Below are 52,965 nucleotides of genomic sequence, written 5' to 3' on the forward strand. Positions count from 1 at the left end.
CGGCTTCTCTTTGCAAGGTAATGGTGGCGAGATGCAGTTCAGCCTGGCGGATCGCTGGATCCAGTCCCAGCTGCAGGTGGCCATCCGCGATTTCCGTACCGCACTCGATACCTACCGCTTCGACATCGCGGCCGGCGTGCTGTACGAATTTATCTGGAACCAGTTCTGTGACTGGTATCTGGAGCTGACCAAGCCGGTGCTGAACAAGGGCTCCGAGGCCGAGCAGCGCGCTGCCCGTCACACCCTCGTGACTGTTCTTGAGACCCTGCTGCGTCTGGCACACCCGATCATTCCGTTCATCACCGAGACCATCTGGAAGTCGGTGGCCCCGCTGGCCGGCGTGCACGCCGACACAATCATGATGCAGGCCTTCCCGGAGTTCGACGCCGCCAAGGTGGACGACGCCGCGATGGCGGATCAGGAGTGGGTGAAGGAGTTCATCGTCAGCATCCGCAACATCCGCGCCGAGATGAACGTGGCGCCGAGCGTGCCCCTCAACGTGCTGCTCAAGTGCGATACCAAGGACGCCCAGCGCGCCGCAGAAAACGAGGCCTTCCTCAAGTCGCTGGCCCGTCTGGAATCCATCCGTGTGCTGGCGGACGGTGAAGCCGCGCCCCTGTCGGTGAAGAAGCTGATCGGTGCCACCGAGCTGCTGATCCCGATGGCCGGTCTCATCGACAAGGATGCCGAACTGGCCCGTCTGGCCAAAGAAGTCGCCAAACTGGTCGGCGAGTGCGGTCGCATCGAAGGCAAGCTCGGCAACGAGGCCTTCGTCGCCAAGGCGCCGGAAGCGGTCATCGCCAAGGAGCGCGAGAAGCTGGAAGATTATCGTCTCCAGCTGACCAAGCTGGAAGCCCAGCAGGCCGAAATCGCCGCCCTGTAAGTCGACCCGTCCAGTCCCGAAAAGCCCCCTGCCAAGGGGGCTTTTTTATTTGTGCTGCGTTGGCACACCCTTTGCTGAGTGTTGTTCACTATCCACAACAGTTTGGGAAGGATGAGCGATGAAACGGTGGATCCAACATTTCTATCAACTGAACCGCCTTAACTGGCTGATGGTCTGGTTACTGCTCTGCTGCAGCATCATATTGCTGTTTCCGGCCGCTCTGATGAACGGCGCCGTCAGCCAGTGGGCCACGGATCACGCGGCCTGGCTGGGGGTCGGCATGCTGATCGCCATCTCCTACTTCTGCAGTCAGGGATTCCTCATCGCCTGGGAGTGGGGTTGCGAAGAGTGGCAATCACGCCGCCAGCAGGATCAGCTGGCCCAGATGATCGGCTTTCTCGACTTCAACGAGAAGGCGGTGCTGCGGGAGTTCGTGCTGCAGCGTAAAAGCGTCATAAACCTGCCGATCACCGAACCTGCCGTCAAAAATCTGATGGATGCCGGCGTGCTCACCTACGCCTATGGCAGACCGCTGCGGGAGAAGGATGACGAGAACCAGATCCGTGCCCTGATGATCGCCCTGCCGGCCCGGCCGCTGCTCACCTACAAAGTACTGGGGCTATCGCGCGGCAAGATGAGCGAGGAGCAGGTGGAGCAGATCATGAACGCCCGTCCCAAGTTCGCCCAGAAGAGCTTCCAGCGCTAAACGCCGCTTCCCGAAAAGAACAGAGCCGGACACTGTCCGGCTCTGTTTTATCCGTCTTATATCAGCCCTGTGGCTTACCCCTTGAGGCTGGAGCAGAAGCTCACGTCATCCTGCAGCGGATCGTTGCTCACGCTGTGGTAGAGCTCGAAGCAGGGGCCGTCACCAAACTCCAGCCCGGCCGCGACTATGTCGCCGATATGTTCCTGCCAGCGCGGCCCATACTGGCTGCGATCCGTGATGAGGTAGCGGGACTGGGCATAGCGTCCGGCGGGGATGAGCTGGGTCTCTACCTCCCCTTCGCCACGCACCTCGGCCGGTACCGTGATGCCGATGTCGGTGCGGCACTGGGCCGGCGGCGTCACCTCCGGGTTGTCGTGGTAGATGAAGATCCACTCCCCGCCCTCCAGGCCACGCACGGCCGCCCACTGGTGCAGCCGGCCGCAGACGGCGTCATATCCTTCGCCATAGGGACCGGTCACCCGGATATAGGCCAGGGTACGGGCATCCATCTCGACAGTTTTCATGGTGTTGCTCCTTGCTGATGTCTGGCCTTCAGCATAAGGGAGCAGGTCATCCCATGCGTGTCCCTCCTTGCTCTCCAGGTGTCCATTCTTGCGCTTGTCGCGGCGAAACTCCCCCGGAGTGCAGCCGTAGTGGCGACGAAACGCCTTGGCAAACGCCTGGGAGCTGGCAAGCCCCGCCCCGAGGGCAATGGCGGTGACGCTGGCGTCGGTGTAACAGAGCTGCCAGGCCGCCCGCTGCATGCGCAGGCGCCGGCACATCTCCCCTGGCGTCTCGCCAGCCACGGCGGTAAACACCCGGTGGAAGTGATAGAAGGAGAGGCAGGCGCGGCTCGCCAACGCCTCGATGGAAAGGTCGGGATCCTGCTCCAGCGCCCGGATCACCGGCCGCAATCTGGCCCGATAGTCGACAACCACTCAGCCCGCCTCCCTGATCCGCGCCATGTAGAGGGCATCCACATACTCGCCCTGGCGAAAGGCGTAACCACGGGCCAGCCCCTCTTCCACAAAACCGAACTTGCGATAGAGCGTTTGCGCCGCCTGATTGTCGGTATAGACGGTGAGCTCGATGCGGCGCAGGTTGAGCCAGTTGTCGGCCATCTCCAGCGCCGCCGCCAGCAGAGCCGAGCCTACCCCCTTGCCGGCCCAATCATCCCTTACCCCCATGCCGATAGAGGCAACATGCTTGCGCCTGGGATTGGGCTCGATATGGAGTGAAATATTCCCTACCAGCAGGCCATCGACCTCCGCTACCAGCGCCACCACGCTGCCGCTCTCCAGCCGCTTCTGCCAGACTCCCAGGGTCGGATAGGGCAGTTGCAGGGTGCCCGCCTGGGCATTGGGCATGGCGTAGAGATCCCGCAGGGCGGGGGCGTCGGCCGGTTCGGCATGGCGGATGGTGATATGCATCTGAGGCTCCTTCTCGAAAGCTTCATCATGCAGCATCACAAGGGTCCGGTCACCCTCTGCCACACCCATTTGCAATGCCTATCAAAAGGTGAGGAAAGGCCCATTGGCGCCTTTGTCTTGTGATCCGTAGGCTGGACCCCATATCAACGAGGAGAAGCATCATGACCGACAAGACCCTGCATAGTGCCAACGGCGCCCCCGTCGTCGACAACAACAACAGCCTCACCGCCGGCCCACGCGGCCCCGTCCTGCTGCAGGATGTCTGGTTGCTGGAGAAACTGGCCCATTTCGATCGCGAGCGCATCCCGGAGCGGGTGGTGCATGCCAAGGGCTCGGGCGCCTACGGCACCTTCACCGTGACCCACGACATCAGCGCGTTCAGCAAAGCCGACCTGTTCAACGCCATCGGCAAGCAGACGCCGGTGTTCCTGCGCTTCTCCACCGTGGCGGGCGAGAAGGGTGCCGCCGACGCCGAGCGCGACGTGCGCGGCTTTGCCCTCAAGTTCTACACCGAGCAGGGCAACTGGGATCTGGTGGGCAACAACACCCCGGTCTTCTTCATCCGCGATCCGCTGAAATTCCCCGACTTCATTCACACCCAGAAGCGCGACCCGCGCACCAACCTGCGCAGCGCCACCGCCGCCTGGGACTTCTGGTCCCGTCACCCGGAATCCCTGCACCAGGTCACCATCCTCTTCAGCGACCGCGGCATCCCCAAGAGCCTGCGCGAGATGAACGGCTACGGCAGCCACACCTTCAGCTTCATCAACGACGCCAACGAGCGCTTCTGGGTCAAGTTCCACTTCAAGACCGAGCAGGGTCACAGCTTCTATACCGATGAAGAGGCCGCCACCGTGGTCGGCCAGGATCGGGAGACCAGCCAGGCCGACCTTTACGACGCCATCGAGCGTGGCGACTTCCCGCGTTGGAAGGTCTATGTGCAGGTGATGCCGGAGGCCGAGGCCCACACCAGCAAGGTGCACCCGTTCGATCTCACCAAGGTGTGGCCCCACGGCGACTACCCGCTGATCCCGATCGGCGTGCTGGAGCTCAACCAGAACCCGGACAACTACTTCGCCCACGTGGAGCAGGCCGCCTTCACCCCGGCCAACGTGGTGCCCGGCATCGGCTTCTCGCCGGATCGCATGCTGCAGGGGCGGCTGTTCTCCTACGGCGATACCCAACGCTATCGCCTCGGGGTCAACCACGGCCTGCTGCCGGTCAACGCCCCACGCTGCCCGTTCCACACCGCGCACCGTGACGGCGCCATGCGCAGCGATGGCAACGGTGGCGCCAGCCCCAACTACCAGCCGAACCGCTTCGGCACCCAGACCCCGAGCGGCCAGCACGAGCCGTCCCTGAGCCTGGAAGGAGCGGCGCTGCACTACGATTTTCGCGACTACGACGCTGACTACTACAGCCAGCCGGGGGCGCTGTTCCGCCTGATGGATGAGGGGCAGCGCGCGCGGCTCGCCGCCAACCTGGCCCGCTCCCTGGTCAATGTGGAGGACGACGCCATCGTCGCGGCCCAGCTCAAGCACTTCGAGCAGGCCGACCCCGAATATGCCAAGCGGGTCGAGCTGGCCCTGGCTGCCCTGCAGCGCTAAGCGGTCTGCCAATAAAAACGGGGGCCCGAGGGCCCCCGTTCGTACCATAACCAGTTGTCATGCACAAAAAACGGAGCCGAGGCTCCGTTTTTCAATGCTGCATCAATCCCGGACGGAACGTGCTTCCCGTTCTTCCCGCTCTCTGGCCAACAGGCGTTTGTACCACCAGCTACTGCGACGACGTTGTGCATTGGAAGAGCGACGAGCCATTTCTTAGGTTCCAGCCATGAGATGAAAGGAGGTGCATTATGCGATATGGATCACGTCTGTGTCTTTAGCTGGATCAAGAAAAGCTCACTGGCCGACGGTAATTGTCTGACGGTTTTTGTCCCTCGCCGGCTCGGCACTAGCCTCCACCGGGGAGCGCCAGATCAGGGGGCCATTGCTCTCCAGCTCGTTTTGCGGCCCGCACTCCAGCCAGGTATCTCCCTGCCGGATGCGCGCCCCCTGAGAATATTTCTGATCCTGGTACCAGCAGATACGCTCCGACAAGGCGTTCAGCGGCAACACCAGCTCGGTAGCGGCCGAATCACCCACGACCGTCGTCTTCAACGAGGCCTGCGCAGGGGTCTGCCAGAGAAGCGCCAGCAGGCAGGGCAAGAGGTATCTCATAAAGGTCATCCTGTTTTCTGTGGAAGCTCTTTTCAGGAAGCGACCACTCCCCGGGTTTACTTGACCGATAAATAGACGACTGGCTGGTATTCCGGAACCAATATGGTAGCCTGCCAGCGCCCGCCGGCAGCATCTCGCGGCCAGCAGCACATTCCCGGTGAATTTGTCGTTTCAAGACAAAATATAACCTTATTTATCAAATCGTTATTGGATATTATCCCGATGCGTATCATGCCGTTGCTCAAGGCGGCCTGCCTGAGCCTGATGTTGTCTGCCTGCGTTGCCCCCCTGTTGATGATGAGCCCCACCAGCCAGCTAATGTGGGCCCTGCTCAAGCCACTGGTCGGCTTCGACCCCAATGAAGTCAATCTGTTCGAACAACCGCTGATCAAGGATCGGATGACCGCCATCCTCGGCCCCAACTACGACACCACCATGCAGCTGCTCAAGACCGCCAACGAGCTGCAGCAGGAGGGCCCCCTGTTCTACGTGATCTCCCGCTACGCCCCGGTGCCGGACATCGCCAAGCAGGCCGGCATGGTGTGGAACTCGCAAACCAACCAGATGTCCGTGCTGCTGCAAAAAGGGGATGGCTCTACCCAGACCTTCGGTGAGAATCTGGCGGCCACGGCTCCCGTCTGGCCGAGCGCAATGCAAGACTGGCAGAACAATCCCATCACCCAGGCAGCCGCCACCCTGAGTGGTGCGGGCAGCAATGCCATCCTCGGCACCGTCGCGAATGGGGCCCAAGGCAGCGTCACCGACGCCCTGAGCCAGCAGGCTGGTAAGACCATCGCCGATACCGCCAAGCAGAGCGTCAACAGCGTGGCGACCTCCACCAGCCAGGCGGCCACCAAGGCGGTCACGACTCAGGCCAAACAAGCCACCGGCAGCGCGGCAGCCAGCATCAGCCAGGAGGCCACCAAGGCAGTGACGACCCAGGCCAAACAGGCAACCAGCAGCGCGGCAGCCACCGTCAGCCAGGAGGCCACCAAAGCGGTCACGACCCAAGCCAAACAAGTCACCGGCAGCGCGGCAGCCACCGTCAGCCAGGAAGCCACCAAAGCGGTGACGACTCAGGCCAAGCAAGCCACCAGCAGCGCGGCAGCCACCGTCAGCCAGGAGGCCACCAAGGCGGTGACGACCCAGGCCAAGCAAGCCACCAGCAACGCGGCAGCCACCGTCAGCCAGGAGGCGGCCAAAGCGGTCAGCAGCGCGACCGCCCCCCTGAGCGACGAGGCGCAAACCGAAGCTCGGACCCAGGCCGAAGCCGAACTGGAAGCTCTGTTCAAATGACAACAGGCCACCGCAAGGTGGCCTGTTTTTTTCCGCTCTATTGGATTGGCCCGGTGACGCAGGATATCCACCACCAGCTTGTGACGTTATGGCAAAGGGCACATAGACTGTTAGATAGTCTCAGGCACACTCGATGGAAGGAGTGCACCATGCGCCACCTGCTCGCGGCTCTCGCCTTGCTCTCTCTGCTGATTGCCCTTCCGGCGCCGGCGCTTATCTACTATTCCGAGCAGAACATGCCGCTCAATGGCCAAGACAAGGACGGCAAATCCATCGGTATGGCCGTCGAGCTGCTGCGCCTGATGTGGCGTGAGATGGGTGAGCCGGAGCAGCCCATCCACTTTCTGCCCTGGGCTCGTGGCTGGTACCTGCTGACCCAGCAACCGGATGCCGTGTTGTTCAGTACGGCGCGCACCCGGGAGCGGGATCCCCACTTTCTCTGGGTCTGCCCCATCAGCAATTCACGGGTCTCCCTGATGGGCCGCAAACAGAATGCCCCCAAAGTCGCCAGCCGGGAGGATCTCGCCCCGCTGCGGATCGGCGTCATGCAAGCCGATGTAGGGGAGCAGTTGTTGCTAAACCGGGGGCTGGCCCCGGGCAACATGATGGCAGTCGAGCGGATGGATCAGGTGGTGCGCCAGCTCATCATGGCACGCACCGATCTGGTTGCGGGCAACGAGGTGATGTTGCGCCATCAGGTCAGGGAGCTGGGCTTTCCCAACGAAGACTTCGTTACTGTCGCCATACTGGAAGAGCAGGACAACTGCTTTGCCTTCAATCCGCTGGCCGACAAACGACAGGTCGCCCGCCTGCAGCAGGCACTGGACAAGGTGCGCCAGAGCCACGAGTTCCAGCAGTTGCTGGCCCGTTATCAGCAGGCCAGCACCCTGCCCAAATCCCAGTCCCCTCTGCTGCGCATAAAATAAACGCTACCATTACTCCCCCTCTCCCGCCCCGGCGGGAGTCTGTGGCGCAGTGATCAGGTGATTCAGGAAGAAATGGAACAGCTCGGCACGCGAACCGAGGCGCAACTTGCCATAAAGGTGCTTGCGGTGATTCTTCACCGTGCCACTGCCAATCCCGAGCTCGGCGGCAATCGCGTCGGTATCCAGCCCCTGCAGCAATAACCCGGCCACCTGCCGCTCCCGGCGAGTGAGCAGATCCCCTCCCACGCTCGCCATCCCCTGCTCCACCGCCCTCTTGATAAGGGCGCTGTCCGGCAGGGCGGTTTCCTCCGCCAGCCGCGGTTGTGCCTGCTGCCAGTGCTGGCGGCAAAGTGAGTGAACCAGGGGGAACAGCTCCTCCAGCCTGGCCAGCTCTGCCGCCCCAAGGCTCTGGCGCTTGCCGAGGCGCCCCAGAAACAGCACCAGGGTCAGCTCCTCGCGCACCGGCAGGATAAGCCCCACCTCCTCCTGCCAGCCGGTAGCCTGGTAGAAGTGCTGACGATAGTCGGGATCCAGCCTGCCCTGTGACACCTGGGCCAGGGTCCAGACCCCTGCCCCCAGGCCCGCCTTCAACGCCTGCATAAAGGGATCCTGACTGAAGTGGCTGGTGAGGTAGCGATCAAACAGCAGCGCCCGCTGATGGTTCAGGTTGTCATAGAGGTAAACGGGGCGCTGGCCGACTCCCAACAAGAGCGCGCAATCGAAGGCCACCTGCTGGCGAATGAGCCGCACCAGGGCCGCCGGAAAGGCACTGCCATGCAGGGCCTCAACCACCTCGGTCAGGTGGGGAATAAGCGATGGGTTGGTGCTGGATGAGTGGCTGCCGGTCATGGTGTTGTCGCTCCCGCTGCGGGGAAGAGGGCACCCCGTCACACCCTGTGATGCTAGCACGCCAGTGGCAAAACTGTCCCCTGGGGGACATAGCGGCGAGGCCCCCCTAACGGTGAGGATAAGGGCTTTTCCCCTGTTGTTGGAGCACCCATGATCAAACCCCATCTGCTTGACGAGCTGACCCGGCGCGGGCTTATCGCCCAGAATTCCGACCCGGAGGCGCTGGCCACCCACCTGGCCGAGCCGCGCACCGTCTATTGCGGGTTCGATCCCACCGCCGGCAGCCTGCATATCGGCCACTTGGTGCCGCTGTTGATGCTGCGTCGCTTCCAGCTGGCTGGCCACACCCCGGTGGCCCTGGTGGGCGGCGCCACCGGCCTTATCGGCGATCCCAGTTTCAAGGCAACCGAACGAACCCTCAACAGTGCAGACACCGTGCAGGGCTGGGTGGCCAGCCTGTCGGCCCAGATCAAGGCTTTGCTACCGGCCAGCGACGGACTGGCAGCTCCCGTGCTGGTCAACAATGCCGACTGGATGGGGCAGATGTCGGCCCTCGACTTCCTGCGTGACATCGGCAAGCACTTCTCGGTCAACGCCATGCTGGCGCGGGAATCGGTGCGCCAGCGGCTGGCCCGCCCGGATCAGGGCATCTCCTTCACCGAGTTCTCCTACGCCCTGCTGCAGTCCCAGGACTTTGCCGTGCTGCACCAGCGCCTCGGCTGCACCCTGCAGATTGGCGGCAACGATCAGTGGGGCAACATCACCAGCGGCATGGACCTCACCCGCCGCCTCCATAAGGCCCAGGTCTACGGCATGACCCTGCCCCTCATCACCAAGGCCGATGGTACCAAGTTCGGCAAGACCGAGGGCGGGGCAGTCTGGCTCGATCCGGCACTCACCTCTCCCTACGCCTTCTACCAGTTCTGGCTTGGCACCGCGGACGAGGATGTCTACCGCTTCCTGCGCTACTACAGCTTCCTGCCCCTGGCAGCCATCGATGAGCTGGAGGCGGAGGATGCCACACGGCAGGGACGCAAGCAGGCGCAGCAGGTGCTGGCAGACGAGCTGACCGAACTGGTCCACGGCAAGGCTGCGCTGGCGGCGGCGCGGCGCATCAGCGAGCTGCTGTTTTGTGGCGACGTGGCCAGCCTCGGGGAGAGCGACCTGGCCCAGCTGGCGCAGGATGGCATGCCGAGCAGCCGTATCGAGGGGGAGACAGACCTGGTAAGCCTGCTGGTGGCCTGCGGCCTGGTCAGCTCGAAGCGCATCGCCCGCGAGCTGCTGGCGGCCGGAGCCATCAGCCTCAACGGCGAAATCCGGCAGGATGAACAGCTGGGCCGGGGCGAGCGCCTGTTTGGCCGCTACCTGCTGCTGCGCCGGGGCAAGAAGCAGTACCATCTGGTGGAGTGGCTGGATTGAGCCAACTGACTGATACGACAAGGGGGCCGACATGGCCCCCTTGCTGTTTTCTCATTGCGGCTTGTTGGCCCCAGGTAGCGGCCGCCAGGTGAGGCGAGTCACCTGGGTGCCCTGTACCTCGCACTGGAGGCCAAGATCCTGCCACCCCTTCTCCTGGCGCAGGGAGACCTCCCCCGCGATCCCCTGCTCGCCGACCTTGAGCTTATCCTGCTCGAAGATCACCTTGTCGCCCCCGGCCAGCGCCATCAGCTTGCCACTGCAGAGCCAGTGGGCAAGATCGGCCCCCTTGAGCTTGACACCGCCGCTGGCCGCCTTGCGCTCCGCAGGACTGGGGGCGAACAGCCCAGCCAGCTCGGCAGCCCGTTTGGTGAGCCAGCTCTCGCGCTGCTGCATGCTCATCTTGCTGACGAACTCGGCGGGCTGACCCTTCTCGTCCAGCCACTGGACCAGCTTGCCCCCGTCATCGAAACCGAACCGGGCGGCAGGCTCCTTCACGCCGAACAGCTTGCCCCCCTTGAAGTAGTAACGGCTCTCCCCCTCCTGCTTGCCCTGCTCGTTCATGATGGGCACGGCGATGATGACGGGGGCACCGTCGATCCAGGCCTGGATGTCGACGCCGTCGTAACTCAGCAGCCGGGTATCGAGGGCACTATCGGCCCCCTTCTCCATCAGAGTGAACTGCTCTTCAAGGGGGCTTGCCACGGTAGAAAGGGAACAGAGTCCCAGCCCCAGGCCGAGGCTCAGGGCGATCACGGTATTGCGCATAAGTGTCCTGTCATTGGCCATCAAGGCCAGGGTTAACTCTCTATCAGCCAGGCGCGCAGCCCCTCGCGATGGGTCTCGCTCAGGGGCAGGGACTGGCGGGTTTGGTAATCGAAATGGATCAGGGTCGTCTCGGCGGTGACGGCCAGCTCGCCTCCCTGCCAGGCTTCCTGCCAGAGCGTGAAGGAGCTTGAACCGATGCGGCGCACCCCGGTTTTGATCAGAACCGGCTGACCGTAGAACAGCTCCCGTTTGAACTGCACCGTGTAGCCCGCGATGATCAAGTGCCAGTTGTGCACGTCCAGCTCGGGGGAGAAGATCCGGAACAGGGGATCCCGCGCCGATTCGAACCAGACCGCCGGCACCGTATTGTTGATGTGTCCGAGGGCATCTGTCTCCTGAAAACGGGGGTGGATCTGCATTTCCAGCATGGGGTGACTCCTTGTCAGCAGGGATTGGCGACTCGCCATCATTGATGGATCAAGATGTTACCCGATGAGAGACCCAAAAGGACAGGTACATGCCGCGGCGCTCGTCACCGCCATGGCGTGTCGCAACCTGGCCGGCCGGGCACCCAAAAGCCCCGCACGGCAGGCCATGCGGGGCTTGGTTTCAGGGGGATCAGTCCAGCAGATCGAAGCGATCCGCGTTCATCACCTTGTTCCAGGCTCTGACGAAGTCACAGACGAACTTCTCCTTGCTGTCGTCCTGGGCGTAAACCTCGGCGTAGGCCCGCAACACCGAGTTGGAGCCAAACACCAGATCCACCCGGGTGGCCGTCCACTTCAGCTGGCCGCTGCTGCGCTCCCGCAGCTCGTAGAGGTTGTTGCCGGCCGGCACCCACTGGTAGGCCATGTCGGTCAGGTTGACGAAGAAGTCGGTGGTCAGGGCGCCCGCCCTGTGGGTGAAGACCCCATGCTGGGTGCCGCCATGGTTGGTGCCCAGCACTCGCATCCCGCCCACCAGCACCGTCATCTCATGGGCCGTCAGCCCCATCAACTGGGCGCGATCCAGCAACAGCTCCTCCGGCGTGACCACATAGTCCTGCTTCAGCCAGTTACGGAAACCGTCGGCCAGGGGCTCCAGCACGGCGAAGGAGTCCACGTCAGTCTGATCCTGACTGGCATCGCCCCGGCCTGGCGAGAAAGGCACGTTCACCGTCACCCCCGCCGCCTGGGCAGCCTGCTCTATGCCCAGATTGCCCCCGAGCACGATCAGATCGGCGACGCTCACCCCGCATTCTGCGGCCAGCTTGTCATAGACGCCCAGCACCTTGGCCAGCCGCTCCGGTTCGTTGCCCGGCCAATCCTTCTGCGGTGCCAGTCGGATGCGGGCGCCATTGGCCCCACCCCGCTTGTCGGAACCGCGGAAGGTGCGGGCACTGTCCCAGGCGGTGGTCACCAGCTCGCCGATAGTGAGACCACTGGCGGCGATCCTCGCCTTGACCGCGGCCACGTCATAGTCGCTGCGACCGGCTGGTACCGGATCCTGCCAAATCAGATCCTCGGCCGGCACATAGGGCCCCACATAACGGCTCTTCGGCCCCATGTCCCTGTGGGTCAGCTTGAACCAGGCGCGGGCGAAGGCGTCGGAGAAGGCGGCCGGATCAGCGCGGAAACGCTCGGCTATCTTGCGATATTCGGGATCGAACTTCAGCGCCATGTCGGCATCCGTCATCATCGGCTTGCAGCGGATCGAGGGGTCCTCCACATCCACCGGCATGTCCTCTTCGGCGATGTTGATGGGCTCCCATTGATGGGCGCCGGCCGGGGATTTTTGCAGCCACCAGTCGTACTTGAACAGGAGTTCGAAGTAGCCGTTGTCCCACTTGGTCGGGTGGGTGGTCCAGGCCCCTTCGATGCCGCTGGTCACCGTATCGCGACCGATACCGCGACTGCTGTGGTTCATCCAGCCCAGTCCCTGCTCCTCAAGGGCGGCCCCTTCAGGCTCTGGGCCGAGGCGTTTGGCATCCCCGTTGCCATGGGCCTTGCCAACGGTGTGGCCACCGGCGGTCAGGGCCACTGTCTCCTCGTCGTTCATGGCCATGCGGGCGAAGGTGACCCGCATATCCTGTGCAGTTTTCAGCGGATCAGGCTGACCATCCACCCCTTCCGGGTTAACGTAGATGAGCCCCATCATCACCGCCGCCAGCGGGTTTTCCAGATCCCGCTCGCCGGAGTAGCGACCGCCCGGCTTGCTGCTCGGCGCCAGCCACTCCCGCTCGGAGCCCCAGTAGATGTCTTTTTCCGGATGCCAGATATCCTCGCGGCCGAAGGCGAAACCGAAGGTCTTGAGCCCCATGGACTCATAGGCCACGGTGCCCGCCAGGATCATCAGATCGGCCCAGCTGATCTTGTTGCCGTATTTTTTCTTGATGGGCCACAGCAGGCGCCGGGCCTTGTCGAGGTTGGCGTTGTCAGGCCAGGAGTTGAGCGGGGCAAAGCGCTGGTTGCCGGTGCCGCCACCGCCACGACCGTCTGCGATGCGATAGGTACCGGCTGAGTGCCAGGCCATGCGGATCATCAGGCCGCCATAATGGCCCCAGTCGGCGGGCCACCAATCCTGGCTGTCGGTCATCAGGGCCGTCACGTCCCGTTTGAGCTCGGCCATGTCGAGCTGCTTCAGGGCCTCCCGATAGTTGAAACCGGCCCCGAGGGGATTGGTCTTGCTGTCATGCTGATGGAGGATGTCGAGGTTAAGACTCTTCGGCCACCATGCCATGCCGGAGGTCTCGACCGAGGTGGAGCCACCGTGCATGACCGGGCATTTTCCGGGGGCACTTGCTGGATGTTTGCTCATCGCTGTCCTCATTTACTTTATGGTCAATAACCTGAAACAGCATGGCACAGGGAAATTGCATATTCTGTGCGCCTACAGCCGATTTTCTCCATTTCGGGGCAGGCAGAGCGATAGTGCGACTCCGTCTGTCAGCAGCCAACGGGCTGGCTACTGACGAGGATTTTCCTCCTCCGGCGGCCCTGCCAGCTCGGGCCGCAGCCAGGCGCTGCGAAAATCGAACCAGCCGAGCGCCGTCATCCGAACCCCGTGCACCCCGACCCGGCTCTCCAGCTCCAGCCAGTGGTGAAACAGCGGCACGAACCAGCCCTGGCGTTGCACCTCGGCCAGCAGGGCGCGCGGGCCTGGCTCCTCGCCGCGGGTACGCCACTGAGTCAGCCCCTGCCACAAGCCCTGCTGGCCGGCCCATACCCTGCGCAGCAGCGGCGTGCCCTGCAGCCAGGCGTAGGGGGCGAAGGCATGTTCATGCTCCAGGTTGAGGGTGCCAAGCCAGAGATCCACGTCTTCATCTGCCCCGCTCACCCAGCGGCCGTAATCCAGGGTACGCACCTCGAGTTCGATGCCCTGCTCGGCCAGCAGGCTGGCCATGGCCGCGGCGCACTCGTTGAACTCCAGATGCTGGTTGAAACAGGCCAGCACCAGCCGCGTCGGTCGCTGCGACGGTGCGGGCAGAGGCGAGGGCTGTGCCTCGCGCCAGTGGGGCAGAAGTCCCAGCGCACTGGTCCAGCCCCGTTGCAGTTCGGGGGCGACCCGGGCCATCAGGGCGATGGGGTTGAGCAGCTGGGCCAGCCACTGGCGCAGGGCAGGATCCTGCAGGGAGCCGGATCTGTCGTCCTGCAACAGGAAGTAGCAGCCGGACTCGAGCTCGGACTCACCGCGCATGGTGCCCAGCTCCGGGCTGTCACGCCCCAGTTGCAGGTGGCTCTCCAGCCGCTCCGCCAGCTCGGGCAGCATCCAGATGTCGATTTCGTCGAGCAGGGCACGCAACCCGAAGTAGTCGTCGAACGCCTCCAGACACAGGTGCAGGGGATCGTTGGCAACCACCTTGTAAGGACCCGTGCCCACCGGCTGCAAGGCAAACCCCGCCTCCCCCTTGAGCTCGCGCGGCAATATGACGGCCACCGGCTCGGCCAGCAGGTGGGGCAGCAGGGGATCCGGGCTGTCGAGGTGCAGATCCAGGGTGCGCGGCCAGGGGCTCTCCAGCCGCGCCAGATGGGCGAACAGCGGGCGATCCCGCAAGGCGAGCAGGCTCTCCATCACGTCCTCCACCGCCAGCTCGCGGCCGTGGTGAAAACGCACCGCCGGCCTCAGGTAGAAGCGCCAGTGGCAGGGGCCGAGGCACTCCCAGTGGTGGGCCAGATCCCCCTCGATTTCCCCATTTTCCTCATTTCGCCGGGTGAGGCCGTTGAAGATCTGGCGACTGAGGTGCACCTCGGAGCGGCGCATGGGGCCGGTGGGCAGCAGCTGGGGCAGCGGCCGGTAGTAGGGCACCCGCAGGATCTGGCGCCCCTCCCGGGTGGCCTGACCGAGCTGTTCGATGAGCAGCGGGGTGAGCAGATCCAGCCGATCCTCGGCCAGCCGCACCGCCTGGGCGAGTTGGCCCTGACTGAGCAGATCCCGCAACCGGCGGCGAGTCAGGCTCTCCTGACTGTCGAGCAGGATGAGCCGGGAACGCCGTCCCCTGCCCGCCTCCGCCGACCAGCTGAGCCAGCCCTGTTCCTGCATCCGGCGCAGCAGCAGGCGGGCATTGCGCGGGGTGCAGCAGAGCAGATCCGCCAGCTCGGCGAGGCTGATCTCCCGCTCATCGCAGCCAAGCTGCTGGGCGAGTCGTTGAAATTGCTGGTAGAGGCGACCGGTCGGCATAAAAGAGGAAATCCTGTTGCAATAAGTCATCAGTTTTTACTTCCTCATTTTAGCTCAATACTGCCGGTGAACATGAGAGAGAACCCACAGGAGCCCCATCATGAACCAGGTCATCCCCCCCAAACCGAACCGGATCCAGCAGTACCTGCGCCGTTACTTCAAGCGGATCCTGCCCCGTCCGCTGCCGTTTATCGAGGATCCCATGAGCCAGCTCAATCGCCTGATGCAGTGGGACATGAACCAGATCGACGACAGGGAGTATCGCCGCCGCCTCTGACATGGCAGGGAATAGATACGGGTGATCTGCCTGTTTACATCGGCCACGGGACTGATAGATTGGACGTCTATCCATCCATAATGCGACATCCAACAAGGAGTGTGTGATGAAAGATGCGACCCTGGCCCTGCACCACGGCTTTGCCAACGACCCCACCACCAAGGCGGTGGCCGTGCCCATCTACCAGACGGTGGCCTACGAATTCGAGAGCGCCCAGCACGGGGCGGATCTGTTCAACCTGGCGGTGCCGGGCAACATCTACACCCGCATCATGAATCCCACCAACGATGTGCTGGAACAGCGGATGGCCGTGCTGGAGGGGGGCATAGCCGCGCTGGTGGTTTCGGCCGGTTCCGCCGCCATCACCTACGCCATCCAGGCCCTGACCGCCGCCGGCGACAACATCGTCTCCACGCCCCAGCTCTATGGCGGTACCTACACCCTGTTTGCCCACATGCTACCAAGCTTCGGGGTCGAGGTGCGCTTCGCCAGGGATGACAGCGCCGAGGCCATCGCCGCCCTCATCGATGACAAAACCAAGGCGGTCTACTGCGAGAGCATCGGCAACCCGGCCGGTAACATAGTGGACATAGCAGAGCTGGCCAGGGTGGCCCACGCCCGCGGCGTGCCGCTCATCGTCGACAACACGGTCGCCACCCCGGTCTTGTGCAAACCCATCGAGCACGGTGCCGACATCGTCGTCCACAGCCTCACCAAATACGTCGGCGGCCACGGCAACTCGCTGGGCGGTGTGGTGGTCGACTCGGGCAAGTTCCCCTGGGCGGATCACGCCGACCGCTTCCCCCAGCTCACCCAACCCGAGCCCTCCTACCACGGGGTGGTCTATACCGAGGCCTTTGGCCCGGCCGCCTTCATCGGGCGGGTACGCACAGTGCCACTGCGCAATACCGGCGCGGCGCTCGCCCCCATGAACGCCTTCCTGCTGCTGCAGGGGCTGGAGACCCTGAGCCTGCGCATGGAGCGCCACGTGGACAACGCCCTGCAGGTCGCCCACCACCTCAAGCATCACCCCAAGGTGGCCTGGGTCAGCTACGCCGGTCTGCCGGGTCACCCCCACTACCTGCTGGCGGAGAAGTACATGGCCGGCCGCCCCTCGGCCATCCTCTCGTTTGGCCTGAAAGAGGGCTACGAGGCGGGTGTGCGCTTCTACGATGCACTGAAGATCTTCAAGCGGCTGGTCAACATCGGCGACGCCAAGTCGCTGGCCTGTCACCCCGCCTCCACCACCCATCGCCAGCTGAGCGAAGAGGAGCAGGCCAAGGCCGGGGTCAAACCTGAGATGATCCGCCTGTCGGTGGGGATCGAGGCAATCGAGGACATACTGGCGGATCTGGATCAGGCGCTGGAGGCCTGATCGCCCCCCGTAGCCCCCCTCAACCGGCAGCAAAGAGAAGGCCCCGCCAAGCGGGGCCTTCGTCTCTCTGGCCGATCCGTGTCAGCGGCTGTCAGCCGGCACCTTGTCGCGGCGGGATTTCCACCACCAGCGCAGCCGGATCTGGGAGACCAGCATGCCCGCCAGCATCAGGGAACAACCGGCGACGGCGCGCTCGTCCAGGGTCTCGCCAAGCAGCAGCACGCCCCCCACGGCGGCGAACACAGTCTCCAGACTGAGGATGATGGCGGCGTGGGCCGGGTGGGCGCCACGCTGCCCCAGCACCTGCAAGGTGTACCCCACACCGACCGATACCACCCCGGCATAGAGCAGCGCCTGCCAACCGGCCAGGGCTCCGCCCAGAGTCGGCGTCTCGATAACAAATGCGGTGACAAGACTGAGCAGGCCGCAGACCACGAACTGCACCCCGGCCAGCCGGATGGGGGCGACGCGTCTGGCGTAGTGATCCAGCACCAGCAGATGAATGGCCCAGAACAAGGCGCCGATCACCTGCAGCAGATCACCAAAGCCGATGGTGAAGTCATCGGTCACGCTCAGCACATAGAGGCCGGCCACCGCGATCAGGGCCCCTACCCAGGTGTTGGCCCCCGTCTTGTGATGGAGCAGCAGACCCAGCACGGGGACCAGTATGATGTAGAGCCCTGTGATGAAGCCCGCCTTGGCAGCCGTGGTATAGAGCAGTCCCACCTGTTGCAGGGAAGCGGCACAGAACAGCACCAGCCCGGCCAGCATGCCGCCCACCAGCAGTTGCCGATGTGAGCCCTGAGTGACGGTCGGCTGCCTGGCCTTGAGCCACCACAGCAGGGGTAACAGAGAGAAAGCGCCGAGCAGGAAACGCAGGCCATTGAAGGTATATGGCCCCATATGGTCCATCCCCAGACGCTGGGCAACGAAGCCCATGCCCCAGATGGTGGCGGCCATCAGCAACATCAGATTGGAACGCATGACGATTCATCCTTAAATCGGCGTCTTACGGAATATCCTGTCCAAGATACCCGCCTCCCCCGTCCCTTGTCTGCAAGGAAAGCAGGTTTTATTCACAGGACCAGCAGGGCCACCAGCAACAGGTTACTTCTGAGGATCCAGATCACCCGGAAGTGCTGCTGGGTGGAGATCATCGGCGCCTTGCCACTGCGCAGGGAGCGCCGCCAGCGATAGAAGAGGCGGCTGGGGTAGTCGAGGGTGGCGACGATCAGTAGAAACAGCGCCGCTTTGGCGAGATATTCGGGGTGGGCAAGAAGCTGTTCCATGGTACGGGCCTGCGCCAACACCAGCAGACAACCGGTGACGAAGAGGCTGAACAGCGCCAGGGCGGCGATCCCGTCCACCAGCAGCAGCCGGCGCACACGCACCATGGTCAGACCCCGGCGAAAGATCAGGTATTCGATGGCCAGGGCCAGGATCAGGGTTCCGATGGCACCATCATGGATGACCGGGATCAGAGGGTGTGTCAGCATTGCAAGTTTCTCATTTTCCGCCTTTAGACGTGCGCTGCGCCATCATATATGCTGGAGTCACCCGAGACGAAAAGGATAGCGTCATGTCCCCAGCCAAGCCCAGGAGCACCTGGTCTTTGATTGCCCGAATGCGGCTTGGCCTGCTGCTGCTTTTCATTCCCGTCCTGTTGCTCGGCAGCATCTACTACCTGCACATGGAGCGCACCCTGCGCCAGGAGCAGGAGAACAACCTGATGGCCCGCAACACCCAGTACCTGCATACCCTGATCGAACCCTATCTCGAAGAACTTGAACGCCAGTTTACGCTGATTTATCAGCAGGTAAATTATCAGGATTTCAGCGAGCCGCAGATCCACAACCGCGCACGCTACCTGCAGTCATGGCGTGCCTATCAGGCAGTGATGGAGCTGGATTACATCTATGTGGGCACGGAGCAGCGCCAGATGCTGATCTACCCGTCCTGGCAGGCGGATGACCAGTTCGATCCTAGAACCCGTCCCTGGTACCAGCTGGCCTCCCGCCATCCCGATCAGCTGGTCTGGACTGATCCCTACTACGACTACACCATGGGCACCCTGACTATGGCGCTGGCCAGAACCATCCAGGATCCGGCGGGCAAGCGGGTCGGCGTTCTCTCCCTCGATACCCAGCTCACCCCCCTCGCCAACTGGCTAAACAAACGGGATCGGTTGGATCATCAGGAAGAGGGCTACCAGATCCTGCTCAACCAGGACGGCGTTGTGCTGGCGCACCCGGACCGCAACCTGGTGTTCAAACCCCTGCCCCAGATCGGCTGGCAGGTTCGCATGTCGGCCCCGCAGGGCTTCTTCCTCGATGAAACGAGCGACCTCATGGTGGCCTACCACCATATCCCCAGACTGAACTGGATCCTGCTCAGCGTGGCGCCGACCGCCCATATGCAACAGGTCACCAACAGCGTCTCCATCAACGTACAACTGATGATCGGATTCGCCTTCGTGCTCTATCTGCTGCTGGCCCTGCTCTGGTCACGTTACTTTCGCCGCATGCTGGGGGAGATCACCCTGCTGATCAGGGCCAGCCGCATCGGCAATATCAGCCCCCAGAGCAACAGCAGGATGCTGGAGCTCGCCAACGTCTACGAGGAGATGGCGGCCGCCAGCCAGGACTTTGCCCAGATCCGCCGCCAGGCCAATCAGGACAAGCTGACCACCCTCTACAACCGGCGCTTCTTCGACGAATGCCTGCAGCAGCAGCTCGATGCCGGCAAGCAAATCGGACTGGTAATGTTCGATCTGGACGATTTCAAGCGGGTCAACGACACCTATGGCCACCAGACAGGTGACGTGGTGCTCCGGCGGGTCAGCAAGCTGGGCTTGAGCCTGTTCCATGAATGGGGCTGGTTCTGCCGCTATGGCGGCGAAGAGCTGGTGCTTATCTTCCGCCTCGATGAACACACTGACGTGTTTGCCTCCCTGCTGGAAGCCTTTCGCCACGGGGTGGAGCTGCTGGAGTGGCGCGAGCCCGAGCTGCGCATCACCCTCAGCGCCGGGGTGGCCATCAGCCACACCGGCGTATCGGCCAGGGCTCTGGTCGAGCAGGCCGACAACGAGGTCTACCGCGCCAAGCGGGAGGGGAAAAACCGGGTCTGCTTTCCTCTGGCGTCAGCCGACCATTCCGCCCCCTCACCGACCGGCGACGGCTGATCCCCGCACTGGTTTTTCAGCATCTGGCTGCCAAGCACGCCAGCCCACAGTGGCAGCCAAAACGTCCGTAAAAAAACGAGAGGCCCGCAGGCCTCTCGTGTTGCATTCGGGGGGCCAGCGTCACCGCTGCCACGCCAGCGTCGGCCAGCCCAGCTCATCTGCCAGCTGGCGCAGGGCCGGCGCCGGGTTGACCGCATGGGGGTGGTCTACCGCCCACAGCAGGGGCAGATCGTTGTGGGAGTCGCTGTAGCCGTGGCTCTCCCGCCAGGGGTCGGCGCTTGCGGCAAACAGCTGGTTGATGCGGGCCACCTTGCCCTCGCGAAAACTGAGGGTGCCGCGGGTCTGGCCGGTCAGCATGCCGGCCTCTTCATCCAGCAGGATGGCCACGCAGTGATCCATCCCCAGCATCTGCGCCATGGGGGCCACCAGGTGCTCGCCGGAGGCGGAGATGAGCACCAGCTCGTCGCCCCGCTTGCGGTGCCACTCGATGCGCTCCACCCCCTCAGGGTAGATGCGCTCGCGCAGCACCTGCTCGGCAAAGCGGGCACAGAGCGGGTCGAGCCATTGGCGCGACTTGCCTGCCAGCGGCTGCAGGGTGAAGGCCATGTACTGGTGCATGTCCATCTTGCCCTGATGGTAGAGGGACATCATCGCCTGCTCCTCGGCGATCATGCCGGCTGGCGCGAGCTCTTCGGTCACCATGTACTCCAGCCAGAGGCTGGCGGAATCCCCCGCAATCAGGGTCTCGTCCAGATCAAACAGTGCCAGTGCCATGGGTGCTCCTCGCAGTGAAAATGGAAATGTAATGGGGCGTCATGCTACCTCACAGAGTTGATCCCGGGCCACCGCCAGGGTCACGGCACTACCCACCGGCAGCAGATCCCGGGCCGAGCGGTTGAGGCAATCCACCGTCAGCAGGCCCGCCGCGCAGCTCACCTGATAGCGGATCACGTTGCCGAGCAACTGCTGCCCGCTGATAACCCCCGGCAGGTGCGGCTCGTCGCTGCGGGCGCCGGCCGGCAGCAGGGAGAGGGACTCCGGTCGCAGCGCCAGCTTGCCACGGCAGTGCTGGCCGAACAGGGCCTTGGCCTGCTCGCCATCGAGCAGGTTGTAGTTGCCGATAAAGCCTGCCACGAAGACATCGGCGGGGCGGGTGTAGATCTCTTCCGGCGTGCCGCTCTGGACGATGGATCCCTTGTTCATCAGGAAGATCCGGTCCGACATGGTGAGCGCCTCCTCCTGATCGTGGGTGACGAAGATGGTGGTGAGCTCGAGGCGCTGCTGGATCTCGCGGATCTGCTGGCGCAGGCTGCGGCGGATGCGGGCATCCAGCGCCGAGAGCGGCTCGTCCAGCAGCAGGATCCGCGGCTGCACCACCAGGGCCCGGGCCAGGGCCACCCGCTGGCGCTGGCCACCGGAAAGCTCGGCCGGATAGCGGCGCTCGAAGCCGGTCAGCTCCACCAGCGCCAGCGCCTCCTGCACGCTGGCGGCCAGATCCCGTCCCGGCTGGGGCTTCATCTTGAGGCCGAAGGCGACGTTGTCCCGCACCGTCATGTTGGGAAACAGGGCATAGCTCTGGAACACCATGCCGATGCCCCGCTTCTGGGGTTCCTGCCAGGTAATGTCCTCACCGGCCACCCGCACCTGGCCGCCATCCACCGGGGTGAGCCCGGCCAGCGCCCGCAGCAGGGTGGACTTGCCGCAGCCGGAGGGGCCGAGCAGGGTCACCAGCTCCCCCTTGCGGATGCCGAATTCGATCCCCTCGAACACTTTGGTGTCGCCGTAGGATTTGTGCAGTTGATTCACTTCTAGATGGAACATCTTGATTCACCTATGAAATCTGTTCGCCGCCCAGGTGAGCAGCAGGGTCAGCAGGAAGTAGCTCATCACCAGTGCGCTGGTGAAGTGGCCCGAGGTCGAACGCATGTTGTAGAGGTAGACCTGCAGGGTCTCGTAACGGGTGCCCACCAGCATGTTGGCAAACACGAACTCGCCGAGCAGGAAGGAGAGCGACAGAAACAGCGCCGCCAGCAGCCCCTTGCGCAGGCAGGGAATCACCACCAGCAGGAAGGCGCGGCGGCTGCTCGCCCCCAGCAGGTGGGCGGCATCCATCAGATCCCTGAGCGGTACCCCTTGCAGGCTGTTGGCCAGCGCCCGGTACATGAAGGGGAGCACCACGGTGAACCAGGTGCCGATCAGGATCCATGGCGTGCCGATAATGGGCAGAACGCCGTCGGCGTAGATCTGCAGCAGCCCGACCGAGGAGACCACAGGCGGCACCGCGAAGGGGAGCAGGATCAACAGGTTCATCCAGGGATCCAGCTTTGGGAAGTAGTAGGCCACCACCAGCACGGTCGGCACCAGCACCAGGGTTCCCAGCAGCAGGGTGGCGAAGCAGACCAGCAGGCTTCGGCCAAACGCCGCCAGAAAGCGCGGGTCGCCCCAGAGCTTGAGATACCAGTCGAGGGTGAAGCCGTCTGGCAGCAGGGTCGCCCCCCAGCGGGTGGAGATGGAGTAGAGAAAGGTGGCCAGCAGCGGCAACAGCAGGGTAGCCACCAGGGCCCCCAGCACCCAGCGCGGCCAGCCAGGTTTCAAATCATGCATGGGATTGCCCCTTGTTCACGTAGCTCTTTTTCAGCAGCCACTGGTTAGCGGCAGTCACCACCCCCAGCAGCACCATCAGGATCACCGCCAGCGCCGCCGCCATATTGGGCTCGAGGAAGATGTCGCCGGAGACCAGGCTGGCCACCCGGATGGTCACCAGGTTGAAGTTGCCGGTGGTGAGGGCATAGGCAGAGGCATAGGCCCCCACCGCGTTGGCAAACAGGATGATCAGGGTGCCGAGCAGGGCGGGAGTGAGCACCGGCAGCGCCACGTGCCACACATATTGGCTCTTGCTCGCGCCGAGCAGGGCGGCGGCCTGCGGCCACTCATCCTGCAACGCATCGAAGGCCGGATAGAGCAGCAGCAGGGCGAGCGGGATCTGGAAGTAGGTGTAGATGAGGATGAGACCGGTGCCGGAGTAGAGGTTGAAGCCGTCGATGAGGCCCCAGGATTTCAACAGCAGGGTCACGGCGCCATTGATGCCAAGAATGATGATGAAGGCGAAGGCCAGCGGCACCCCGCTGAAATTGCCGGTCATGGTGACAAAGGCCAGCAGCAGCCGTTTTACCCGCTCGCCGCTGTGGCGCAGTGCCGCCGCCCCCAAGGTGCCGATGGCGAGCCCCGCCAGACTGGCGATGCCGGCGATGCGCAAGGAGTTGCCGAACGATTGCAGGTAGAAGGGGGAGCTCAAAATCTCCCGGTAGTAGTCGAGGCCCCAGCCGTCCGGGGTCTGAAAGCTGCCCACCAGCACCCACACCATGGGGGCGAGCTGGAACAGGATCATCAGGAGAACGAACGGCAGCAGCACCAGAGCGGGCAGCCAGTGGCGGCGCAGCCGGCGCCGGGTGACGGTCGGTTGATCCGCGAGGATCTCGGTGGTGGCGGGCATCATCAGTGTACCTCCGGCAGGTTGCCGGCTTTGAGCAGCGGCGGGCAGCCTGGCTTGTCGTGGGAAACTCCCAGCAGGTCGGCCATCAGGGCGCAGAGCTGGGTCTGCTGCATGGCGGGGCCGGCCGGCCACTGGGCCACGAACGCATCGCCAAACAGCCAGAGCGGCACCCGGCGCTCTTCGGTCAGGGTGCCGCCGTGGCTCAAGTCGTTGTTCATGCCGTGATCCGAGGTGATCACCACCTGATATCCCTCCGCCAGCCACTGGGGCAGCAGGTCGGCCAAGAGGCTGTCCATCCGGCGCGCCTGATTGCGGTACTGACGGGAGTCGAGGCCGAACTGGTGGCCCGCGTCATCCACCCCCATCGGGTGGATCAAGAGAAAATCGGGGTCGTACTGGCTGCGCAGCCACTCGCCATCCATCAACAGGTGGCTGTCGGGGTAGCCGTCATCCCAGTAGAAACAGCCGTGCTGGATGGGCAGTCGCTCGTCATGGGTGAAGCGATCACGGGCCGCTTGCCAGGGGCTCTGGTTGTAGAGCTCGCTCACCCAGTGATAGGCCGCCGCCGCGGTGCGTTTGCCGCCCGCGCGGGCCAGATGGAAGATGGACTCCTGCCGACTGAGACGGCTCACCCCGTTGTGGGTGATGCCGCTCTCCACCGGCGTCGCCCCGGTCAGGATGCACTCGTAGAGGGGCCGGGAGAGGGAGGGCAGGGCGCAGCTCAGGGTGGCCTGCAACCCCTGTCCCGCCTCCACCATGCCGGCGAGGTAGCCCATGCAATGGGCTACCTCGGCAGAGAGGCCATCCACAAGTACCACTATCACCTTGTGTTGCACTGGCCGCTCCTTACTGCATGTTGATCATGACGGTTTCCTGCCACTGGCGCGGCAGGGCCTTGGAGCTCTGCTCCCAGGCGGCGTGATCCTGGACCGGCTTGGCATTGGCGTACTGCTCGGCCGGCAGCAGCTTGGCCTTGACGTCGTCCGGCAGGGTCACGTTGCTGCGGATGGGGCGGGCGTAGCCGCGTGCCAGGTTGATCTGGCCGGCGTCGGAGAGGATGTATTCCCGCGCCAGCTTGGCGGCGTTGGGGTTCTTGGCCCACTTGTTGATGATGGTGGTGTAGCCGGCGATGACGGAGCCGTCGCTCGGGATCACCACATCAAACTTCTTGGGGTCGATCTGGTCGCGGTAGTTGAGCGCGTTGAAGTCCCACAGCACACCCACTTCCACTTCGCCCTTCTCGATGTTGGCGATGGTGGGGTCGTTCAGCGACAGACGGCCCTGCTGGGCCAGCTTGCCGAACAGCTCCAGCGCAGGTTTGAGGTTCTTCTCGCTGCCGCCGGTGGCATAGGCCGCCGCCAGCACGCCGTTGTTGGCCTGGGAGGCGACACCCACGTCACCCAGGGTCACCTTGTAGTCGCCGCCCAGCAGGGATTGCCAGCTGGTGGGGGCAGCCTTGACCAGATCCTTGTTGATCAGGAAGGCGATGGTGCCGGTATAGGCCAGCATCCAGTGACCGTCCGCATCCTTGGCCCAGTTCGGAATGTCGGCCCAGGTGGAGGGCTTGTAGGGCTGGGTGACCCCCTGCTTGACCGCGACCGGGCCGAAGGCGCCGCCCACGTCACCGATGTCGGCGGTGGCGTTGCCCTTCTCGGCGGCGAACTTGGCGATCTCCTGGGCCGAGCTCATGTCGGTGTCCTGATGCTTGATGCCGTAGAGGCTGCCGAGCTGCTGCCAGGTATCCTTCCAGTTGGCCCAGCTGTCCGGCATGCCGACGCTGCTGAGCTGGCCTTCACCGCGGGCGGCCTTCTCGAGATCCGCGATGTTCTCGGCGGCAAACAGTGGCTGACTGATGGCCATCAGGGCCAGTGCACTTGCGATCACGCTTTTCATCATTCCATCCCTCTGGACTAGGTCAGTTAAGGTTCGAGAGGGATGCTAGAGGGGAAATATGACGGTGACGGGGCGCTTTGATGGCAGTTTGATGACAATCGCCCTGTCATGGCGCTGTCATCCTGCACGGTTACAACTCTCAATCCGAGTGAGGCTGGACTACTCCAGTGAGAGTTGAGTCAGCCGCGGTAGCCAGGATGATCGACAGGAAGATGAGCGTGATCGAACCGAGATTGAGCGAGCAGATACTGAATGAACCGAGAATGGCCGATGGCCGCGCCTCCAAGTGTGAACAGATTTGCCAGACCCTGCGCCGCTATATCGGGAGCGGCCAGCTGGGTGCGGGGCAGCAGCTGCCGGCCGAGCGGGCCCTGAGCGAGCGCTTCGCCACCACCCGCATCACCATCAAGGAGGCGCTCTCCAGCCTCGAGGCTGACGGCCTCATCTACCGGGCCGAGCGGCGCGGCTGGTTCGTGGCGCCCCCCAGGCTCACCTACGACCCCGCCATCCACACCCACTTTCACCAGTGGATCGGCGAGCAGCAGCGCACCGCCGAGACCCGGGTGCTGGCCCACGGCGGCGAGCTGGCCAGCAGCGAGCTCTGCCGCTGGATGGGGCTGGAGCCTTTCACTCCGCTCTATGAAATCCGCCGCCTGCGCCTTATCGACGGGCGCCCCGTGCTGCACGTCAGCCACCATCTGCTGGCGAGCCGCTTCCCCGATATCGCCGCTGCGCCGCTGGCCAGCTCTCTCACCGAGCTCTATCGGGAGCGCTATGGCATAGGCCAGGGCGGGGCGAGTCTGGAGATCACCCCTTCGGCGGCGCGCGGCGCCATTGCCCGCGCCCTCAATCTGGCGGAGGGAAGCGCCGTGCTGCGGCTGGTGCGGGTCAACTACGACGAGCGGGGAGCGCTGGTGGATTGCGATATCGAACACTGGCGGCCGGATGCGATCCGCATTCACCTCGACACACGAGTATTGCAGCCCCTCGCAGGCAAGCTGCAGCAAACCCGGCTCGCCGATTAGGGAATATCCAGAGCATTGTCGGGCACAGTAGCGATCCGCATCCATCTCGATACCCGCACCCTGCCGCCTGCATTCGAGGGGCCATTACAGACCCTGGTCGTTGATCAGAGGTGATGCGGTGAACGCTGGCGGGCAGCGCGGGCGCGCATGAGGTCACGGGTATCACCTGAACAGGCGGATAACTCAGGGAGGTAAAGCGACACGGATCCGCCAAGATCAGTTGTCGATATTAGGGATCAGGTCGTCGAAGCTCTGGTAACCGCAATCGGCCAGTTGCAGCGACATGGTGTAGGTCTTGCTGTGTTCCTGATGGCCGATGGCCGGGCGATTGAGCTTGAGTTCCTGATGCCAGTACTCCTTCATCCGCTCGATCAGCGCCATCGCCTCGCTCTCGTTGAGATGGAGCTGGCACAGGGCCATGTAGTTGTTGGGCTTGTGCATGTTCTCCACCAGATAATCCCCCAGCACCGACATCGCCTGGCGGGCCTGCTGGCGAGCGAAGCGGCTGTGCTGCTCGAAGCTGATCCGCTCGCTGATGAGGAAGTGATAGCTGTTGTCGAGGCCAAGCTGCAGTATGCCGAGCTTCTCCAGCTTGCGCAGGTAGAGGTAGCAAGAAGCGTCGGTCAGGCCATACTCCCGCTTGAGATCGATCAGGGTCTTGTCGCGCCAGAAGATATTGGCGAGAAAAGCGTAGAGGCCGGGCTCATTGTGAAACGCCTCGTCCTGCTCCTGAGTGAAGACGGCGCGCCGACTCTGGGCATCCTGAGTGCGATCCAGCAGCTCTTCAAATGACAATCCCACCAGATGGCAGATCTCCAGCAGGGTGTCGAATGGCAGGGAGGGCTTGTTCATCATCCGTTTGACGGTAGCGATGGAAACCCCCATGGCCTCCGCCAGGGTCTGATAGCGGATCCCTTTATCGGTCAGGCTCTTTTTCAGGGTATCGAGGATCTGGTTGGCCAGGGTCTGGCTGTAGGTCATGCCACTCTTCCTTGTTGTTGCAGCTTGATTGCATGGTTATGCCGAGTCAGCTTATGAGCCACATTAAGGCATAAGGCTCAAATATTGACACCGAAAAATTGCCATCGAGAAAAAATCCCTTTGCGAAGAGCTAAGGCCAGACCAGTTACGGAAACAAGTATCAAAAATTGATACTTGGCAGCGCATATCTTTCAACTCGTAAACATTTTACTAGTGCTGCATATAACAAGGCGCATAATCAAAACGTATCGAATTCAAGACCTTCCTGGTTGAGAAATCGATTGTTTGCTTCCAAATTTTTTGATTTTAAACCGCAAGGTTTTTTCTCTTTCCTGGCATTGAGCGGCGCTTGCAAGAGCCCCGCTCTTTTCTTTTGCCCGCATCCGGCGAAAAAGGCAATCCCTCCCCCCACTAACGAAGCAGATTTGGTGCATAAAAAAGCGCCTGCCAATGACAAGCGCTTGCCTCCTTGTTGTAGCGATCAGATATAACGGATCGCGGTCAGCACCATCACCACCGCCATGCTCGCCATCATGGGCACGAAGGTACGTTTCACCACATCCACCGGGCTCAGATTGGCAATGCCGGCTACCGTGATGATCACCCCGGCCACCGGAGAGATGGTGCGGCCAATCCCTGCGGCAAACAGGATGGGAACCAGCAGCAGCAAGGGGTTGATGTCGAACTGGCCCGACACCAGCGGCACTATGGGAATAAAGGCCATCACGGGCGCATTGCCGGAGCCTGTGATAAAGGCGGTCAGCAGGATGAAGAGCGAGAAGACCAGCGACAACCCGATAGGGTTGAGATCGAACGACTTGGCCAAATCAATCAGCTGGGTGATGGCGCCAATATTGGTAAGACCGGCTGAGAAAAACTCGGCTGCCAGCATCAGGGTCAGCACGCTGCCGAAGATCATGCCGGTACCGGTCAGCCAGGCTTCGAAGTTGGCAAACGCCTTGTTGATGGAACGATAGCGCAGCGCCTCGATAATGATGCAGAGGGTCATGGTCGACATCATGGCCACCGGAATGGTCATCTTGATGGCGCTGACAAACAGCTCGGAGAAGCCGAACAGAAAGACAAAGGGGATCACCGGCAGCAGGGCGTAATAACCCGGAGTGTCATGGTGTTTCTCCTCCAACTCGTGCAAATACTTGCCCCGCTCGGCGGCGGTGTCATAACCCTCTTTGCGGTCGCAATATCGCTGCCATGCGATGTTGACGAAGGGAATACATACCAGCAGGGCGATCTGGAACAGCAGCTGATGATTCACCACAAACGGCATCACCTCGATATTGATCGCCTTGGCTCCGATCACCGCATTGATCTGACCGGGGCCAAACTCCCAGGCGGTGGGGATCACGATAGTGGCCACCGCCGTCTTGGCACTGATCCCGGCATTTCGCAACAAGGGATAGAGGGTGCCCATCAACAGCAGGGAGAGCGAGGTCGCCCCTGTGATAAAGACATAGAGGATGGAAACCAGCAGCAGGATGATCCCCAGCAAGACATAGGGGTTCTCCAGCGCCATGATCGGGCGGGAAGTGGCCTTGACCAGGGCCGCCGAGGCGCCGATCTGGTTGAGGTAGGTCGCCACCCCCGCAATCGCCACCAGGGTCAAACCGGTAGAGGCAAGACGGGAATTGGTCACCATGGCGAACTTCTCCCACAGATCGAAGAACCAGAAGCCCTGGCTCTCTTCGGCAGGCAGAATGGGAGTGATCCCCATCCATTGGGCATAAGCCAGCAGCACCAGACCCGCCGTCAGCAAGGTCGCCTGTGGATTGAACCGCTTGAGCATGGCGTAAGCCACCAGCCCCACCACTACCAGAATCAATATTGTCGACATTTCTCCCCCTGTTGCGGCACGGATCAGGCCTGGCCACATCTGATTGCTGTTGCTGAAAATAGCCATTTTGGCGGGGGCAACGATAGCCTGAAAATATAATAAGGGATTGTGATTACTCTCCCAATAACCAATATTGAGTCAACTGTCAGACGTCAAAGATATATCGTCATCACAATAATATCCCCTGTAGCAAGGGGATAAGCGAACTTATTATGATATAACCCTATTCAATGGGTACAACCTGAATTAAGGCGCACTGTCTCGATCATCGAGCTTTCTGTTCCCTTCATGAGCAAGATAAACATCACACAGCCAGGTAGTCCGTTATAACAAAAACAAGCAGCACTTTATGCTGGTTATAAGGTTGAAATGCAGGAGTAAACTTCATCGAACCACAAGTGATCCACCTGGCACTCCAGGGTTAATCAGGGTAAAAAGAATCTACTTACGCCACGATTGATAAACAATCGGCCAACAAACGATGAGTAACCTGTTGCCGCGTAAACAGGCCGCAAAATAGCAAGTCAGTTCAAGCAAAGAGTCCGTTTAATATATAATCCGCAGTGAAGGAATCTATTATTGAGCCTTAACAGCAATATTTATTAATTTATCATAATTACAATACTCGCTATCGCTTAAAATATATGAGTAACAGCGACTCATTATTATCAACCATCCATACGACAAGCTCTCTCCTCATAGAGAGTCAACAAGATATCCATGACGGTTATCCAGGAGAGCTGCGCAACCTACACCAGGTCGAACCACACACCATGACAAAGGGCCGGAGGCATCGCCATCCGGCCCTTTGTCATATGCAATTAACCCCTTCAACAGACCCGGTTCTTGCCCCGCTGCTTGGCTTGATAGAGGGAGCGATCGGCCCGCACCATCAGGCTTTCCGGCGGCTCGCCCTGCTGGTACTCCGCCAGTCCGAAGCTGATGGAGATGGACATATGAGGACAGATGGAGGCTACCGCCATCAAGGCCTGCAGCTTGTTCGCCACCTTCCTGGCATCCTCCAGGCCCGTGTTGGGTAACACCACCATAAACTCATCGCCACCCCAGCGGGCCAGCAGATCGATCTCGCGGATATGGTTGCGCACCAGCGCCACTATATTGATCAGGGTCTGATCCCCGGCGGCGTGGCCATGGCTGTCGTTGATCCGCTTGAAGTCATCCACATCCATGGCGATCACGGTAAACACCTGATGGAAACGGCAGGCCCGCTCGCATTCCAGCTGCAACACCCGCTCCAGCCGGTAGCGGCTGGCGGCGCCGGTCAGGGAGTCGGTCTCGGCCAGCTGGCGATTCTCCTCCACCTTCTGCAGCAAGGCGGCGTTAAGCTGCTCCAGCTCGGCGGTGCGCTCGGCCACCAGCTGTTCCAGCGACTGGTTGCGCCGCTCCAGCTGATCCAGCAGCAGCTTCTGGGCATTGATATCGCGATGAGCGCCTATCATCCGGGCCACGGAACCATCCTCGTTGCGAGCGATGATCCGGCCGTAGTCCTCGATCCAGACGAAGGATCCATCCTGGCAACGGCAGCGGTACTCGACCCTGTATTCGGGAGAGGTGCCGTTCAGGCAGGCATCGAAGTGGGCCATCACCCGCTCCATATCATCGGGGTGGATCACCGTCTCCCAGGTGAAGACGTTGTTGCCCAGCGAATGGGGCTCGTAGCCCAGCATCCGGTACCAGCCGGGGTTGCGATAGACGAACCCGCTATTGGCGTTCCAGTCCCAGATCCCGTCGCTGATCACCTCAAGGATGCCGTGAACTACCGCCTCGCTGACATCCGATATCCGGATCGTCGTGCTCTCCTGCACCATAGTTATCATCCTGATTTCTGCCCCATGACCCTACGGGGAACAAGTCTATTCAACCCATCGAATTATCTTGGCACAGGATCCGGGATCTCTCCGCTTTCTGGCTCACCCGGCAGATCGGCCACCACAAGCAGATCCCTCTGGCCAAGCGTCATCATAAGTGTGGCGAAGGGTTTCACTCTTATCCTTTTTTGAAGGCGGGATGATGCCGGTTGCGATAGTGGCTGGGGGCCAGGCCAAACTGGCGCTTGAAGGCGGTGGAGAAGTGGTACTCGTTCTTGAAGCCGCACTGCTGGGCCAGCCGCTTCATGGGATCGGCGCTGCTGGCCAGCAACAGGGCGGCCCGCTGCAACCGTAACCGTTGCAACAGCCCCATGGGGGCCAGCGCGAAGTGCTGCTGGCATAGGCGGTAAAGCTGGCGCTCGGAGAGATGCAGAGTGCCGGCCATGCGCGCTACATCCCAGCACTCGGCCAGTGCATCCTTGAGCATCAGCTCGAGGCGCAGCGCCAGCCGCTCGCCTCGGCTCTGCCCCTCCCCCTTTTGTAGCAGGCGGCGCAGGTAAAAGCCGAGTTGCTCCACCAAGAGGGCACAGAGCAGCGGATCCTGATGGCGTTCCTGCTCCGCATAGAGGTTCTCGACGGTGCGCAGCAAAGTCGCCTGCTGGGAAGTACAGCCGAGCCGGGGGCGGCTGGCAAAGGCATCCCAAGGGGAGTCCTTGTGCAGCAACAGCCACACCAGATCCCACTCGCCCGCCTCACCCAAGTGATAGCAAAGTGGTTGGCCCGCCGGGATCAGGACCCACTCGCCGACCGGAAGTCGCTCGAGGCGATCGCCCACCAGTACCTCCCCCTCGCCCCCCAAGGTCAGCAAAAAGCAGTGCATATCGGCAAAGCGGCGCGCGATGCGGTAGCGGGTCTTGAGGCGGGAATAGCCCGCCAGCCACACTTGCTCCTGCGTGAGGGCCGGCAGAAGGCTGTCGCAGCAGATCTGCTCGCGGCAGTCGGGGGAGACATCGATGAGATCGCTATTGGCAGTTTCAGACATCATCAGGACGGCGTCAGCCATGTCGGCAAGGATGGCGCGAGCATAGCATGGAGCCATCAACCCAAGGAGTGACACATCATGCACATTCATCACGTCGCCATCTGGGCGCAGGATCTGGAGGCCCTCAAAACCTTCTATTGCAAGCTGTTTGGCGGTCAGGCGAATGAGCGCTACCACAACCCGGCCAAGCAGTTTTCCTCCTACTTTGTCCGTTTCAAAGACGGCGCCAGTCTGGAGCTGATGCACACCCCCATCCTGTTTCCGGTGGATCTGCGCCTGCCTCACCCGCTACAGGGGCTGGCCCATCTCGCCTTCTCCCTCGGCAGCGTGGAGGCGGTGGACAAGATGACCGCCCGCCTCAAGCTGCTCAAGGGGGCCGAGGTCAAACACCTGGACGGCCCCCGCTGGACCGGCGACGGCTATTACGAGAGCACCTTCCTAGACCCGGAAGGCAACCGGCTGGAGTTGACCATTTAGCAGCCCTCACCCTCCCCTCTCCCAAAGGGAGAGGGGATAAAGCAGCATCGAGGGATGATCACCAGCCATGTCGACTCGGTTGACGGCAAAATAGTCAGCCATGCAGGTTCGATTAGCGAAGCGTAATCGGACGGCGGTGACGGTGTTGCTCCCTTCTCCCGCTTGTTTATAAAAAAGGAGAAGGGGCCGGAAAAAAGAGATTTCTCAGTAAACGTTGGGCTTCGCTACGCTCAGCCACAACCTACGCAACTTGTAGGTTGGTGCTGAGCCTGCGAAGCCCAACATACGAGATATTACGAAAGCATCTTTCTAGACCCGGAAGGCAACTGGCTGGAGTTGACCATCTAATACCCAAATGAACCCCTCACCCTGCCCTCTCCCAACGGGAGAGGGGATAAAGCAACATCGAAGATATGATCGCCAGCCACGCGAATTAAATTAACGAAGCTTAAACGTAAGCAGAGGTGGTAAAGGCGATCTTTACCCCCTTCTCCCCTTGTGGGAGAAGGGTTGGGGATGAGGGGACGGGAAAAAGAAAATATATAGGGAATGTTGAGCGCTTCCATCCAAATCACAATTCCTTCAACTAATAATGTCTTTGTCGTTTAAATGAACAACGTGAAAACTCAACAAAAAACATTTTCGCTCTTACTCAGTAACCTATGTCAAATGGTGTAGGTCTGTTCGATACTCTAATAAAATCACCGTGCGCATATACATTGTGGCCAAAACCACACTCTTTTCTATCAGGATTTGTATCAATCTTCAGGATACCATTATCTTTATCTATAAAATTTATTGAAATCTCACAATTACCTTCTTCACCGGTAAGTTTTATCAATCCCTCATCATCCTTCATAGTCACGACCTGAGAAATGTCCCCAATGTTAGGACCATAAGCCATCCCCATTAACCCAAAGTAGAGCAGATTCAAGGATATCAAGTAGTCATTACCATGCTTTTCTACAGAGGCCACATTCCAACTTCCGAAACCAGCATATTTCCAATAGGTTCCCACCATATCAGGCCCAACGGAGGCAGGCATACTTTTAAGCAGACTGTAGTTGAATTTAGATTTTTTATCATTCGGGGCTAATGACAACCAGGCCAGAGCCTTAAGCTTCTCCCCTTGTTTTATATAAGAAAGTGCAACATTGTTATATGCCGTAATAGTCGCCGCTTGATCTGGCTTACCATAAATATACCCACACCCCTCACTTAGTGAGACTTGCTCCGTAAAATAATCACTTGCTTTGGCATATTCCCCTGCCTTGTATGATTCATTACCTTTTTTGATAACCACAGGCAGTTTTGCACACATCTCTTTGGCTATATCATCACCAGATTCTGCTGCATTAGCAAAGAGATTAGCGCTAAGATATAGCGTCAACACCATTAAAACAAACTTCACACTTGTAAATTTCATATCATTGACGCCTTAAATTTTCATTCTGTTTTTATGTATAACAATCACACCTACCAGAATAGATAAAACAAAATTCACAAACAGGCTGCCATATACTTTTGTATATACCCAGTAGGTTAGTGGCAATGTTTCACTGACAACATATAATATCGCTGCGTATAGAATATAAGATGTCCCCATGACATTTCGATAAGAACACCAGACTATATCACATAGGTCTAAGCGATTACCCCAGAGAGAAAACAATAGACCTTTGCGATGATTAAAAGGCACGAATAACAAAGCACCTACAACCATATAAAAAATCGAAGGCTTCAATACTATCCATGATTCAGAAACAAAAAAATACATCTCGACAAACGATAAGGGCAACGCTGCAAAGAGAAATAATAAGCATGTCCGCCAATACAACCCCCATACACTTTTAATCACCTGAACCTCCTATTATTTTCTGCAATTAAATATTTTCGAACATCTATGCACAACAGACCGCGGTAAATTTCGTTTACCGCCATCCAGTCGCTCACTCCCCCAATCTCTCCGCAAGACCCGAATACCGCTCGGTCTTTTTCCGCACTGCCTGTGCCAGCAGGGCGCGATCGCCGTAGAGATCGAGGCGGGCCTTGGCGCGGGTGATGCCGGTATAGACCAGCTCGCGGGTCAACAGCGGGCTGGGGCTGTCGGGCAGCACCAGCACGGTATGGGCAAACTCCGAGCCCTGGGATTTGTGGATGGTCATGGCATAGACCGTCTCGTGGGGCGGCAGGCGGCTGGGTAAGAGGGCGCGCAGGGTGCCGTCCGGCTGCTCGAACCAGACCTTGAGTCGGCCGGTGTCATCGGGCAGGCAGAGCCCCATATCGCCGTTATAGAGGCCAACACCGTGGTCGTTGCGCACCACCATCACTGGGCGACCGGCATACCAGTCGCCATCCCGGGCAATCAGCCCCGTCCGTGACAGGGCCAGTTCCAGCCGCTCGTTGAGCCCCTCGACGCCAAACGGGCCATCGCGCAGGGCGCAGAGGATCTGAAAGCCGTTGAATGCCTTGAACACGGCGGCGGGCGCCTTCCCCGCGCGGGCCGCCTTCAGATAGGCACCGTAACCGGCCACCCCCTGGGCAATCAACTCGTCATAGGCCTCCCCCGCCCAGGGGTGCAGGCTGATATCCGTAAATCCTGCGCCCCAGACCGCTTCCACCGCCGCCCCATCGCCGCCGTTGCAGGCGCGCGCCAGCTGGCCGATGCCGGAGTGCTGATCGAAGCGCCAGCTTTTGGAGAGCAAACAGAGGCTGTCACGCACCGGTGCCCCTGCAGGCGTGCCCTGCAGCCGGTAACCGGTCTGACGGGAGAGCCAATCAGCCTGCGCGGGGCTGATGCCCTGTTCGATAAAGCTGCAGATATCGCCGAGCACGGCCCCCGCCTCCACCGAGGCGAGCTGATCCTTGTCGCCGAGCAGGATCAGGCGAGCGTGGCTTGGCAGCGCATCGAGCAGGCGCGCCATCATGGGCAAGTCCACCATGGAGGCCTCATCCACCACCAGCAAGTCGAGGTGCAGCGGGTTGCCTTTGTGGTGGCGGAACTGGCTGCGCCTCGGGATCACCCCGAGCAGCCGGTGCAGGGTGCCTGCCTCGGTGGGGATGGCCTCCACCCACTCGGGGGGCAGATCCAGCGCCTGCAGGGCGGAGCCGATACTCTCGGTCAGACGCGCCGCCGCCTTGCCGGTGGGGGCCACCAGCCGGATCGCCGGTGCCTTGCCCGATTGCAGGCCGGTCTCCACCAGAATGGCCAAGAGCTTCGCCACAGTCGTGGTCTTGCCGGTGCCGGGGCCACCGGAGATCACCGCGAAGGGGCGCGCCGCGGCGGTGGCCGCCGCCAGCTTCTGGCCGTTGCAGCAGAGCGACTCGGGCACCAGCGCATCCAGCTTGTTCAGGTCGTTTGCGGCCTGGGCGCTGGCCAGCAGCGCCTCGATGGCGGGCCACTCCACTTCGTGCGGGAACACCAGATCCAGATACTTCTCGATAAAGTGGCGGGCCGAGAAGTCGGGGGCGAGGCGGGCCTTGAGCAGGGCCCCGAACACCAGGCCGTAGTCGCGGGCAAAGAGGCGCGACAGGGCCGGGGCAATCTCCGGCCATTCGGCGCGTTCACTCAAGGTACGAAGATGGCGGGCCACCCCTTGCTCATGATCGTGGTAGCGGGTGAGGTAGAGGCGCCCGTGCCAGAGCCGCAGCGGCCAGCGCGGGGCTTCCCCCTCATCTTGCTCGCCGCCAACCAGCGGGCTTGCCGCAAACAGGGCGGGCCAGCTCGCCGGATCCGCCAGATCGGCCAGCAGATCCCGGCCCTGATCCGGATCCAGCCCGAACGGGCGCAAGGAGCCGGCAGATAACATCTCCAGCGGCAGACAGACATGCCCGCGCCCCAGTTCGAAGCAGGCGAGCGCCGCCCCCAGCACCAGCTCGGGGCCGCCACCGAGATCGGCCACCAGTTTGGCAAATTGCAGATCCAGCTGGCGGATGCGCCCCGCCAGCGCCAGGGCCTTGAGCCGTTCGATCATCATTGCGCTCTTCATGCTTCTACCCCGTTATCCGAAACTTGTGGGAGGGCGGGCGCCGCCCCCTCGCTAAACAGCCGATCCAGCCCCAGCACCAGGTCACGGCTCGGGCGAGTATGGAAGATCCCCCCCTGCGGCATGCCGCGCAGGAACAGATAGAAGACGCCGCCAAAGTGCTGGTCGAAGTCGTAGCCCGGCAGACGCAGGGCGAGCAGCCGGTGCAGCGCCAGGGAGTAGAGCTGGTATTGCAGGTCGTAGCGATGCTCCACCATGGCCTGCTCCAGCGCCGGCCGGCTGTAGTCGGTCGGGCTCATGCCGAGGTGGTTGGATTTGTAGTCGAGCAGATACCAGCGCCCCTGCCACTCGAACACCAGGTCGATAAAGCCCTTGAGCATCCCCTGCACGGTGGCGAAGCTGAGCGGCTTGTTGCCCCGCGACAGCGGGTCGTGCTGCTGGCAGAGCGCAGTCAGCGCAGGTGCCGTCACCCGCCCCATGGGCAGGAAGAACTCCAGCTCCACCTGCTTGCGCTCGGGGGCCAGATCCCGCAGCCGCACCGGCTCGCCAAAGCCCGTTTCAAGCGGCGTCTCCAGCACCGCCTCCACCTGCTGTTGCAGCACTTGGGCCCAGCTATCGTCGAAGCCATCCTGCGCCAGCAGGGTGGCTATATGCTGTGCCAGCGAGTCGCCTGCGGCACTCTCAAAGTCGATGGTCTCGAACAGGCTGTGCAGCAGGGTGCCGGGGCGCGCCCCCTTCGGGAAGGTGAAGATGGAGGGCTGGGGCGCCTCCTCCGGTTGTTCTGCCGCCAGCGCGGCCGCCTCGGTGACCACCTCGTCATCGAAGCCGGGATTGGCCAGCACCCCCTTGCTGTGACCGTGGCCCTGGGCCGCGAGACCGGAGTAGGAGCTGATCCACCAGTCCCGCTCAAGGGTGCCGCCAAAGCGGCGCACCTGGGGCTCGCCCAATTGCTCCTCTTCGGCCGGCAGCGGGGCCGGGCGGGTGAGCGAGGGCTCACCGACGGCCACCCCGGGTAGATCCTGGGCAAGCGCACTGAGGGCGGTGGCCAGGGTCGCGGCGTCCCCCTCCTCACCCTTTTGCAGCAGGTAGCCGATGGCGGTCTGGTGCAGGTCGGTCTTCTCCGACTTGCCGTTACCGGAGCGCACCGGCGCCAGCCCCAGCCAGGTGGCGTAGACGCCCCGAGTCAGCGCCACGTAGAGCAGGCGCAGATCCTCGGCGAGGCGCTCCTTGTCGGCCTCCGCCAGAGACTCCTCGGCGCCGGTGAGATCGAGGATGGTGCGATTGCCCGCCTCATCGGCCTCGTGATAGAGCGGGGTGTCGGCGCTGCGGTGGCTGCAGATAAAGGGGAGGAACACCAGCGGGTACTCCAGCCCCTTGGATTTGTGGATGGTGACGATCTGCACCAGCTTGCGCTCGGACTCCAGGCGAAGTATCTGCTCCGCATCCTGGCCGCTCTGGCGGTTCACCGCCTCCCCCAGCCAGCGCAGCAGGGCGTATTCGCCGTCCAGCTCGCTGCTCACCTGCTGCAAGAGCTCCCCCAGATGGAGGAAGTTGGTCAGCCGCCGCTCACCGTAGGGGCTCGCCAAAAGCGAAGAGGCGAGATTGCGCCGGTGCAGCAGGGCCCGCAGCATGGCCAGCACACCGCGCTTGTGCCAGACCTTGCGGTACTCCATAAACTCCTGCACCGCGCTCTCCCACGCCCGTTCGTCACTGGCAAGCTCGTCGAGGGCCTTGGCGTCGAGATCGAACAGGCCGGTGGCGAGCGCCGCCCGCAAACTTCTCTCCTCACTCGGGTTCTGGCAGGCGTGCAGGATCAGCAAGATCTCCCGCGCCTCCACCTGTTCCAGCACGCTCTCGCGATTCGACAGATAAACCGAGGCTATGGCGAGGCGTGCCAGCTCCTGCTGCACCAGCTTGCCCTCGGCGCCGGTGCGCACCAGCACGGCGATATCCCCCGCTTTCACCGGCTCACTGCCGATCTGCGCCTTGCCCTCCCGGGCCAGGGTCAGCAGGCGGTGGATCTCCGCCGCCGTGGCGCGGGCCATCTTGCTCTGGTAGTCCCCCCGGTTGAAGGTGGGCTGGCCGGTGAGCTGCCAGCAGTGCAGCACGGGGGCGGCTTCGCCGTCGAGGCGCAGCGCCTTGCTCTTGCCCTGCGCCTCCACCGGCAGGAAGGGGATATCCGCCTCGTAGATAAAGGGATCCTTGGCCCGCTCGAACAGGCCGTTGACCGCCGCCACCAGGGCGCCGCTGGAACGCCAGTTGCGCCCCAGGGTGTAGTGGGCGCTCACATTTCGCCGCGCCTGAATGTAGGTGAAGATGTCGGCGCCGCGAAAGCCGTAGATGGCCTGCTTGGGGTCACCGATCATCAACAGCGCCGTGTCCTGGTGGCCGCCGTAAAGACGATGGAAGATGCGGTACTGCTGGGGGTCGGTATCCTGGAATTCATCGATCATGGCGACCCGGTAGGTGGCGCGAATGCGCTCGCAGAGCCGCTCGCCAAGGCTGGAGCCCAGCGCACCGTCGAGGTCTTTGAGCAGGTCATCGAATGAGAGCTGATGGGCCTGGTGCTTGCTGGCCTGCATCCGGCTGCGCACCACCACGGCGGCCCGCTGCAGGATAAGATCCCGGATGCCTGGACGGCTCGCCAGCAGCGCGTCGATCTCGCTGAACAGCGGCAGGGTCGGCACGTCGCCCCCCTTCTTGAGGTTCGCCTCCAGCACCGTCTGGCCGAAGCGCTCCAGCTCCTTGGGAATGGCGTAGCCGCTGGCCTCGTCCTGCGCCCAGTCGGCTATCTTGGCGAGCCACCCCTCGTAGTTCTTGCCGGTGTAGCGGCTGATATGGCCGTCGGTCTGGCGGCAGATCTCGTCCACCTGCGCCAGCCAGGCCTCCTTCACTGCCGCGATGCGACTCATGGCCGCCTGATGGCGGGCGGCCAGGGTCTCGTCCCCGGCCGGCGGGCGCATCTCCAGTTCGCTGTTGTCGAGCCAGCCGTTCATCTCCCGCAGCAGGGCCGCGGGGCTTGGCCAGAGCGCGCGCACCGCGCTGGCCAGGGTTTTATCCACCGGATAGAACTCGGCGCGCCAGTAGTCGCTGACCGCCTGCAGCCTGAGCTGGCTGTCGTCGGTGAGAAATTCGGTTTCGAAGAGGGCGCCCGACTCGAAGGCGTTCTGTTTCAGCATCCGCTGGCAGAAGCCGTGGATGGTGAAGACGGCCGCCTCGTCCATCTGCCGCTCGGCGGCCAGCAGGCGGCGGGCCGCCAGTTCGTGATCCTCCACCTCCGCCAGCAGCTGGGCCAGCAGGGCATCGCCGCTTTGCCCGCGCATAAAGGCGAGGCGCGCCTCGTGGATGCGGCCACGGATCCGCCCGCGCAGCTCGGCGGTGGCCGCCTCGGTAAAGGTCACCACCAGGATCTCGGTCACCGACAGCGGCCGCTCGTGGGCGCTGGGCTGGCCGGCATCGGCGCCCTCTTCAATGACAGGGCCGTGACCCAGCAAGAGGCGCAGGTAGAGACCGGCGATGGTGTAGGTCTTGCCGGTGCCGGCGGAGGCCTCGATCAGCCGCTCGCCATGGAGGGGAAAACGCAGGGTATTGAGCGGGTTAGCCATTATTGCAACTCCTCCAGCGCCTTGATCAGCGGGGTCAGGTGTTCACGGGCCAGCGCCTGCAGCTGGGCCAGCACCTCGTCATCGAGTTCCGGGAAGCAGCGGGCGACGTAGACGTCCTGCCCCTCCCCCGTCACCATGTAGCCGCCGTTGAAGCGGGCGAGTGCCGCCTTGTCGGCGGCCTCCGGTTTCTCCGGATCCTTCTCGATCCCCTTGATCCACTCCCAGGCAGTGCTCGGGAAAAACGGCAGCGGCCGCTTCATCCCCTGCATCCAGAGCACCACCAGCGCCGCCAACTTGGGCCGCGCCTCGTCAGCAGCGAGTACAGGCAGGCGCAGGCTCTGCTTGGCGTCAAACAGCAGGGTGTCGCCGGGGGCATCGCTCAGGGAGAGGCAGAGGTGCTGGATCCAGCCCAGCAGCAGATCCTTGCCGTTGAAGCTGCCGGGTTTGATCACCAGCAAGCGCCCCTTCTGGGTGTCGATCCACCCCTGCAGCTGGCCCTGGGTCAGGGAGATATCGATCTCCACCGCCTGTTTGTCTGCCTCATTGGCCGCCACCCAGGGACGCAGGCGCGCCGCCAGCTTGCCCATCTCGGCATCCAGATCATCCAGCAGCAGGCTGCCAAACCAGCCCTGGGGCAGCAGGCCGGAGAGCTGCAGGCGCTGGCGGCGCTCCTCGCTTTCCCCCTGCGCCAGATGGGCATCGAGCAGCAACGCCTTGAGCTGGTAGTGCTGCAGGCCGTCCAGCTCGAACGGTTCGCTGTCCTCGATCTCGGCCTCGTCCAGCTCGAACCACACCTTGAGACGGCGGTTGAGGAAATACTTGGCGGGCTGGCGATAGAAGCGCAGCAGCTCCGCCAGCTCCAGCCCCTGCTCCTTGCCCCCCCCTTTGTTCCAATCTGGCGGCAGCGGCAGCTCGCCGCTCTGGAAGTTGGCGGCCCCGCGCTCTGGGCTCAGGGCCGGCAGCCAGTCGGCGGCATAGGTGAAGAGGCCGGAATCCACCGCTGGATAGAAGTAGCTGCGGCTGTAGGGGGTGAGCGGGTGTTCGACGATCAGGTGTTCGAGCAGCCGCTTGCCGGACGTCTCGTCATCGAGGCCCTCATCCCCCGCCAGCACGAAGCCCTGACGCACATAGTCGATGAGTTCCGCCAGCAGCACGGAAGGCACCTTCTCGCTGTTGTCCTGGGCGCTGAAACCCTGGTAGCTGATGTAGAGCCCCTGCTGGGCGCTCAGCAGCGCCTCGAGGAAGAGGTAGCGGTCGTCGTCACGGCGGGAGCGATCCCCGCGCCGGCCGGCCACCGCCATCAGATCGAACCCCATGGGGGGCAGGGTGCGCGGATAGACGCCGTCGTTCATGCCGAGCAGGCAGACCTGCCGGAAGGGGATCGAGCGCATCGGCATCAGGGTGCAGAAGTTGACCTGACCGGCGAGGAAGCGCTGGCTGGAGCGGGACTCCCCCAGCACGCTGCCGAGGTAATCCTGCAGCAGGTCTGCGCTGATGGGCTGCTCGAAGCGGGCCTCGCCGAGCTGGGCGAGCCAGTCAGCCAGCTGGCTGCGAATCAGCTGCAGCTGGCGCTCCTCATCCTCATCGGCCAGATAGAAGCGCTCCAGCAGTTCGTTGAGACAGGCGATCCACTCGGGCAGCGGCTGCGCCTGTTGCAGGCGGGGCAGAAATTCCGCCAGGGAGTCGACGAACCAGGCGAGCTTGCCGAGCGCCAGCCCCTGCTGCCCCTCGATATCCGCGTAGGGCAGAATGCCGGCCACCGGTTCGCCGTCGCCCATGGCAAAGCCGAGCAGCATGCGGCGCAGGCCGAACAGCCAGCTGTTGCCAGAGAGGCGCGGCAGATCGAAGCGCTCCGGGTAACCGTCATCCAGCCCCCAGCGGATGCCGGTCTCCTGCACCCAGCGCCGCAGCTGGTTGAACTCGTCGTCATCGAGCTCGAAGCGGCGCAGCACGGCGGGCACCTCGAGGATGGCGAGCAGCTCGCCGGCTCCCAGCCGGGCGTTGGGGAGTCTCAGCAGGGCAAGGAAGCTCTGCAGCAGCGGGCTCTCCTGGCTCGCCGCCCGATCGGATACTGCGAAGGGGATCTGGCCCCGCGCGCCAAACACCGCCTGGATATAGGGGCCGTAGCTGTTCACATCCGGCATCATCACCACCACGTCTTTCGGGGTGAGGGTGGGGTCCTGCTCGAACAGCGCCAGCAGCCGGTCGTGCAGCACCTCGAGCTCCCGCATCGGGCCGTGACAGGCGTGGATCTGCAGGGATCCGTCCGCCGGGCTGATGGGGCTCTTGTGCTGGCTGCTATCCAGCTCGAACTCGCCAGCCCCCCGTTCGGCCAGCTCCAGCACGTCCTGCTGGATGGCGCGCAGCAGCCTGGCCTGGCCCTGTTCATCCTGATCGTCAATATCGACGAAGGCCTCGATTTGTGGCACCTCCAGCTCCATCAGCTGGTGCAGGTAGTCGCGCCCCAGCTTGCCCATGGAGGCGAGCAGCGGGTTGGCGGGGCCCTGCAAAGCCTCAATGTCGGTGCCGGGCTTGAGCTTGTTCTCGAGCCTTGCCAGGGTCTTTCTGTCCAGCAGATCGCCCCAGTAGTAGCGGCAGGGGTTGGTGACGAAGAGGTGCACCTCCACCTCATCCCGGCTGCCGAGGGCCAGCAGCGCCTCCACATAGCGCGGCGGCAGCGCCGAGATGCCGAACACGAAGACCCGTTGGGGCAGCTTGCCCGGCAGATCCGGGGTGCGCTCCAGCTCGTGGATAAACTCCTCGTAGAGGTTGGCGCGATGGTAGCCGCTGGGAGCGAGCGCCAGGGTGCGGGCCACCAGCTCGCGCCACAGCTCCGGCTGCCAATCCTGACCGCTCACCCCGGCCAGCTCCTGGCTCAATCCCTCCCCCTGTTCCCAGCGGGCGATCCAGTCCGGCCGATAGACCAGATACTGGTCAAACAGATCCGCCACCTTCTGGCAGAGCTGCCATAGCCGCACCTGCTCGGGCGCCTTGGCGGAATCCGGGGCAGGATCCGCGTCATCCCCACTCCCCAGATAGGCTGCCAGCGGCGCAAAGGCGGGGCGGTCAAGCAGGGCGGGTAAGATGGTCATCAGCTGCCAGCTCATGGATCCCTTGTTGTAAGGGCTCTGACGAGGCACGTCCGCCAGTACCCGGGTGAACATTTCCCAGATAAAGCTGGCGGGCAGCGGGAAGTCGATATTGGCGGCGATGCCGAAGGCTTTGGCCAGCTCCAGCTTGAGCCACTGGGCCATGCCCGGGCTCTGCACCAGGATCTGTTCCCGCTCGAAGGGGTGAGAGAGGGGCGCCTGCCGGATGCGACTCACCAGCAGCTCTTTGAGCAGATCCAGCTGATTGGAGTGGTAGAGGGTAAACATGAGCAATTCCCGCCAATGCAAAAGAGGTGTGATCGCGGGAAAACCTCAAGGAGCCCCGCCACTTCAACAAGAATTGGGATTGTCGGGGATCGGGGGAGAAGATGCAAAAGGCACTTGTTGCCGCCGCTCGGGCAAGCGCCGAATTATGAGAGGTACCGCATATTGGCGGCCTGTCTTGCCACCAGAGCGGCGCTGACTAACAAAAAAGCCGGAGCATGGGCTCCGGCCAAAAAGCATTGGAAAACTCGAACTGTCAGGGCATTACCAACTCTTGCCGAGGCGGGCATCCAGGCTGAAAGCGCCTGCACCTGCCGCCGCCAGGGCCAGAAAACCACCGGCGACCGAGATGTTCTTCATGAACATCAGCATCTGCATCTGATCAGCCGGCTGATAGTGGAAGATGAAGGCGGCCATCAGGGTGAAACCGGCCATCAGCACCGAGAGGCTGCGGGTGAACAGGCCCAGCATGATGGCGAGGCCACCACCCAGCTCCAGCAGGATAACCAGCGGCAACAGGAAACCGGGCACGCCCATGGCCTCCATATAGCCCTGGGTACCGGCGTAACCACCGATCTTGCTCCAGCCCGCCATCACAAACATCAGTGCCAGCAGTACGCGACCCACCAGCAGTGCCACATCTTTCATCTTGTCCATCTCAATCTCCTCGTTCACGCCGCATCAGAGCTGGCAACTTCAGGGTAGGTCAAATAACAGGGCCTGAGTGGCACTTGTTGCCACCAGCTCCCAACTTGATTCATCACGACTGAGCACCCCGTCGCCGGGTCGGGCAGCCAGACCGTTGGCGGTCAACTCCCCTGAAATCATCTGCAGGTAACCGTGCCGACCAGCCAGCTCCCAGGTGAGGGATTCACCGGGCTCAAGCTGCACACGCCAGACCCGGGCCTGCTGGCGGATCCTGAAGGATCCATCCTCGCCATCCGGTGACGCCACCAGCGTCATGCCGGGCCTGGCCTCTATCTTCTTCTGCTGATAGCCGGGGGGCGTATCGTATTCGTTCGGCTCGATCCAGATCTGCAACAGGGAGAGCGGCTCGCTCTGCGAGGGGTTGTACTCGCTGTGACGGATCCCGCTGCCTGCGCTCATCAACTGGAAATCCCCGGCCGGGATCTGCTCGGCGTGGCCGAGGCTGTCCTTGTGCTCTATGGTGCCGGTCAGCACACAAGTCAGGATCTCCATGTTGGCGTGAGGATGGGTGGCGAAACCGCCACCCGGCGACACCAGATCCTGATTGATGACCCGCAGGACCGAGTGGCCCATCCACTCCGGGTCATAGTAGTGCCCGAACGAAAAACTGTGGCGCGCATCCAGCCAGCCAAAGTTGGCCTTGCCCCGCGCCTCTGCGGCTCTCAATTGCATCATGATGTGCTCCTCATCTCTGAAGGTTCGCCTTAGCGGGGGTTGCCACCGCCGATGCCGAACGGAATACGGTACTCGCTGCTGTCACCGGCCAGGCTGACGGTCAGGTTGCCCTGGGTGCGGCTCGGGATCTTCACCTGCTGGGTGCCGACCAGACTGGCGTGGACGGAAGCCAGCAGATCACCGGACTGATCGCGCACCTCCAGCATGGGGTTGGCCTTGCCATCCATCGCCGCACTCGCATGCCAGTTTACAAACAGCACTCCCGGGGTGGCGTTGAAGTCAGCCGGCACGGAAGCCTGGGCAAAACCTGCGGTCATCAGGCCTGCAACGGCCAGCATCTTGATTACGTTTTTCATGTTCACTCTCTTGTTTTATATGTCATTGCCAAGGCCGCTTTGGCCCGAATCAATGCATCCATGCAAGAGGTCATTCAAATAGTATGTTGTTCTTTCACCGACGTCTGACGTGCCCTTTGGGGTTGTCACAGCACTGAACTACCTTTTATTTGGCCACTTGGCGTTCCTGCCTAAGCGTTGATTGAATATTAAAGTTGCCTGGCCTAACTTGTTAGCGAGATAAACTGGCAAACATATTCAAAAAAATTGAAGGCAGGCTATGGCCAAGGAACTGAACAAGGAACGGGCGCTGACCCTGGAGGCGATCCGGGTGCTGGACGCCATCGATCGCCGCGGCAGCTTTGCGGCAGCGGCCGACGAGCTGGGCAAGGTACCCTCGGCGCTAAGCTACACGGTACAGAAGCTGGAAGACGAGCTGGACGCCATGCTGTTCGACCGCAGCGGCCACAGAACCAAATTCACCCCGGCCGGCCGCATGCTGCTGGAACGGGGCCGGGTACTCTTGGAAGCAGCCGAGCATCTGGTGGGCGAGACCCGGGCCCTGGCCCGTGGCTGGGAGACCGACATCACCATCGCCGTCGATGCCCTGGTGCCGGTGCAGGCGCTCTACCCGCTGGTGGAACGGCTGGCCGAGCTGACCGATACCCGGCTGCGGCTGCGGGCCGAGGTGCTGGCGGGCAGCTGGGAGTGTCTGGAGGATAGTCGCGCCGATCTGCTCATCTCCTCCCTCAATCCCGACATCATGATGACCGGCATCAAGCACCAGCTGCTCAGGGAGGAGGTGATGCTCTACGTCGCCCACCCGGATCATCCGCTCCACCTGGAAGCCGAGCCCCTGGCGGACGAGACCTTGCGCCGTTACCGCGCTATCGCGGTGGCCGATACGGCGCTGCGCAAGCCGGTGCTTACTTACCGTCTGCTCGACAAGCAACCGCGCCTCACCGTCAGCTCCATGAGCGAGAAGCGGGATGCCTTGCTGGCGGGGATTGGGGTTGGCACCATGCCGCAAAGCTGGATCGAGGAGGACATCAAGGCGGGACGGCTCAAGGTGATCTGCCCCGAGTATCGCCATCAGCTGCAGGTGGTGCTGGCCTGGCGCCGCGATACCATGGGCAAGGCCAAGAGCTGGCTGGTGCGGGAGATCCCCAAACTGTTCCAGACGCAATAGGGGCAATAGCTGGCAGAAACGAGAAAGGGGAGCCTCAGGCTCCCCTCTTTACGACTGGCTGTCGGCGATGGCGCTTACTGGTTCGCCTCGGCGAATTGTTTCATCGCTTCGGCATGTTTGGCCATGCCGTTGGCACGCTCGCCGAGGTTCTTGATAAACTCGGCCTTCTTGGCCGGATCCTCAATGCGATCATAACGTTGCTGCAGGTTGGCCTGGATCTGCTCCGGGGTCATGTTCTGCATGCGGGCCATGCGGTCGTGACGACCACCGTGGTGCTTGCCGCCCATCATGCCGCTGCCATCCATCGGGCAGTCCACCATGGGGCCCGGTTGAGCGGTCGGAGTCGCTTCACTGGCAGCATAGGCACCCAGCGGCAGGCCGAGGATCAGGGTAGCGGTCAGCAGGGTTTTGGTCAGCTTTTTCATGGTCTATCTCCTCTCGGGATGAATCGGGTTCGGCACTCTTGCCTTGCCCTCAAGTAAACACCCCTCTGGTGTCTGAACTTTGCCAGTATCACCCTTTTTTGTAGCAGAGTGTGGCATCTTGCTGATCTGGCACACTTTGACACAAACCCAGCAAGGGATTTCCGTATACTCGAGCCAACCCCAAGCAAGAGAGGCAGTCATGAATCAAGGCAGCACCCACATTCTGGTCGTCGACGATCACAGCGAGATCCGCGATCTTCTCAAGCGTTTTCTGGAACAGCATGGCCTGCGGGTCAGCTGCGCCCGGGACGGCAAGGAGATGAAGCGGCTGCTGGAGGAGCGCGAGTTCGATCTGCTGGTGCTGGATCTGATGATGCCGGGTGAAGATGGCCTGACCCTCTGCCGCGAACTGAGGGTGAAATCCAACATGCCCATCATCATGCTCACCGCCATGGGCGAAGAGACTGACCGCATCATAGGGCTGGAGATGGGGGCCGATGACTATCTGGCCAAGCCGTTCAACCCGCGCGAACTGCTGGCCCGGATCAAGGCGGTGATGCGCCGCACCCAGGCCGACACCCAACCCTCGCCCGAGACCCTGACCCGGGATCTGCGCTTTGATCGCTGGCTGCTCGATATCAACCGCCGGGAGCTGGTCGACGAGGATGGCGTGGGGCTGAGCCTCTCCACCGCCGAGTTCGATCTGCTCAAGGTGTTTCTGGAGCGACCACAACGGGTGCTGAGCCGGGATCAACTGCTGGATCTCGCCCGCGGACGCGAGGCGGTGGCGTTTGATCGCGCCATCGACACCCTGGTGAGCCGGCTGCGCCGCAAGCTGGAGCGGGATCCCAAGAATCCCGAACTCATCAAGACCATCTGGGGTGGAGGCTATATGTTCTCCGCCGATGTGACGCAGGTATAAGTTGATGGCCGCCTTCAAGCGACTCGGCTCGGGTTTGTGGCCCAAGGGACTGACCGGCCAGATCATCCTGGTGGCGCTGGCCGGGCTAATCCTGATCCAGCTGCTCAGTATCCAGATCTATCGCACGGATCGGGAGGAGGCGCTCGGCTTCGTCAACAGCCGCAACGCCATGCAACGGATCATCTCTGTGGTGCGCCTGCTCTCCCTCTCCCCCCCTTCGCTCTATGACGAGATCCTCAAGGCGAGCCGCAGCGAAACCCTGTTGCTACGTCTCTCGAATGAACCCTTGCGACCGGACAATCGCAGCCCCCGCTTCGAGCAGCTGGTTCGCTCCCGCCTCAGCTATCCGGCCGGGCTCGATGTCGAGATCAGCGCCGAGCTGAAGCAGGATTCCCAGCGCAGCAAGGCGTGGGAGCACCACGCCCGTATGATGCGGGATCGCAAGGGGCCGCCGCCACGGGACATGCGGCTCTATGGCTCCATCGAGCTGCCCCAGGGGGGCTGGCTGCAGTTCAGCTCCCTGGTGGACAAAGAAGCGGGCAGCTGGTCCTGGCAGACCACCCTCAACCTGATGCTTGTCGCCAGCCTGGTGATTGGCCTGATGGTGCTGCTGTTTCGCCGCGCCACTCGCCCCCTCAAACAGCTGGCGGCCAATGCCGATCGTCTCGGTCGCGGTGAGGACATCGATCCTCTGAAAGAAGAGGGGCCCATCGAGGTACGGGAATCGATCCAGGCCTTCAACCGGATGCACACCCGGCTCGCTCGCTTCGTTCAAGACAGAACCCGGATGCTGGCGGCCATCTCCCACGACCTGCGCACCCCCATCACCAGCCTGCGGCTGCGCACCGAGTTTCTGGCCGACGGAGAAGACAAGGAGCGGATCCAGCAGACCCTGCAACAGATGGAACAGATGCTGGCTGCAACCCTGAGCTTTGCCCGGGAAGAGGGGCAGCAGGAGGCGACCCGGGAGCTGGATCTGGTCAGCCTGCTGGAGAGCCTGTGCGACGACTATGCCGATACCGGTCAGCCGGTCACCTGTCTGGCCGAAGGCAAGCAGGTCTACGCCTGCCGGGCCAACACCTTGCGCCGGGTGCTGCAGAACCTCATTGGCAACGCCATCAAATATGCCGGCAGCGCCGAGGTGTCGCTGGAACGCACCCGGGACGAGCTGCTGATCCGGGTCTGCGACAACGGGCCCGGGATCGATGAGGAGCATCTGGAAGATGTGTTCAAGCCCTTCGTGCGCCTCGACGAGGCGCGCAACACCGAATCGGGCAGCGTGGGGCTCGGCCTCTCCATCGCCCGCACCCTGGTGCATCAGCACGGCGGTGAGCTGACGTTGCAAAATCGGCCGCAAGGAGGGCTGGAGGCCAGGATCAGCCTGCCGCTCTAACATTTGCCCATCATTGAGAAAACAGAGATAAAAAACGGGGTCGCCCCTCACAGGGCGACCCCGTTGCGTTGCACTCGGGATCAGAAGTTATAGGTCACGCCGAGGTTGTAACGACGGCCATCCAGCACAGTGCCATAGCTGCCGTAATCCACCGTCTTGTCGAACAGGTTGTAGATGCCAGCGGTCACATTCAGGTGCTTGTTCGCCTTATAGACCAGACCCATGTCAAAGAAGGTGTAGGAGGGCGTGCCTTCCGCCATCTTGACCCGGCTCAGGTATTCAGAGGTTTCGCCACGGAAGTTGACCCTGGACCAGAGGCCGAGATCCTCTGTGGTCTGCCAATCAACGCTACCGTTGAACATGTGGCGGGGCATCTGGTTCAGCGCATGGCCGGCCAGCGGGCCGCTCTTCTGTTCGGAGTGGGTGAAGGTGTAGCTGGAGCTGACTGACCAATCCTCGTTGATCGCCCACTCCAGCATGCTCTCGACGCCGCGCATGTTCGCCTTGTCGACGTTGATGCGATCGCTGATGAAGTCGTAGCTGTGACCATTGAGGGTGCAGGCGGGATCATTCTTGCTGGAGCAGCGACGCACCTCGGAGATCTTGTTCTTGAAGTCGGTGTTGAACAGGGTCACACCTGCGTTGAGGCCCTGGCCGCCATCCCACAGCAGGCCGATCTCTTCGCTCACGCTGGTCTCCGGCTTCAGGTCCGGATTACCGACCAGCATGCCGTCCAGAGTGCTGCCACCCGTGACCTGACCCCAGTTGGCCGCAGACATCCGCAGATCCGGCGAGCGATAGCCGGTAGAGACGCCCCCCTTCAGGGTCCAGGCATCATCCAGGTGCCATACCCCATAGAGACGCGGGCTCCAGTGAGTACCGTAGTTTTGGTCCCGATCCATCCGGACACCGCCGGTCAGGGCAAACGTCTCGGTCAGAGACCACTCGTCCTCGACAAACAGTGCCCAGCTCCAGCGGGTCAGCTCACTGGCCGGGTTCGCCACCTTTAGGGTATTACCCTGATCCTGCAGGTCTTCATAGCGATACTGGCCACCGACGCTCAGATAGTGATCCCCCAGAATGAACTGGGTATGGGTGTCCAGTATGGTGTTGGTCAACTCCATCTGACGGCCCGGGTTGGTGTTGATCTCCTGCTGCAGGTAGCTGCTGGAAGAGCCAAAGTCATACTGGCCGGTATGCGTCAGCGCGTAGTTGGTACGCTCATAGCGGTTGAGGCTGGGTTTGGCATTGTCAGCGACGGAGTTACCCGGGGTACGATCCCGATCCTGCAGGCTGCGACTGGCCTCCAGATCGAAACGGTTCTGCTCGTTGGGATTAAAACTGAGTACGGCGGTGCCGCTGCGGGTTTCCTGCTCGGCAAAGCCCTGGGCGAACTTGTCTTCACCGCGATGGGCCAGCTGGCCGTTGAAGCGCAGCCCAAGCACGTTGTCGATCAAGGCGCCGGCGGCGTAGGCATCGGTCTGGAAGCTGTTGCCCGCATCCTTGTTCTCCTGGAAGGTGGAATCAGCATGGACCGAGCCCTGCCACGCCATACCCGTAGTCTTGCGGGTGATGACGTTGATGACGCCGCCCATGGCATCCGAGCCATAACGGGAAGACATGGGTCCGCGCACCACTTCAATCCGCTCGATGGCCTGCAACGGTGGCAGCCAGCCCTGCTCGATGCCGGGACCGTCGCTGTTGGGGCGGGTGCCGCGGCTATCTACCTTCTTGCCATCGACCAGCATCAGGGTGTATTTCGAGCCCATGCCGCGGATGCTGATATCGCTGCTGCTACCCCCGCCGGTGATCACCACCCCGGGTACATCCTTCAACGCATCGGTGACATCGCGATAGGCGCGTTTTTCCAGCTGTTCACGGGTTATAACGGAGATGGATGCCGCAGAGTCCTCAATTTTCTGCTGGAATCCGGAAGCCGTCACCACCATCACTTCGGACTCGGCGGCAAGGGCCTGCATGGAGAGCGTGGAGCAGATCAGCAAGGCAAGCTTGTTCGGTTTCACTGTTATCATCTTCTGGCCTGAACGTTTAAGTAGGAAAGAGGCGTATTCCCTTACTTCAGTCGTTGCACCATCCTGGCCTCCTGCCAGGAAGGAGATAAATAAGGTCCATATGAAGAACAACTTATCAATCAGGCCGAATTGTAACTATCATTGCCATGAAGATCGAACAATAATCATTATCATTTGGTATTTTGTGAGCTCAATACGTAGCTAAACATAACATTATGTTTTATATGAATTATTTTCGGTCTGGAGGGAACTGGGGAATCCCAGCCGGAAGCGGCACAGGGTATCTGGTGAGTCAAGAATGGACTGGCACACCGGGCAAGGCTGCCATGGCGAGCGCAGCAGGGACGATGCTTAGACGCTAAATAACAGGAAATAAAAAACCCCGCTCAATGAGCGGGGTTTTCATGTTGGGTGCCTGGCAGTGTCCTACTCTCGCATGGCGAATGCCACACTACCATCGGCGCTACCGCGTTTCACTTCTGAGTTCGGCATGGGATCAGGTGGTTCCACGGCGCTATGGCCGCCAGGCAAATTCTTAATCCAGAAAGCTGACGTGAATAACGATTTGCCTGTTGGCTTCGCTATCACTGAATTTGAGTAGTTCATTCTATTTGCTACAAGCCTTAGAACACTTCTTGGGTGTTGTATGGTTAAGCCTCACGGGTAATTAGTACGGGTTAGCTCAATGCATCGCTGCACTTACACACCCCGCCTATCAACGTTGTGGTCTCCAACGGCCCTTCAGGACCCTCAAGGGGTCAGGGATGACTCATCTCAGGGCTCGCTTCCCGCTTAGATGCTTTCAGCGGTTATCGATTCCGAACTTAGCTACCGGGCAGTGCCACTGGCGTGACAACCCGAACACCAGAGGTTCGTTCACTCCGGTCCTCTCGTACTAGGAGCAACTCCCTTCAATCATCCAACGCCCACGGCAGATAGGGACCGAACTGTCTCACGACGTTCTGAACCCAGCTCGCGTACCACTTTAAATGGCGAACAGCCATACCCTTGGGACCGACTTCAGCCCCAGGATGTGATGAGCCGACATCGAGGTGCCAAACACCGCCGTCGATATGAACTCTTGGGCGGTATCAGCCTGTTATCCCCGGAGTACCTTTTATCCGTTGAGCGATGGCCCTTCCATTCAGAACCACCGGATCACTATGACCTACTTTCGTACCTGCTCGACCTGTCCGTCTCGCAGTTAAGCTGGCTTATGCCATTGCACTAACCTCCTGATGTCCGACCAGGATTAGCCAACCTTCGTGCTCCTCCGTTACTCTTTGGGAGGAGACCGCCCCAGTCAAACTACCCACCAGGCACTGTCCGCGACCCCGATTCAGGGGCCTGCGTTAGAACATCAAACATACAAGGGTGGTATTTCAAGGACGGCTCCAGCGCAACTGGCGTCACGCCTTCAAAGCCTCCCACCTATCCTACACATGTAGGTTCAATGTTCAGTGCCAAGCTGTAGTAAAGGTTCACGGGGTCTTTCCGTCTAGCCGCGGGTACACCGCATCTTCACGGCGAATTCGATTTCACTGAGTCTCGGGTGGAGACAGCATGGCCATGGTTACACCATTCGTGCAGGTCGGAACTTACCCGACAAGGAATTTCGCTACCTTAGGACCGTTATAGTTACGGCCGCCGTTTACCGGGGCTTCGATCAAGAGCTTCGCTTGCGCTAACCCCATCAATTAACCTTCCGGCACCGGGCAGGTGTCACACCCTATACGTCCACTTTCG

45 protein-coding genes and 2 rRNA genes (2 of these 47 cut by a window edge) are annotated in these 52,965 nt (G+C 61.9%); 14 read left to right on the plus strand and 33 right to left on the minus strand.

Translation table 11 applies throughout. The features are described 5' to 3' along the window. Both LA321_RS05020 and LA321_RS05025 read left to right on the plus strand, forming a co-directional pair. Positions 1 to 883, plus strand: partial view of a valine--tRNA ligase gene (locus tag LA321_RS05020; RefSeq protein WP_042070933.1) — the final stretch only. 1,982 nt of this gene lie to the left of the window's left edge; the window shows 883 of its 2,865 coding nt (coding positions 1,983-2,865); its start codon lies beyond the left edge, outside the window; the stop codon is at positions 881 to 883. Between the two features lie 118 nt (positions 884 to 1,001). Continuing rightward, positions 1,002 to 1,589, plus strand: a complete 588-nt coding sequence (locus LA321_RS05025; RefSeq protein WP_026455989.1) for a superinfection exclusion B family protein — start codon at positions 1,002 to 1,004, stop codon at positions 1,587 to 1,589. A 74-nt stretch (positions 1,590 to 1,663) separates the two neighbouring features. Here the strand turns inward: LA321_RS05025 and LA321_RS05030 are convergent, their stop codons facing one another. After that, positions 1,664 to 2,527, minus strand: coding sequence for an AraC family transcriptional regulator (locus LA321_RS05030; RefSeq protein ID WP_042070935.1), 864 nt, complete (start codon positions 2,525 to 2,527; stop codon positions 1,664 to 1,666). After that, a complete protein-coding gene (locus LA321_RS05035; protein ID WP_042071016.1) occupies positions 2,528 to 3,019 on the minus strand; it encodes a GNAT family N-acetyltransferase in 492 nt (163 codons plus the stop codon). A 161-nt stretch (positions 3,020 to 3,180) separates the two neighbouring features. On the opposite strand from LA321_RS05035, the gene LA321_RS05040 reads away from it, so the two are divergent. Next, positions 3,181 to 4,626 carry a catalase gene (locus LA321_RS05040; RefSeq protein WP_042070937.1) on the plus strand — a complete coding sequence of 482 codons (1,446 nt, stop codon included), beginning with the start codon at positions 3,181 to 3,183 and terminating at the stop codon, positions 4,624 to 4,626. Positions 4,627 to 4,920: 294 nt separating this feature from the next. Here the strand turns inward: LA321_RS05040 and LA321_RS05045 are convergent, their stop codons facing one another. Continuing rightward, positions 4,921 to 5,238, minus strand: a complete 318-nt coding sequence (locus tag LA321_RS05045) for a DUF1496 domain-containing protein (RefSeq protein WP_042070939.1) — start codon at positions 5,236 to 5,238, stop codon at positions 4,921 to 4,923. 222 nt (positions 5,239 to 5,460) lie between these two features. Here LA321_RS05045 and LA321_RS05050 point away from each other — a divergent pair, with 222 nt between their 5' ends. Together LA321_RS05050 and LA321_RS05055 are read left to right on the plus strand one after the other, a co-directional pair. Then, on the plus strand, positions 5,461 to 6,534 hold the full coding sequence (locus LA321_RS05050; RefSeq protein WP_042070941.1) for a hypothetical protein: 1,074 nt from the start codon (positions 5,461 to 5,463) through the stop codon (positions 6,532 to 6,534). A 149-nt stretch (positions 6,535 to 6,683) separates the two neighbouring features. Continuing rightward, positions 6,684 to 7,460 (plus strand): substrate-binding periplasmic protein, encoded by a 777-nt coding sequence (locus LA321_RS05055; protein WP_042070943.1) that lies wholly within the window; start codon positions 6,684 to 6,686, stop codon positions 7,458 to 7,460. 9 nt (positions 7,461 to 7,469) lie between these two features. On the opposite strand, the gene LA321_RS05060 is transcribed toward LA321_RS05055, so the two are convergent. Continuing rightward, on the minus strand, positions 7,470 to 8,309 hold the full coding sequence (locus LA321_RS05060; protein WP_042070945.1) for a helix-turn-helix transcriptional regulator: 840 nt from the start codon (positions 8,307 to 8,309) through the stop codon (positions 7,470 to 7,472). Between the two features lie 150 nt (positions 8,310 to 8,459). Between LA321_RS05060 and tyrS the strand changes: the two genes are divergently transcribed. Continuing rightward, on the plus strand, positions 8,460 to 9,728 hold the full coding sequence (gene tyrS, locus LA321_RS05065; RefSeq protein WP_042070947.1) for a tyrosine--tRNA ligase: 1,269 nt from the start codon (positions 8,460 to 8,462) through the stop codon (positions 9,726 to 9,728). Between the two features lie 51 nt (positions 9,729 to 9,779). On the opposite strand, the gene LA321_RS05070 is transcribed toward tyrS, so the two are convergent. The 4 genes from LA321_RS05070 to sgrR form a co-directional block, all read right to left on the minus strand. Next, positions 9,780 to 10,493 carry a hypothetical protein gene (locus LA321_RS05070; RefSeq protein ID WP_042070949.1) on the minus strand — a complete coding sequence of 238 codons (714 nt, stop codon included), beginning with the start codon at positions 10,491 to 10,493 and terminating at the stop codon, positions 9,780 to 9,782. A gap of 32 nt (positions 10,494 to 10,525) precedes the next feature. After that, positions 10,526 to 10,921 carry an acyl-CoA thioesterase gene (locus LA321_RS05075; RefSeq protein WP_026457237.1) on the minus strand — a complete coding sequence of 132 codons (396 nt, stop codon included), beginning with the start codon at positions 10,919 to 10,921 and terminating at the stop codon, positions 10,526 to 10,528. Positions 10,922 to 11,111: 190 nt separating this feature from the next. Further along, entirely contained in the window at positions 11,112 to 13,289 is a 2,178-nt protein-coding gene (gene katG, locus LA321_RS05080) for a catalase/peroxidase HPI (protein ID WP_042070951.1), read from the minus strand. Positions 13,290 to 13,436: 147 nt separating this feature from the next. Continuing rightward, complete coding sequence (gene sgrR / locus LA321_RS05085) at positions 13,437 to 15,149, minus strand: HTH-type transcriptional regulator SgrR (protein ID WP_042070953.1); 1,713 nt, start codon at positions 15,147 to 15,149, stop codon at positions 13,437 to 13,439. 100 nt (positions 15,150 to 15,249) lie between these two features. On the opposite strand from sgrR, the gene LA321_RS05090 reads away from it, so the two are divergent. Together LA321_RS05090 and LA321_RS05095 are read left to right on the plus strand one after the other, a co-directional pair. Further along, complete coding sequence (locus LA321_RS05090) at positions 15,250 to 15,426, plus strand: hypothetical protein (protein ID WP_156130297.1); 177 nt, start codon at positions 15,250 to 15,252, stop codon at positions 15,424 to 15,426. Between the two features lie 106 nt (positions 15,427 to 15,532). Further along, positions 15,533 to 16,801 carry an O-acetylhomoserine aminocarboxypropyltransferase/cysteine synthase family protein gene (locus LA321_RS05095; protein WP_042070955.1) on the plus strand — a complete coding sequence of 423 codons (1,269 nt, stop codon included), beginning with the start codon at positions 15,533 to 15,535 and terminating at the stop codon, positions 16,799 to 16,801. An 81-nt stretch (positions 16,802 to 16,882) separates the two neighbouring features. Here the strand turns inward: LA321_RS05095 and LA321_RS05100 are convergent, their stop codons facing one another. Together LA321_RS05100 and LA321_RS05105 are read right to left on the minus strand one after the other, a co-directional pair. After that, positions 16,883 to 17,785: a DMT family transporter gene (locus tag LA321_RS05100; protein ID WP_042070956.1), complete on the minus strand. Its 903-nt coding sequence runs from the start codon at positions 17,783 to 17,785 to the stop codon at positions 16,883 to 16,885. A gap of 92 nt (positions 17,786 to 17,877) precedes the next feature. Beyond that, on the minus strand, positions 17,878 to 18,297 hold the full coding sequence (locus LA321_RS05105) for a DUF2214 family protein (RefSeq protein ID WP_042070959.1): 420 nt from the start codon (positions 18,295 to 18,297) through the stop codon (positions 17,878 to 17,880). An 83-nt stretch (positions 18,298 to 18,380) separates the two neighbouring features. On the opposite strand from LA321_RS05105, the gene LA321_RS05110 reads away from it, so the two are divergent. Then, positions 18,381 to 19,982, plus strand: coding sequence for a sensor domain-containing diguanylate cyclase (locus LA321_RS05110; protein WP_042070961.1), 1,602 nt, complete (start codon positions 18,381 to 18,383; stop codon positions 19,980 to 19,982). A 120-nt stretch (positions 19,983 to 20,102) separates the two neighbouring features. Here the strand turns inward: LA321_RS05110 and LA321_RS05115 are convergent, their stop codons facing one another. The 6 genes from LA321_RS05115 to LA321_RS05140 are packed head-to-tail and all read right to left on the minus strand — an operon-like array spanning position 20,103 to position 25,368. Beyond that, a complete protein-coding gene (locus LA321_RS05115) occupies positions 20,103 to 20,756 on the minus strand; it encodes an HAD family hydrolase (protein ID WP_042070962.1) in 654 nt (217 codons plus the stop codon). Between the two features lie 39 nt (positions 20,757 to 20,795). After that, on the minus strand, positions 20,796 to 21,803 hold the full coding sequence (locus LA321_RS05120; RefSeq protein ID WP_042070964.1) for an ABC transporter ATP-binding protein: 1,008 nt from the start codon (positions 21,801 to 21,803) through the stop codon (positions 20,796 to 20,798). A 6-nt stretch (positions 21,804 to 21,809) separates the two neighbouring features. Beyond that, positions 21,810 to 22,586, minus strand: a complete 777-nt coding sequence (locus LA321_RS05125) for an ABC transporter permease (RefSeq protein WP_005306167.1) — start codon at positions 22,584 to 22,586, stop codon at positions 21,810 to 21,812. Next, on the minus strand, positions 22,579 to 23,478 hold the full coding sequence (locus LA321_RS05130; protein ID WP_042070967.1) for an ABC transporter permease: 900 nt from the start codon (positions 23,476 to 23,478) through the stop codon (positions 22,579 to 22,581). Before LA321_RS05130 ends, LA321_RS05125 begins: the two co-directional genes overlap by 8 nt. Beyond that, positions 23,478 to 24,311, minus strand: a complete 834-nt coding sequence (locus LA321_RS05135; RefSeq protein WP_042070970.1) for an alkaline phosphatase family protein — start codon at positions 24,309 to 24,311, stop codon at positions 23,478 to 23,480. Before LA321_RS05135 ends, LA321_RS05130 begins: the two co-directional genes overlap by 1 nt. A 10-nt stretch (positions 24,312 to 24,321) precedes the next feature. Further along, positions 24,322 to 25,368, minus strand: coding sequence for an ABC transporter substrate-binding protein (locus tag LA321_RS05140; RefSeq protein ID WP_042070972.1), 1,047 nt, complete (start codon positions 25,366 to 25,368; stop codon positions 24,322 to 24,324). Between the two features lie 197 nt (positions 25,369 to 25,565). Here LA321_RS05140 and LA321_RS05145 point away from each other — a divergent pair, with 197 nt between their 5' ends. Next, a complete protein-coding gene (locus LA321_RS05145) occupies positions 25,566 to 26,393 on the plus strand; it encodes a UTRA domain-containing protein (protein ID WP_082043394.1) in 828 nt (275 codons plus the stop codon). 216 nt (positions 26,394 to 26,609) lie between these two features. Here the strand turns inward: LA321_RS05145 and LA321_RS05150 are convergent, their stop codons facing one another. The 5 genes from LA321_RS05150 to LA321_RS05170 form a co-directional block, all read right to left on the minus strand. Beyond that, positions 26,610 to 27,374 carry a helix-turn-helix domain-containing protein gene (locus LA321_RS05150; RefSeq protein ID WP_026457035.1) on the minus strand — a complete coding sequence of 255 codons (765 nt, stop codon included), beginning with the start codon at positions 27,372 to 27,374 and terminating at the stop codon, positions 26,610 to 26,612. Positions 27,375 to 27,612: 238 nt separating this feature from the next. Then, on the minus strand, positions 27,613 to 27,831 hold the full coding sequence (locus tag LA321_RS05155) for a hypothetical protein (protein WP_156140997.1): 219 nt from the start codon (positions 27,829 to 27,831) through the stop codon (positions 27,613 to 27,615). A gap of 24 nt (positions 27,832 to 27,855) precedes the next feature. After that, positions 27,856 to 29,226: a C4-dicarboxylate transporter DcuC gene (gene dcuC, locus LA321_RS05160; RefSeq protein WP_026457034.1), complete on the minus strand. Its 1,371-nt coding sequence runs from the start codon at positions 29,224 to 29,226 to the stop codon at positions 27,856 to 27,858. 830 nt (positions 29,227 to 30,056) lie between these two features. Continuing rightward, positions 30,057 to 31,055, minus strand: a complete 999-nt coding sequence (locus tag LA321_RS05165; protein ID WP_042070977.1) for a sensor domain-containing diguanylate cyclase — start codon at positions 31,053 to 31,055, stop codon at positions 30,057 to 30,059. Between the two features lie 178 nt (positions 31,056 to 31,233). Then, a complete protein-coding gene (locus tag LA321_RS05170; protein ID WP_042071018.1) occupies positions 31,234 to 32,100 on the minus strand; it encodes a helix-turn-helix transcriptional regulator in 867 nt (288 codons plus the stop codon). Positions 32,101 to 32,175: 75 nt separating this feature from the next. Here LA321_RS05170 and LA321_RS05175 point away from each other — a divergent pair, with 75 nt between their 5' ends. Next, a complete protein-coding gene (locus tag LA321_RS05175) occupies positions 32,176 to 32,574 on the plus strand; it encodes a VOC family protein (protein WP_042070979.1) in 399 nt (132 codons plus the stop codon). A 652-nt stretch (positions 32,575 to 33,226) separates the two neighbouring features. On the opposite strand, the gene LA321_RS05180 is transcribed toward LA321_RS05175, so the two are convergent. The 8 genes from LA321_RS05180 to LA321_RS05215 all read right to left on the minus strand — a co-directional run bounded on the left by LA321_RS05180 (position 33,227) and on the right by LA321_RS05215 (position 45,284). After that, positions 33,227 to 34,000, minus strand: coding sequence for a tetratricopeptide repeat protein (locus LA321_RS05180; RefSeq protein ID WP_052445729.1), 774 nt, complete (start codon positions 33,998 to 34,000; stop codon positions 33,227 to 33,229). A 12-nt stretch (positions 34,001 to 34,012) separates the two neighbouring features. Beyond that, positions 34,013 to 34,351, minus strand: coding sequence for a septation protein IspZ (locus tag LA321_RS20285; RefSeq protein WP_224212263.1), 339 nt, complete (start codon positions 34,349 to 34,351; stop codon positions 34,013 to 34,015). A 172-nt stretch (positions 34,352 to 34,523) separates the two neighbouring features. Continuing rightward, positions 34,524 to 36,563, minus strand: coding sequence for an exodeoxyribonuclease V subunit alpha (recD, locus tag LA321_RS05190; protein ID WP_042070981.1), 2,040 nt, complete (start codon positions 36,561 to 36,563; stop codon positions 34,524 to 34,526). Continuing rightward, positions 36,560 to 40,165 (minus strand): exodeoxyribonuclease V subunit beta, encoded by a 3,606-nt coding sequence (gene recB, locus LA321_RS05195; protein WP_042070983.1) that lies wholly within the window; start codon positions 40,163 to 40,165, stop codon positions 36,560 to 36,562. The genes recD and recB overlap by 4 nt, the downstream gene beginning before the upstream one ends. Further along, entirely contained in the window at positions 40,165 to 43,542 is a 3,378-nt protein-coding gene (gene recC / locus LA321_RS05200; protein WP_042070985.1) for an exodeoxyribonuclease V subunit gamma, read from the minus strand. Before recC ends, recB begins: the two co-directional genes overlap by 1 nt. A 261-nt stretch (positions 43,543 to 43,803) precedes the next feature. Continuing rightward, positions 43,804 to 44,196 carry a DoxX family protein gene (locus LA321_RS05205; protein ID WP_042070987.1) on the minus strand — a complete coding sequence of 131 codons (393 nt, stop codon included), beginning with the start codon at positions 44,194 to 44,196 and terminating at the stop codon, positions 43,804 to 43,806. 39 nt (positions 44,197 to 44,235) lie between these two features. Continuing rightward, the gene (locus tag LA321_RS05210) at positions 44,236 to 44,922 is read right to left on the minus strand and encodes a pirin family protein (protein WP_042024970.1); all 687 of its coding nucleotides are present in this window, start codon (positions 44,920 to 44,922) and stop codon (positions 44,236 to 44,238) included. Between the two features lie 29 nt (positions 44,923 to 44,951). Continuing rightward, positions 44,952 to 45,284, minus strand: coding sequence for a hypothetical protein (locus tag LA321_RS05215; protein WP_026456758.1), 333 nt, complete (start codon positions 45,282 to 45,284; stop codon positions 44,952 to 44,954). 253 nt (positions 45,285 to 45,537) lie between these two features. Between LA321_RS05215 and LA321_RS05220 the strand changes: the two genes are divergently transcribed. Next, positions 45,538 to 46,446, plus strand: coding sequence for a LysR family transcriptional regulator (locus LA321_RS05220; RefSeq protein ID WP_042070989.1), 909 nt, complete (start codon positions 45,538 to 45,540; stop codon positions 46,444 to 46,446). 74 nt (positions 46,447 to 46,520) lie between these two features. Here the strand turns inward: LA321_RS05220 and LA321_RS05225 are convergent, their stop codons facing one another. Continuing rightward, positions 46,521 to 46,871 (minus strand): hypothetical protein, encoded by a 351-nt coding sequence (locus tag LA321_RS05225; RefSeq protein ID WP_026456756.1) that lies wholly within the window; start codon positions 46,869 to 46,871, stop codon positions 46,521 to 46,523. A gap of 199 nt (positions 46,872 to 47,070) precedes the next feature. On the opposite strand from LA321_RS05225, the gene LA321_RS05230 reads away from it, so the two are divergent. Both LA321_RS05230 and LA321_RS05235 read left to right on the plus strand, forming a co-directional pair. Continuing rightward, on the plus strand, positions 47,071 to 47,793 hold the full coding sequence (locus LA321_RS05230; protein ID WP_042024967.1) for a response regulator: 723 nt from the start codon (positions 47,071 to 47,073) through the stop codon (positions 47,791 to 47,793). A 4-nt stretch (positions 47,794 to 47,797) separates the two neighbouring features. Beyond that, on the plus strand, positions 47,798 to 49,186 hold the full coding sequence (locus tag LA321_RS05235) for an ATP-binding protein (RefSeq protein WP_042070991.1): 1,389 nt from the start codon (positions 47,798 to 47,800) through the stop codon (positions 49,184 to 49,186). 80 nt (positions 49,187 to 49,266) lie between these two features. Here the strand turns inward: LA321_RS05235 and LA321_RS05240 are convergent, their stop codons facing one another. From LA321_RS05240 to LA321_RS05250, 3 genes are all read right to left on the minus strand, one after another. After that, the gene (locus tag LA321_RS05240) at positions 49,267 to 51,219 is read right to left on the minus strand and encodes a ligand-gated channel protein (protein WP_042070993.1); all 1,953 of its coding nucleotides are present in this window, start codon (positions 51,217 to 51,219) and stop codon (positions 49,267 to 49,269) included. Positions 51,220 to 51,632: 413 nt separating this feature from the next. Then, positions 51,633 to 51,747, minus strand: a 5S ribosomal RNA gene (rrf, locus tag LA321_RS05245). A 118-nt stretch (positions 51,748 to 51,865) separates the two neighbouring features. Next, positions 51,866 to 52,965: ribosomal RNA gene (locus LA321_RS05250) — 23S ribosomal RNA — on the minus strand (it continues 1,789 nt past the right edge of the window).

The organism is Aeromonas enteropelogenes (genome assembly GCF_020097295.1).
Classification (GTDB): Bacteria; Pseudomonadota; Gammaproteobacteria; order Enterobacterales; family Aeromonadaceae; genus Aeromonas; species Aeromonas enteropelogenes.

Excerpts from the sequence above, each read along its gene's own strand:
- LA321_RS05025 (WP_026455989.1), top strand. The coding sequence starts at position 1,002 with ATGAAACGGTGGATCCAACATTTCTATCAACTGAACCGCCTTAACTGG.
- LA321_RS05035 (WP_042071016.1), bottom strand. The coding sequence starts at position 3,019 with ATGCATATCACCATCCGCCATGCCGAACCGGCCGACGCCCCCGCCCTG.
- LA321_RS05040 (WP_042070937.1), top strand. The coding sequence starts at position 3,181 with ATGACCGACAAGACCCTGCATAGTGCCAACGGCGCCCCCGTCGTCGAC.
- LA321_RS05045 (WP_042070939.1), bottom strand. The coding sequence starts at position 5,238 with ATGAGATACCTCTTGCCCTGCCTGCTGGCGCTTCTCTGGCAGACCCCT.
- LA321_RS05050 (WP_042070941.1), top strand. The coding sequence starts at position 5,461 with ATGCGTATCATGCCGTTGCTCAAGGCGGCCTGCCTGAGCCTGATGTTG.
- LA321_RS05055 (WP_042070943.1), top strand. The coding sequence starts at position 6,684 with ATGCGCCACCTGCTCGCGGCTCTCGCCTTGCTCTCTCTGCTGATTGCC.
- LA321_RS05060 (WP_042070945.1), bottom strand. The coding sequence starts at position 8,309 with ATGACCGGCAGCCACTCATCCAGCACCAACCCATCGCTTATTCCCCAC.
- tyrS (WP_042070947.1), top strand. The coding sequence starts at position 8,460 with ATGATCAAACCCCATCTGCTTGACGAGCTGACCCGGCGCGGGCTTATC.
- LA321_RS05070 (WP_042070949.1), bottom strand. The coding sequence starts at position 10,493 with ATGCGCAATACCGTGATCGCCCTGAGCCTCGGCCTGGGGCTGGGACTC.
- LA321_RS05075 (WP_026457237.1), bottom strand. The coding sequence starts at position 10,921 with ATGCTGGAAATGCAGATCCACCCCCGTTTTCAGGAGACAGATGCCCTC.
- katG (WP_042070951.1), bottom strand. The coding sequence starts at position 13,289 with ATGAGCAAACATCCAGCAAGTGCCCCCGGAAAATGCCCGGTCATGCAC.
- sgrR (WP_042070953.1), bottom strand. The coding sequence starts at position 15,149 with ATGCCGACCGGTCGCCTCTACCAGCAATTTCAACGACTCGCCCAGCAG.
- LA321_RS05090 (WP_156130297.1), top strand. The coding sequence starts at position 15,250 with ATGAACCAGGTCATCCCCCCCAAACCGAACCGGATCCAGCAGTACCTG.
- LA321_RS05095 (WP_042070955.1), top strand. The coding sequence starts at position 15,533 with ATGAAAGATGCGACCCTGGCCCTGCACCACGGCTTTGCCAACGACCCC.
- LA321_RS05100 (WP_042070956.1), bottom strand. The coding sequence starts at position 17,785 with ATGCGTTCCAATCTGATGTTGCTGATGGCCGCCACCATCTGGGGCATG.
- LA321_RS05105 (WP_042070959.1), bottom strand. The coding sequence starts at position 18,297 with ATGCTGACACACCCTCTGATCCCGGTCATCCATGATGGTGCCATCGGA.
- LA321_RS05110 (WP_042070961.1), top strand. The coding sequence starts at position 18,381 with ATGTCCCCAGCCAAGCCCAGGAGCACCTGGTCTTTGATTGCCCGAATG.
- LA321_RS05115 (WP_042070962.1), bottom strand. The coding sequence starts at position 20,756 with ATGGCACTGGCACTGTTTGATCTGGACGAGACCCTGATTGCGGGGGAT.
- LA321_RS05120 (WP_042070964.1), bottom strand. The coding sequence starts at position 21,803 with ATGTTCCATCTAGAAGTGAATCAACTGCACAAATCCTACGGCGACACC.
- LA321_RS05125 (WP_005306167.1), bottom strand. The coding sequence starts at position 22,586 with ATGCATGATTTGAAACCTGGCTGGCCGCGCTGGGTGCTGGGGGCCCTG.
- LA321_RS05130 (WP_042070967.1), bottom strand. The coding sequence starts at position 23,478 with ATGATGCCCGCCACCACCGAGATCCTCGCGGATCAACCGACCGTCACC.
- LA321_RS05140 (WP_042070972.1), bottom strand. The coding sequence starts at position 25,368 with ATGAAAAGCGTGATCGCAAGTGCACTGGCCCTGATGGCCATCAGTCAG.
- LA321_RS05145 (WP_082043394.1), top strand. The coding sequence starts at position 25,566 with ATGATCGACAGGAAGATGAGCGTGATCGAACCGAGATTGAGCGAGCAG.
- LA321_RS05150 (WP_026457035.1), bottom strand. The coding sequence starts at position 27,374 with ATGACCTACAGCCAGACCCTGGCCAACCAGATCCTCGATACCCTGAAA.
- dcuC (WP_026457034.1), bottom strand. The coding sequence starts at position 29,226 with ATGTCGACAATATTGATTCTGGTAGTGGTGGGGCTGGTGGCTTACGCC.
- LA321_RS05165 (WP_042070977.1), bottom strand. The coding sequence starts at position 31,055 with ATGGTGCAGGAGAGCACGACGATCCGGATATCGGATGTCAGCGAGGCG.
- LA321_RS05170 (WP_042071018.1), bottom strand. The coding sequence starts at position 32,100 with ATGATGTCTGAAACTGCCAATAGCGATCTCATCGATGTCTCCCCCGAC.
- LA321_RS05175 (WP_042070979.1), top strand. The coding sequence starts at position 32,176 with ATGCACATTCATCACGTCGCCATCTGGGCGCAGGATCTGGAGGCCCTC.
- LA321_RS05180 (WP_052445729.1), bottom strand. The coding sequence starts at position 34,000 with ATGAAATTTACAAGTGTGAAGTTTGTTTTAATGGTGTTGACGCTATAT.
- LA321_RS20285 (WP_224212263.1), bottom strand. The coding sequence starts at position 34,351 with ATGTATTTTTTTGTTTCTGAATCATGGATAGTATTGAAGCCTTCGATT.
- recD (WP_042070981.1), bottom strand. The coding sequence starts at position 36,563 with ATGAAGAGCGCAATGATGATCGAACGGCTCAAGGCCCTGGCGCTGGCG.
- recB (WP_042070983.1), bottom strand. The coding sequence starts at position 40,165 with ATGGCTAACCCGCTCAATACCCTGCGTTTTCCCCTCCATGGCGAGCGG.
- recC (WP_042070985.1), bottom strand. The coding sequence starts at position 43,542 with ATGTTTACCCTCTACCACTCCAATCAGCTGGATCTGCTCAAAGAGCTG.
- LA321_RS05205 (WP_042070987.1), bottom strand. The coding sequence starts at position 44,196 with ATGGACAAGATGAAAGATGTGGCACTGCTGGTGGGTCGCGTACTGCTG.
- LA321_RS05210 (WP_042024970.1), bottom strand. The coding sequence starts at position 44,922 with ATGATGCAATTGAGAGCCGCAGAGGCGCGGGGCAAGGCCAACTTTGGC.
- LA321_RS05220 (WP_042070989.1), top strand. The coding sequence starts at position 45,538 with ATGGCCAAGGAACTGAACAAGGAACGGGCGCTGACCCTGGAGGCGATC.
- LA321_RS05225 (WP_026456756.1), bottom strand. The coding sequence starts at position 46,871 with ATGAAAAAGCTGACCAAAACCCTGCTGACCGCTACCCTGATCCTCGGC.
- LA321_RS05230 (WP_042024967.1), top strand. The coding sequence starts at position 47,071 with ATGAATCAAGGCAGCACCCACATTCTGGTCGTCGACGATCACAGCGAG.
- LA321_RS05235 (WP_042070991.1), top strand. The coding sequence starts at position 47,798 with ATGGCCGCCTTCAAGCGACTCGGCTCGGGTTTGTGGCCCAAGGGACTG.
- LA321_RS05240 (WP_042070993.1), bottom strand. The coding sequence starts at position 51,219 with ATGATAACAGTGAAACCGAACAAGCTTGCCTTGCTGATCTGCTCCACG.